This window comes from Labilibaculum antarcticum, assembly GCF_002356295.1.
In the GTDB taxonomy this organism is placed as follows: Bacteria; Bacteroidota; Bacteroidia; order Bacteroidales; family Marinifilaceae; genus Labilibaculum; species Labilibaculum antarcticum.
In genome coordinates this window covers 5651805-5709475 of the sequence record NZ_AP018042.1, presented here as the reverse complement: position 1 = coordinate 5709475, position 57671 = coordinate 5651805, and the positions used below count along the sequence as shown (strand labels likewise).

Below are 57671 nucleotides of genomic sequence, written 5' to 3'. Positions count from 1 at the left end.
GTCTCGTACTTTGTGTAAAGATTATAATAGATAAGGCTGCTAATTTTCGAATTGGCAGCCTCTATTTTTTTACTGTGTAATTAAATAAAAGATAAGTTCGGATAAAGAAATTCTCTAACACAGTACAGATTTTTACTCACACATTTATGAATTTTCTTAATCTAGTTAAGAATTTCTCCCACACCTTTATGAATTTCCTTAATATAGTTAAAGATTTCCTACACATATCTATAAATTTCCTTTATAGACATGTGAATTTCTCTCGTTAGATAATGAAATACTCTAATTAATTGACGGATAAAGCCAACGAATAGAGGACGGAGTTAACCGATAATAGTAATAAAATACTGGAGGAGGATTATAAAATAGTCACAGAATATTATAAGATAGGAGTATGAATGAATAAAGGCTGTATGAAGGTTTTAATAGATTGGTTCGCGTGTTGCTTATTCTAGTATATTTCAACCGAGGGGTATTGTTGATTTGTATTATTACAATCTGATTAAATCCTTGTTTCGTAACGAAATAGAAACACATGCAGACTATTTAAAATACATATTAATAGTGTTGATGTGTTCTAAAATAGCCTTGTAAATCCTCTATCTAAAACATAAATTCTGAGATTTGTAACTCTAAGGGTCAAGGGTCAAGGGTCAAGGGTCAAGGGTCAAGGGTCAAGGGTCAAGGGTCAAGGGTCAAGGATCAAAGGGGAACTACGCAGATAACACAAGGAGGATAAAATGGATATTTTACAACCGGTTTATACGGAGCAAAACGATTGTCAGGATTGTTATAAATGCATAAGGGAATGCAAATTAAAAGCAATTAAGGTTGTTAATAATGCGGCTCAGATTCTCCATAGCGATTGTATTTATTGTGGCATATGTACTCTTATTTGTCCGGTGAATGCAAAGAAAGTGCGCGATGATGTAACGAGAGTGAAGAGCTTGTTGAAGCGGGATCAAAAAGTAATTGTTTCTTTGGCGCCATCATTCGTTACCGAATTTCCAAATCTTTCCGATGAGCAAATTGTAGCCGCTTTAAAAGCATTGGGATTTACTCATGTTTCCGAAACAGCTTTGGGAGCACAGGAGGTTTCTAAAAAAGTATCCGAATTTATCGATAATCAGGACAAAGGAATTTATATTTCTTCGGCATGTCCGTCGGTTGTGGAAATGATTTGTAAACATTATCCAAAATATAAAAATTACATCACTCCATTTTTATCACCGCTTTTAACGCATTCCAAATTTCTTAAAAATGAGTATGGAGAAGATTCTCATGTTGTTTTTATTGGGCCCTGTATTGCAAAAAAATCCGAGAGTGATGAGTTTCCCGAATTGTTGGATGCTGCACTCACTTTTTCGGATTTAAAAAGATGGTTTGAAGAGGAAAACATTGATCCGTATTTATTTGCAGGGGAACAGCAAGCAGAAGTTTTTGTGCCCGGAAAAGCAGGAAAAGGTGTTTTGTACCCTATTGATGGAGGCATGTTGATGGGCGTGAAAAACAACACCACGGCAACCGATGCTGTTTATATGACTTTTTCTGGAATCAATAACATTCAGTCAGTTTTAAAGGATTTGGATAAGTACAAGAAATCGGATGTGATGTTTTTGGAACTTTTGGCATGTGATGGCGGTTGTGTAAATGGTCCGGGAACAAGTAAGTCCTATTCTACCGCTCTTAAGCGATTAGAAATTATTGGAAGAGCTGATAAAGATCTTGGTTTTCAGCTGAATGTCGATTTTCCGATTGAAAGAAATTTTAATTCGATCGTGCCGGTTAAAAAAATTGAACACTCGTCAAATCGAATCAAAGAAGCACTCACCATGGTTGGGAAGTACTCCGATAAGGATGAAATTAATTGTGGGGGTTGTGGTTATAACAGCTGTAAAGAGTTCGCCGGAGCTTTGCTCGAAGATCGGTCTGAGCCAAACATGTGCGTATCCTACATGCGCAAAATAGCACACGATAAATCATCGGCACTTTTGCGTAAAATTCCTTCTGGAGTAGTGATCGTGAACGACCAATTGAAAATTAGAGATTCAAATCTAAGTTTTGCCCGAATGATGGGGCCTGAAATCGAACAATTGTACGATACGATTCCAGGTTTGGTCGATGCCGATTTGCATAAAATAGCTCCTTTTTACAAGTTGTTTTCATCTGCCCTTAAAACCGGTGCTGAAAATATGGAGCGGGATATTCGTTTTGGAAACAAGATGTTTCACATCACCATTTTCAGTATTCATAAAAACAAAATTGTAGGTGCTATTCTTCGCGACATGTCGGAACCTTTTATTCAGCGGGAAGAGGTGATTTCGAGGGCGAAATCGGTGAATCAGAAAAATCTTGAAACAGTGCAGAAAATAGCCTATTTGTTGGGTGAGAATGCTTCTGAAACAGAAGAAATGCTAAATTCCATTGTCGAATTTTATACTCTTTCACAGGATCAATAATCGCTTATGCCATCTCGTTATTATATAGAAGTTGAATGTCAGCAAAAAAACGATGCCGGACAGTCCATTTGTGGTGATGTTTTTATGTCGCGCAAAATAAAAGAGGAGGGACGTACCATCCTGGTTTTATCCGATGGTTTGGGCAGCGGTGTAAAAGCAAATGTGCTGGGAACACTCACTGCATCAATGATCCTGAATTACATGAAGGTGAATAAGGACATTCGTAAGGCTGCTGAAATTATTATGCAAACCCTTCCGGTTTGCAGCAAACGAAAGGCTAGTTATTCCACTTTTACGATTATCGAAATTGAGTGTGATGGAGAAACGCGCATTATTCGTTACGATAATCCTGAGTGTTTGATATTGCGTGGGGTGGAGAGTTTTATCCCCGAGTGTGAAGAGTTGCTTCTAACGGGCGAGCATAACAAAGGGAAAATACTCTATTCGTACCGATTCAAGGCTCAGAAAGAAGATCGAATTGTTTTCTGCTCCGATGGAGTTACCAATTCAGGAATGGGCGCCAGACGTTCTCCCTTTGGCTGGGGACTCGAGAATTTGGATATTTATGTGAAAGGTTTGATTAAAAGGCAACCCTTTTTGTCAGCCCGTCAATTGTCCGAATCCGTGGTCGAAAGGGCTTGCGCGAATTATGGAAACAAACTACAGGATGATACTTCGTGCGGAGTGCTTTATTTTCGCGAGCCACGAAATTTATTGATTTGTACAGGACCACCCTATGAAAAATCAAAAGATGCGCAGTTGGCAAAGCAGGTAGCCGAATTTAAGGGTAAGAAAATTGTGTGTGGAGGCACTACTGCTGGAATAATTTCGAGGGAATTAGGAGTGCCAATAAAAGTTGAGATGAATATTACGGATTCCGAATTGCCACCCATTTCGTATATTTCTGATATCGATTTGGTTACCGAAGGAATTTTAACCTTAGGAAAAGTGTACCGATTACTGAAAAACCACAAGCAAAATTCGTCCATGCGATACGGACCAGCTGATCGGATTGTACGGGTTCTTTTGGAAAGTGATAAAATATTTATTGTTAATGGCACAAAGATAAATGTAGCTCATCAAGATCCCAATTTACCCATGGAATTGGAAATCCGAAGAACAGTAGTAAAGAATATTGTTGCACTACTAGAGGAAAAGTTTTTAAAAGAAGTAGATCTTAGCTATATTTAAAATGAAATGTAACCCATATTTAACATGGGGTATTGTTAATTGAAATTCCATTTGGTAGGTAGTTTTCTTGTTGAAGTAGGAATTAGTTTACAATCCTCATAAAACAGATAATAAAGACAATAACTAAATGGCCGAAAAAATCGAAATTACCATTTGTTTGGGAAGTTCCTGTTTCTCAAGAGGTAACGGAAAAGCTCTGAAAGCAATTAATGCCTTTTTGGAAGAAAATAAATTAAAAGACAAGGTTTTCTTTCATGGCGAATTGTGCACAGGAAATTGTGCCAAAGGACCGATTCTAAAAGTAGAAGATAAGCTTTATGAGGAAGTTGATCCGGACAGTGTAGTTGAAATATTAAATGGAGTTTTCGGTCTCGTTTAATTTAGTCGGTTTATCAATCCTAAAAAATTCTCATTATGTCTTTAATTGTAACCAATAAGGATAAGTGTAATCTCAGTTATACCTGTATTCGAGTATGTCCGGCCAAAGCAATTAAAATTGAAAATGATTTTGCCAACATCATCGAAAGTAGGTGCATTGGTTGTGGAAATTGTGTTTCTGTTTGTGCTCAAAATGCGATAGAATATAGAAGTTCGGAGGAATTGGTAAAGCAATTACTGGCAGATACTGAACCTGTTGTGGCAATATGCGATCCTAGTATATCTGGTGAATTTGATGACATTCTGGATTTTAGGAATTTTGTTGGCATGATTCGAGCCTTGGGTTTTGATTACGTTGTTGAAGCTGCTTTTGGTGCCGATTTGGTTGCCTATCAATACAAGAAACTGTTTAAGAACTTTCATGGGAAATATTACATCTCTACGAAATGTCCGGCTCTGGTCAATAATATTGAGAATTTTCATCCCGGATTGGTTGATAATCTGGCGCCTATTGTTCCGCCGGGCATTGCGATGGCGAAAGTGGTTCGTAAAAAGTATGGCAAAAATGTAAAGATTGTTTCTTTATCGCCTTGTGTTGCCAGCAAAGATGATGTAAAAGATTTTAATGGTACCGACGGAAATATTCATGCAGTATTGAGCTTTGTAGAATTAAGAAAGTTATTTACGGAGTATGGAGTTTCTGAAAACTCGGTTGAATTCTCAGAGTTTGATCCGCCATTCGCTCGTTTGGGGGGATTGTTTCCGATTAGTCATGGCTTGTTTCAGGCTGCTGATATAGATATATCTATGCTAAATGGAAGCATTATTAGTACTGAAGGAAGAAATAATTTTCTCAGGTCGATTAATGAATTTAAAACACAACACGATCTTAACCAGCATCTGGATTTGTTTTATTGCGAAGGTTGTATAATGGGGCCTGGAACTTCGCCTGGTGGGCGTAAATTTTCTCGTAGATCGCAAGTAATTCGTTACGTGCGCAAAAGATTAAAAACCTTTGATAAGTTAAAATGGCAGAACGAAATTGATGAATACAGTAATTTGGATTTGAATAGAGGATTTAAATCAAAAGGCAGACAATTACCCGTTCCTACCGAGGAGGAAATAATGGATGTTCTGGTTGAAATGGGAAAAGGGAACATTGAAGATCAACTGGGTTGTGGTTCCTGTGGGTATGAGTCGTGCAGAGAATTTGCCATTGCAAAATGCCAGGGTTTGGCCAATTATGAAATGTGTTCTTCCTTTACAATAAAGAACATGAACAACTACATAAAGGAACTGGGAACAATCAATGCTACATTATCTAAAACTAAAGTTGCATTAAAGGAATCGGAAAGAATTGCCAACGAAGAAAGAATTTTAGCGCAGGAGGCTTCGGAAACCGTGTCGGCCATGTTACAGAAACTACCGTCGGGAGTGGTAATTGTTAACGACAAATTAAAGGTTATTGAATCGAATAAAACATTCGTTGATTTATTGGGTGAAGAAACAAGAATGCTCAATGAAATTATTCCTGGCTTGGTTGATGCCGATTTAACGAAATTGATCAGTTTTCACAAATTCTTTTCGACAGTTATTATGAATGGAGAAGATATTTTGAACAAGGATGTTCATTTTGGAAACAGATTGTTTAATGTATCTGTTTTCACAATTAAAAAGAATAAAATTGTTGGTGGTATTATCCGCGATTTATATGCTCCAGAGGTTCGAAGAGAAGAAGTTATTGGTAGAGCAAGAGCTGTTATTAAAGAGAATCTTCAGACAGTTCAGCAGATCGCATTTCTATTAGGCGAGAGTGCTTCCAAAACAGAAAAATTGCTTAGTTCAATCATTAAATCCCATGCTTCAGGGGAAGAAGGAAAAGGCGAATAATGGACGAAAAATTTCATATAGATATTGACTGTCAACAGATCTTTCATCACGGAGAAATGATTTGTGGTGATGTATTTCTTTCGAAGAGAATTAAGGAAGAAAACAGAACAATTGCAGTGTTAAGTGATGGTATGGGGAGCGGTGTTAAAGCCAATGTTTTGGCGACTTTAACTGCATCGATGGCCATGAATTTTACCGCTGAACACAAAGATGTAAAAACCAGTGCTGAAATTATCATGAACACTCTTCCGGTATGCAGTGTTCGAAAAGTAAGCTATGCTACTTTTACAATTATTGATATTGAATTTGATGGCACGACACGTATCATTGAGTTCGATAACCCTTTGTGCGTTGTTATGCGTGGTTCGGAGGTTTACGATCCGGGCTGGAGAACAATTCTGCTTGACAGTGAAGAAAATCAAGGCAAAGAGCTTCGTACTTGCGAATTTACTGCTCGAAAGGAGGATCGTATTCTGTTTTGGTCCGATGGAATTATGCAGTCTGGAATGGGAAGCAGGGAATTGCCATTTGGTTGGGGACATGAAAGTGCATCGAAATTTGTTACCAATATTGTAAGATCTTCTCCCTACATTTCAGCCCGAAATTTAGGAATGCAATTGGTGAAGAAAGCAGCTCGAAACGATCAGGGTGAGCTTAAAGATGATACAAGTGCAGGTGTGATTTATTATCGGGAACCACGTAAACTTTTAATTTGCACCGGACCTCCTTTCGAAAAGGATAAGGATTCTGAGCTAGCCATGAGAGTGTATCACTTTAAGGGGAAAAAGATTATTTGCGGAGGAACAACAGCTGAAATTTTGGGGCGCGAATTGAATTTGAAATTTGCAGCCGGCATGAAAATTACGGATCCTGAACTTCCGCCAGCTTCTTATATGGAAAGTATTAATTTGGTTACCGAAGGGATTTTAACAATCGGAAAAGTTGCAAGAATTCTAGGAGATTACAACAGTGACTATGACCTGGGAGAAGGGCCTGCTGATCAGATTGTTCATTATCTGTTGCAGAGTGATAAAATCTCTATTATATCGGGAACAAGAATTAATTTTGCACATCAGGATCCAAGTTTACCAATCGAATTGGAGATTCGAAGAACTGTTGTGAAGAGAATCGTTACCCTTCTTGAGGAAAAATTTTTAAAGGATGTTAGTCTCACTTTTATTTAAGAAAGGTGAGTTTTGATTACATGTAAACCGAAAGTAAATCCAATAGTTTTTGACTTGGTATTGGTTTTGAAATATAATCATCACAACCGGCATCTAAACTCTTTGCTCGGTCTTCGGACATAGCGTATGCTGTTTGAGAAATAATAGGAATGTTTGGATTTATTTTTTTTATGATTTTAGTTGCCTCGAATCCATTCATCTTTGGCATTTGAATGTCCATTAATATAAGATCAATTTTGTTAGCATTGAACATATCAATGGCATCCTGACCGTTTTTGGCCCAAAGAACTTCCGCCCCGGTTTTTCGAATTACTTCTTCCAGAAAAAGGAAATTGGATTCAACATCTTCTGCAACAAGAATAATTTTTGAAGACCAATTAAGTTCTTTTTGATTCATAGGGATTGGATTGGTGTAATAGTTAGGCTTTACTAGTATCAAATTTAGATAAAATTATTAGCATTTAAAAGGGGATGCTCTATATATAATCCCTTTAAAAAGGTGGTTGTTTAAATATATTTAATGAATTACTAAGAAATAATACCAAGAGTTGATCAGATTATTTTTTAGGAGATTTACCATCGTGTTTTAAATAGATTTGTTGAAACATATTAGGGCAACAGATTGTTTTTCGGTAATAGGCTGACAATTGTTGCATATTTGTTATTTTTGAAGATAATTTTTTGAAAAATACCTGCATGACCTCTAAACTCATTCGATTCTGGTTACTTATTAGCTTAACTCTTTTTTGCTTTTCCTCTAAAGCACAAATCTCTTTTGGAGGTGAACCATTATTTAAAACGGGGAAAGTAAAATCAGAAATATCAACTATTTATTTACCCCGATTTAAGGTATTCTCAATGAGTAAAACTTATGAACAGGTTGATGGTAAAAGTTACCTGAAGCATGCTAAGTATGCTCATAAATACAATGTATCCTACAGTTCATTGAACTCCGGGAAATGGCAAACTTTAGATGATGGACGAAGGGTATGGCGCATATCAATTTCGTCGCCGGGAGCTTATTCTTTAGGTTTGATTTTCTCAAAATTCAGACTGCCGGTTGGTGGTCAGATATTTGTTTACAATAATCAATCGGACAGAATATTGGGAGGATACAATGAAAAAAACAATAAAGAATCAGGTAAGTTTTCTATAGAACCACTACAAGGAGACGAAATTACTGTTGAGTACATAGAGCCTTTGCATCCCGAATTTATTGCCGACCTGGAAATAGGAAGTGTTTTGCATGATTATAAAAATATATTTAATCAGTTAAGAGGAGAGGAATCTTTTTTAAAATCATCGGGGACCTGTAATGTTAATATTAATTGTGCTGCAGGAGATGAATGGCAGGTTGAAAAAAAAGCGGTTTGTCACATTTTGTATGATGGTTTTATTGCCTCTGGTGCCTTAATAAATAATACTAGTTATAACGGACGGCCTTTTTTATTGACAGCGCATCATGTAATCGATAATCAAAATGATGCAAATGTTGCCATTTTTGTCTTTAATTATGAAGCCGTTGATTGTGAATCCACTGTAGGCTCAAAATCGCAATCTATCTCCGGATCAAGCTTATTGGCTACAACAAATAGATTGGATTTTACACTCTTAGAGTTATCGGTGATGCCACCAGCATCTTATTCACCCTATTACATTGGCTGGGATCGGTCGGGGAGGATGCCCTCAAATACAACTTGTATTCATCACCCAAATGGAGATGTGAAAAAAATATCTGTGGATTTTGAATCACCAATAACGGACTCCTATTCGGATACGGAATTTACATTTGATGTTGATACACATTGGCGTATTTTGGAATGGAATATAGGTACTACAGAAGGTGGATCATCCGGCTCACCTTTGTTTGATGAGAATCATCGTTTAATTGGTGATTTAACGGGAGGAGAGGCCAGTTGTTCAAGTTCTGTAAACGATTATTTTGCAAAATTCGCTGAAAGCTGGGACAATTATTCCGAAGCCGATCAACAACTTAAATATTGGTTAGATCCTCTGAATTCGGGAGTTGTAACTCTTGATGGTGTTGATCCCTATAAAGGATTAAGGGCAGCTTTTGATGTTTCTCAGGATAGCATTTGTTACGATTCACAAGTAAGGTTTACTGATATTTCATTAGGAGATCCTGATGAGTTTTTGTGGTATTTTGGAGAAGGTGCAATTCCTGAATCTTCATCCGTAAAAGGGCCTCATGTTGTGAGCTATGCCAGCCCAGGTCTTAAGCAGGTTAAATTAATAGTTATAAAAGATGGACTTGCTGATAGTATAGTTCGATCTGTTTTGGCCATGGATATTCCTGTTGCTGGTTTTAATTACACGGTAGATTTGAATGAAGTTCAATTAGTTAATGCATCGATTGAAGGGATGACCTACGATTGGACATTTGGCGATGGATCAGAATCAGGTGAAGAAAACCCGACACATGATTACAACAGAACTGGAAGATATACAATAACGCTTACTGCGGAAAATTTTTGTGGAGTACACTCAACAATAAAAGAAATAACGACTTCGTATGAGGATTTATTAAAGATTTATCCAAATCCATCAAATGGAGTTTTCACAGTCGATTTAAGTCAGATTATATATTTGCGAAGTACGTGGATCGTTTATGATTTAAGAGGGGCTCAAATTCGTTCAGGAGTTGTCTCCAACTATGAGAGTGTGATTAATTTCAACCTAAATGGATTGTCTTCAGGGGTCTACATTTTGAACCTGAATGTGGATGGTGTGGATTTGAAAAGAAAGCTAATGCTGACTGATTAGGAAATATTCCCATTCGATTAGTTTAAACTAATCGAATGGGATTTTAGAATCCTATTTTTCAATCTTCTCAAATGAGGTAACAATTCCTTTGATTAATGCAGATGAAAATCCTTGGTGTTCCATTTCATTTAATCCAACAATTGTACAGCCTTTTGGCGTAGTTACTTTATCGATTTCCGATTCGGGATGATCATTATTCACCTGAAGCATTTCGGCCGCACCTTTCACAGTTTGAGACACGATCTGTTTTGCTGTATTGGCATCAAATCCAATTTGAATACCACCTTGAATCATCGCGCGAATAAATCGGAATACAAAAGCGATTCCACATGCACCTAAAATTGTGGCTGCTTCCATCAATTCCTCATTAATAATCAGACTTTCTCCCACACAATCGAAAATCATTTTTACATTTTGTGTTTCTTCTTTGGAAGCGTTTTTACCGCATATGCAGGTTATCGATTCCGATATGTTGGCTGCAATATTAGGCATTGCTCTAAAAACCGGAATTTTGTGATCCAGCATTTCTGAAATTTCTTCGGTTGTTAATCCTGTAGCAAGAGAAACAAGTACATGTTGCCCTTCAATTAATTCGCCCTTTATTTCAGCAATAATTTTACCAACATTGTAGGGTTTAACTGCAACTAAAATGATGTTCGAATTTCTTACAGCCTCACAATTATCTGATGTAATAGTGGCTCCATCTTTTGCTAAATCAGCTATTAAATCAATTTTTCTTCTTGTAGCTGTAACGTTGCTCGAGTTAAAATTATCATTGTTCAACAATCCTTTGGTAATGGATCGACCTAAATTTCCACAACCAATAATACTAATTTTCTGATTTTTCATATTCATTCATATTTGTCTAATAGCTTGACTATAACATAAGTTAATTGAAACCATGTAAAATCAGGCTTGAAAATAATATATAAGAAGAAATAAGGAGGTGTGATTGATTTTTCTTAGGGAATAAAAGTACAATTTTTTTTTTGAATCAACTTACAAATTCAAATTTCAGTGAATTAAAATAAAAACAATGTTAGCGTGTGGAGTAGTCTGTTAATCAGTGTTTTGCGTGTGTCTTATTTTGGGCTTAGTGATTAATATGGATGAGGTAATATTGTCCTTTTGAATAATGTTTTCAGAATTAGAAAATAATACATACTTTAGTAAACCGATTTAGTAAACCGATTTAGTAAAAAGAAATCAATTGAAAAAGAAATCAATTAAAGATATCGCCCAAGATTTAGGAGTTTCAAAAACTACTGTCTCATTTGTTTTAAACAAAAAAGGAGATGAGAAGAATATCAGTAAAAAAACTCAAAAATTGATACTGGATTACATCAAGGAAGTAAACTATCAGCCAAATCAAATTGCGAAGAGTTTAAAAAATGGTACAACTAATACCATTGGTTATCTGGTGCCTGATATTTCGAATCCATTTTATGCTAAAATCGGACGAATAATTGAAGATCTTCTTTGGGAAATGGGTTACCATTTACTAATTGGGAGCACCGATGAAAAAAAGGAGAAAGAGGAGCTATTGCTTAATATGTTCGCAAATCGTCAGGTTGATGGATTAGTTATAGCCTCTTGTTTTATAAGTAGTGATGCATTAGAATCTCTTGCAAAGCAGAATTTCCCAATGGTTTTTTTCGATAGAGAAGACCCGGCTGTATCGGCCAATTATATTTTGGTTGAGAATAAAGCCCCAATGAAGGAAGCTATTCAGAGAACGATAGATAAAGGCGCAAAAAAAATAGGCTTACTATCCATTACACCGGATGTTTATTCTTTAAAATTAAGGATAGATGGATACAAGCAGGCATTAATCGATAATGGATTGGAACAAGATGAAAGTTTGCTTCGAATTGTAGATAACAATCAGATTAAAGAAAGTGCGCAAAAGGAACTGAAATATTTGATTGAGGCTGGAGTTGATGTGATTGTTTTCACCAATAACCAGATTACCGCTACTGCCATTTGGTTGATGAATATGCTTTATCCTGAAAAGGTAGATGAAATCACTTTTGTTAGTTTTGATAATCTGGACATTTTCGATTATTCCAGGCCTAAAGTAATTTCCATTGCGCAACCAATAGATAATATTGCAAAACAATCTGTGAATATTTTGGAGGAGGTAATCAGAACAAAAGTGAGTAAAAATACAAGAATAGAATTAAAACCTAAATTAATAGAACGTTAAATATTTTACTTTAAACTATGAAAAATAATTATTTAAAATCAGGACCCATATTTTTAGCTTTCCTATGTATGGGGTTTGGTGATGTTGTTGGGCCACTAACAAGTCAATTACAGGCAGAGTATGAATTAACTAATTTTATGGCGGGACTGGTTACCTTCATGGGATTTATCATGTTTGGTTTGCTTTCTGTACCTATGGGATTGGTTCAGGATAGAAAAGGGAAAAAGTTTGTTCTGTTGTTAGGTATGATTACTGCATTAGCTGGTTTGGTATTACCTATTCTAGGAAATTTTTCATCATTTGGTTTATTGTTAGGCTCCTTATTGCTATTAGGAACCGGCGCAACGCTTTTGCAGGTGGCGGGAAACCCAATTATGAGGGATGTCTCTCCTGAAGGAAAATACTCCAGAAATCTTTCATTTGGACAATTTTTTAAGGCAATTGGATCACTTTCGGGTGCATTATTGCCATTATTAGCGGCTCAATATTGGGGTTTAGATTGGAAACTACTATTTCCTGTATATGCTGTTATTGTTTTAATAGCTGGAGTTTATCTTTGGTTTGTGAAAATTGAAGAGAAAAAAGATGATTCAGGATCTCCTGCCTCTTTTGGTTCTGTTTTAGCTTTATTGAAAAATCCTTACGTTTTCTTTATGGTATTGGCCATATTTTTATATGTAGGGGCAGAAGTGAGTATGAGTGCAAAACTACCTAACTATTTAGAACACAAATTCAATTTTGATATTCAGGAACTGGGATTGTGGGGAACTTTATTTTTCTTCCTTGCTTTGATGACAGGTCGATTTTTAGGGGGTGTTATTTTAAATTGGATGTCTCCATCCAGATTTTTGAAAATAACCACACTTTTGGCTTTGGTCGGGATTGCGGGACTTTATGTTGCAACAAGCGCAACGATGGGATTCGTAGCCATCTTCGTTATTGGATTAGGCTTTGCCAATATTTTTCCTTTGGTATTTTCAATTACCATTGATGCAATGCCTGAGAGAAGCAATGAAATATCCGGATTGATGGTGACAGCAATTATTGGAGGAGCTATTGTTCCCGTAATTTTTGGTGCTGTGGCAGATATCTTCTCACTTATGGCCGGATTTATTGTTACACTTGTATGTATCGGTTATATTTTTGGATTGTCATTTTATAAAAGAAAGTAAAAAAAGCATATGAAACGTCCATGACAGGCAGTTGTGACACACAGAGGCATGATTATTGGTCATGGTAAGTTCCATATGGCAAAAACACATAATTATAATCATATGAATATTTGGAACGATAAAAGAGTTGTTCTAACTCTTGATGCAGGAGGAACAAATTTCGTTTTTTCAGCAATGAAAAGTGGAGAGGAAATAGTTGAACCAATTCGAAAGCCATCAAATGCCGATCAGCTTGATCTTTGTTTGAAGACAATTACTGATGGATTTCAGGAAGTTCTGAATTTACTTTCGGAGAAACCTGTTGCAATTAGTTTTGCATTTCCAGGGCCTGCTGATTATAAAAATGGAATTATTGGTGATTTACCAAATCTTTCTGCATTTAGGGGAGGAGTTGCATTAGGACCAATGCTCGAAGAGAAATTCTCGATACCTGTTTTTATTAATAATGACGGTGATTTATTTGCCTATGGCGAAGCCTTGGGAGGTGTATTACCTGCTATCAATAAGCGTTTAGAGGAGGCAAATAGTCCTAAACGATATCGAAATTTAATTGGTGTGACTCTTGGTACCGGATTTGGTGGCGGATTGGTGCACAATAATGAATTGTTTACTGGGGATAATTCAATTGCCACAGAGGTTTGGCTAACAAGTTCGCGTGTTTTTCCTGATCGGTTTGCTGAAGAGGGAGTAAGTACCCGGGCTATTCAGAGAACTTTTCTGGAAAATGCAAAAGGCAATTATTCCAATGAATTGATGCCTAAGGATGTTTATGATGTTGCTATGGATGGAACTAATACAGATCAAGACGCAGCTTTAAAAGCATTTGAACTGTTTGGAAGATGTTTGGGAGATAGTTTGGCTAATCTTTTAACCATTACCGATGGTATTGCTGTTATTGGTGGAGGTTTAACCGGTGCTCATGATTTATATATGCCCGCAGCTTTGAAAGAAATGAATGGAAATTGCTACACCGCAAGTGGAGAGTCTCTTCCTCGTTTGGTTCAAAAAGTGTATAATATCGATAAGGATTCAGAATTTAAAGAATTTGCTTCAGATTATTCAAAAGACATACAAATACCGGGAACGGATAAAACGATAAAATATGATCCAAATCCACGATTAGCAGTTTGCTTTAGTAAGCTCGGAGCAAGCAAGGCGATTGCAATTGGAGCTTATGCATTTGCATTGAAGAATTTGTAGTAGTAATTCAGAGGAATCATGGAAAGAAGGACTTTTTTAAGAAACTCAGTTTTGTTTACCGGTGGAATGGCATTGACAGGTGTTGGTTCTATAGCATCGGCGCAAAACTTAAGATACGTTTCGAAGCGACCCGTAAAAAGTGATCGCAATTTTGTCAGCACTTCTGTCGATAAGATTATTGATAAAATAAAAGAACAAATTTCGAATCCTGAATTGTCATGGATGTTTGAAAATTGTTTCCCAAATACTTTGGACACAACAGTTCTGTATTCAGAGGATTCTGGAAAACCTGATACCTTTGTAATTACCGGTGATATTAATGCCATGTGGCTTCGGGATTCTACAGCTCAGGTATGGCCATACTTACCATTGATTTCGGAGGATGAAAAATTAAAAAACTTGTTTAGAGGAGTAATCAATAGACAAACCAAGTGTGTCTTGATTGATCCATACGCAAATGCATTTAATAAAGAAGCAGAAGGAAGTCATTGGGAAAGTGATAATACCGAAATGAAACCCGAATTGCACGAAAGAAAATGGGAAATAGATTCTCTTTGTTATACAATTCGTTTGGCATATCATTACTGGAAAACATCTGGGGATGATAGTTGTTTTGATGCAAAATGGGAAGAGGCTGCAGAATTAATTGTGAAAACATTTAAGCAGCAACAGCGAAAAGAAAATCGTGGACCATACTCTTTCGAGCGAAATACGACTAGGCCATATGATACTCTACCAGGTGGCGGATATGGAAATCCTGTTAATCCTATTGGATTAATTGTTTCTTCATTTCGACCTTCGGATGACGCAACAGTATTGCCATTCTTAATTCCATCGAATTATTTTGCTGTTACTTCTTTAAGGCAATTGACTGAGATATTAACTTATTTGGGTGTAAAAGAAAAACTTGCCGATCAAGCTTTGAATCTCGCTAAAGAAGTTGAAACTGCACTTACAAAATATGCAATATCAGATCATATGAATTATGGTGAAATATTGGCTTTTGAGGTTGATGGTTTTGGTAATAAGCTGTTTATGGATGATGCGAATATTCCAAGCTTACTGGCTCTGCCTTATTTAGGGGCGATGGATTCGTCAGATGTTCTATATCAAAATACGAGAAAATTTATTTTGAGCGCAAATAATCCATGGTTTTATAAGGGGAAATATGCAGAAGGAATTGGTGGTCCACATGTGGGTGTGGATATGATTTGGCCTATGAGTATTATAATGAGAGCGATGACCTCCAGTGATGAAAAGGAAATTATTTCCTGTTTGCGGATGCTGATTGCTACTCATGCTGAGACAGGATTTATGCATGAAACATTTCATAAAAATAATCCTGAAAATTTCACTAGATCTTGGTTTGCATGGGCAAACACATTATTTGGTGAATTAATATTTAAGTTGTCTCGGGAAAGACCAAATGTTTTGGCCGTTGTATAGGTGAAATGGAATAAGTGTTGTTTCTAGTACATAATTAATAAAAAGAGACAAGGCTTCGTAAGATTTTGTAGTAGTAGTGTGCTACCCGGATTGGGAAATGTAATGTTTTCCTTTCCGAACCTTATTTCACAAGTGGGTTAGTGATTTAGTAGGTTTTAAAAACCAGATGAAAGTCTGGTTTTTTTATGCGTTAAATTGTTGTGTTTTCTGAAACGATATCTTTAAACGAGAATTGGTATTCCTCGTTGTAGAGTTTTACATAGAGTTTTCTGTAATTTTCGTAAGTCTCCATTGCTATGCTATGTTTTCCTTGAATAGAAAGAAGGCTGCACTTTACACGAAGAGCAGTTTCATTCATAGGGTCGAATTCAAAAATAACATTTGAAATAGCCAGACGAATAGATGATTCAAAGCTGAATTTGGTCACCATTTCCTCCAGGGTACTTACAATTGTACCAGTTGCTTTGTCTTTAAAGGAATCCAACCATTCAGGCACTATATCACGAAGCAGAGTACCTCTGTATAAAATCTGAATTATTTCTTCTATTTTATTACTATCGGAGTTTGTTATTTGGCTGGCAATGCTGTTTTGAATACTTGCCAAATCACAAAAAACATTCTTCTCAAGTATCATTTTCCAGTAATTATTGTCAAAAGTAATTTCCACACCTTGAATGTCTTCTAAAATACTTCGTAATTTTTTAATATTTACACCTCTATTGTTTTTTGCCTTATCTTCTGATTTATCAGGCCAAAGATATTCTTGAATTCTTCGTGATGATATTCCTTTGCCATCTTCAAGAGAATACAATAGAATTAACAGGAATAATTCTTTTAGAGTTGGACTGAAGCGGTAGGTGATATCTTTACTGTTATTATCAAAAACTTGAAATCCGCCAAATAAAAGAATGGAATTCAATTGAGGAATTTCATAGGTTGAAAGTTTTTCAGGGATAGTAAAAATGGGCGTCTTTTCTATTTTTTCATTTTTGATTCGGGCTTTAACTTTTCCCCTCACATAAAAGACTAATAAAAGCAGTATACCAGCTAAAAAGATGTAGAATAATTTTATAGATAATGGAAGAGAATGACTTTCCATATTTAATTCTATATCAGCTCCTGGCTCATAACTTATCGAATACATGGATACCTCATATGTTTCGGCATCAGCATCGGTTTCCTGTGAAGTAAGAGCAATCAATTTATTTTCACTTTTCCAATAGTACAAGTCTGCAAATGATTTGATGTCAACAAATTCATAAGGAATACTATCCCCAATAAAAGATAGTTTTGGATCATTAATAAACCCTTTTGCTACTTTAAGATGAGTACTGCTTTTTTGACAAGAAAATAGTAAGGTGTAAAAGGCACTGTCTTTTTCAGTAATTTTTAATGAATTTACGGGTAGGTATTGAAATTGATCATTTCGCTTTAATTCCCATAATTTTTTAATCTCTTTCTTTTTAAAGTCAATTTTATATAGATCGTAGTAAAATTCCTTTCCTAAAATTTGTTTTCCAAGCGAATTGCCCAAGCCGCCAAATAAATAAACAACGTTACTGTTTTCAGCTGAAAATCCAAGGGAACTACAATATCTAGGTTCAAATAAATCACCCTTTAGCTTAAGTTCAGTCCAGCTTTTACTTTTCTCATTAAAAGATTTGATTGAATTGGAATAGGAATAATACCCGTATCCGCAAAGCGTAGTTATTTGATTCGTAATAGGATGAATTAGTTTGTTGTGGTGCCACCACTTTGGTAAATCATTAGTTACACTATCGGAATGACTCCAGATTTGATTCTCTGGATTATAGATCGAAAAATCGTTGTGATTTAAGCTATAGGATACCAGTTGGTTCTTATTATTAATAATAAGTTGTTGCGATTTTTCAAAAACCGGAAAGCCCGATTTTTTTTTGTTGGTTGTTAAGGCATTTGTTTTTAGCGAGTAGGTGTGTGTGTCACCATTTTCGAGAACGAAATAAATTACTTCATTTTTTTTATCATATGCCATTGATGGCATTGAGGGAAACGATAATGTTTTAACTTTTGTCCACTGATTGTGGTAATCAATCACCCAATCAGGATTGTAAATTTTCGCAGTCCGGCTTGATAATATGTCTTTTACTTTGTCATTATCTGTTTTTCGAAATGGCCATAAATGTTTAGGAGTACCATCAACATGAATCGCTAAATCTTTTATAGACATAGATGGCACTTCATCAATGTAAAAGCCATATTTATTAATTACACCAAGTGATAATGAGAATTCGGAGGCTGTTGGGAATTCTATTGAGTTTTTAAAATGATGGTCTCCAAGTCTAAAAGAGATATCTCCATTCTCACTATCAATTTTAAGTTCGAATGAAACCCATCTGTTGCGAGCTAGGTTTAATTCATTAAAATTACAGTGAAATTTGGTTTCCTTTTTATTGTGAATTACATACAAGTCAGGTTCTCTGTAGGTAACCTGAATTAAATTATTTCCATTTTCTTCTTTTAAGGACATAATCTCACCATAGTGAGTATCCGTTTGCCGTAAAGAAAGCATGAAAGATATGGTGAAATTATTGGTGTACGATATGTTATTCTTGTGCGTAATATCAACACCAGTTCTATTTTCTTTTGATACTTCGTTGGATTTAAAATAAATGCCGTGATCGGCATAAAGATGTAACGAAGATATGATAAGGGTAATTAATGCGACTAAAAATCTCATTCCTAATTAGTGGGTTTGGTAATGTTCAAATATATCTAATTATAGCTAGATTATAAAGAGAATAACCCAAAAAGACTATGTTTGTAGCATTAATTTTGAAGCAAAGTTTTGCCTGTGTTTAAACAATAAAACATATAAAATGGATACTTTTTTATTATGTAGTCGTTTGTTTTTGTTTAAACATCTGAAAATTTAGATTGTCAATTCCCCCTATTGATTTTCCTAACAAATTGAAAAACTAATTCTAACTAAAAATAGTCGGGCGTTCAATAAATCTTTAAAGAATATATCAAATTGGCGCATTATTGTAAATGCCTGTAGATCAATAAAGACGGTTCTGATTAATGATTTTTGATACTGCATTAATTCAATATTAATCGTGAATTAATACGATTGCGCTAATATTGGTTACAGAAAAAAAACAACACTATTTTTTTGTTCATTGTATAATTAATAATTCTAACTATGAAGAAATGCTATTTACGAAATCTTCATTCAGGCCTATCTAACCCATTAGGCACTGGAAGTAAGATTGGGATTTTTGCGTTGCTTTGCGCGATGATGGTTCTTCCATTTTCTGCGAATGCAAACGTTAACAGTTTAACTGAAGACTATTCATCTGTTTCTGCTACACAACAATTAGTAACAGGTGCTGTTACTGAGGATTCAGGGATATCACTTCCTGGTGTGTCTGTTGTTGTTGAAGGGACTACAATTGGAACGGTAACGGATATCGATGGAAAATTCGAAATTACGGTTCCGGATGCCAGCAGTGTTTTAGTATTCAGTTTTGTCGGAATGCAAACACAAGAAATTACAGTTGGTTCTCAATCTGTAATTAATATTGTGATGGCTACTGACGCATTGCAAGTTGGTGAAGTTATTGTTACCGCTTTAGGTATTAAAAGAGAAAAGAAGGCTCTTGGTTACTCCGTTCAGGATGTAAAGGCTGAAGAGTTAACACAAGGAGGTAATTCTGATTTAGTAAGCTCTCTTGCTGGTAAAGTTGCCGGTGTACAGATTAATCAATCTGGTGGTGGAGTTGGAGGGGCTTCAAGAATTGAAATTCGAGGAGCAAGTTCGTTAAGTGGAAATAATGCTCCATTGTGGGTAGTAGACGGTGTGCCATTCGATGATGGTAATAGTAGAGATGCTAGTGTTTGGGGTGGAACATCTCGTGCCGGTGGTGCGTTTGACTTAAATCCTGAAGATATTGAGTCTGTTTCTATCTTAAAAGGACCTAATGCTGCAGCTCTTTACGGAGAACGAGGTGGTAATGGTGTTGTTTTAGTAACAACTAAACGAGGAACTCGTGGTAAAGGTTTGGGAATTTCTTATTCCGGTGGATTTACAATGTCTGAAGCTGCTTATATGCTGGATCTGCAAGATCAGTATGGTCAGGGAACAAATGGAGAGTACAGTAATAGTAGTACGTCATCTTGGGGATCTGAAATGCAAGGTCAAATGTTGGAGTCTTGGACAGGTGAGATGCTTCCGTATGAAGCACAGAAAGACCGTTTGAAAGATTTTACCCGCACGGGAACAAGTCAAAAGCACAATATTGCTTTTACAGGTGGTAATGAAGAAGGAGCTTATCGTGTGTCTTTAGGTAAGGATATCATGAACGGTATTTATGAAGATCATAAAGTTGAGAAATTGACTTTTGATTTGCGAGCTGACTATGATGTTAATTCATGGTTAAACGTTGATACTAAGGTATCATATTTTCAGACAGAAGGTAATGAACGTCCGGAAATAGGAACTTATTCTTATGTTTCTTATTTCAATACGATGCCAATGAATATTCGTAATCAGGATTTAACTCCAGGTTATGATATTATTAGCGGACAGCATGTTGAGAAATTATACACAACAGCAAATGCTAATTATAGAAATCCTTACTTCTTGCAAGCACAAACAACCAATTACGACGAGAAAAACAGAACATTTGGTTATGTGGCAGCAAACATCAAGATTAATTCTGACTTAAAAGCAAAATTTAAGTACGGAATGGATTTTTATGATTTCTCTTCAGTTGAAGGTTACCTTTTTGCAGATAACGTTGATGCAAGTAGACCAAATTACAACCCAACTCAATCTAATTTTAAGGAAGAAAATTATGAGTTTCTTTTGTCTTATAATAAAGAAATTAACGAAGACTTTACAATTGGTGTAAATCTTGGAGCTAATGATATGAGAAGAGTATCTAAAGGTTTGAGTGCAAATTCAGGTCGTTTGTCTTCAGAAGGTGATTTCTTCTTAGCAGCAGGATCTAATATTAAAGCTTCAGAGTCTGCTTCAGAAAGTGAAGTTCGTTCTGTATATGGTTTTGGTCAGGTTGCATATAAAAACATGGTTTTTCTTGATTTAACAGCTCGTAACGACTGGTCGTCAGCACTTACTGCGGCAGATGCGAAATATGATAATTCTTACTTTTATCCATCTTTAAGTTTAAGTGGCATTGTATCTGAAATGACGGATTTACCAGATTGGGTATCATTTGCAAAGGTTAGAGGATCTTGGGCAAAAGTAGGTAAGGCAACAGAACCATATAATACAAGTCAATCATTCACATTAGAGAGTGGTAACTATAACTTAACAAGAGGAAATGTTTCAGACCAGTCTGTAGTTGATGGTCTTAAGCCGGAGATTTCTACTTCTTGGGAAATTGGAGCTGATTTGAGATTATTGAATAATCGTATAGGTATTGATTTTACCTACTATAACGAGGAAACTAAAAATCAAATTCTTCCTGTTCCTGGTGTGCAAAGTTCAGGATATAATACAATCTTAATTAACGCAGGTTTAATTACCAATAAAGGGATTGAATTAATGTTGACTACTGTTCCTGTAAAAACGAAGGATCTGACTGTAGGTTTAGATTTTAATTTTGCAATGAACGAGAGTGTAATGGAATCATTAGCCGAAGGAGTACCAGAATATAGTTTTGGTATGAATGTAATGGCAATTCCAGGCGAGAAATTAGGTGTAATTCGCGGTAGTGTTTATGATCGTGATGCCAATGGTAGCTTAATTATTGATGAAAATGGTTTGATGGTTGTAGCTCAGGGTGATGACCATGTATTGGGAAATATTCAGCCCGATTGGACAGGTTCAATTAACTTGAGTGTTGATTATAAAGGTTTATTTCTAACAGCTTTAGTTTCTATTCAGGAAGGTGGAGATATTTTGTCTTCTTCTGAAAGAAGTGCTGTTTCTGCCGGTACTGCTGCTAGAACAACAGAAAATGACCGTATGGCATTCTTTGTTGATGGTGTTACTGCTGCTGGTGGAGCCAATAATGTTATTGTTTCAGCTGAAGAGTATTGGAGACAATTAGCAAAAGTAGATGAAGAATTCATGTACGATGCTTCTCATATGAAATTGAGAGAAGTGGCAATTGGATACAACATTCCTAAATCATTATTGAGTAAAATCCCTCATAATCCTGTTAAAAGTGCAAGATTTTCTCTTGTAGGAAGAAATTTATTGTATTTCTACAAAAACACACCAGGTACTGCTCCTGATGCGAGTGCTTATAGTACTGAGTTTGCTGCACAAGCATATGATTTCTCTCCAGTTCCATCTGCGCGAACTTATGGGTTCTCTCTTAATGTTGGTTTTTAATAGTTAAATAATTTATGATTATGAATAAAATATATATAGTACTACTTGCATTGGGACTATTCGTTTTGAACACTGGTTGTTCGGATGATTTTGACGATATGAATGTCAAAAAAGATGCAGTTGTTGACGTAGAACCAAAGTTTTTCTTTAATACGATGATACAAGCGCCATTCGTTAATTATCAGCGTAATGTAAATCTTTATCCTGACTTGTATTCTCAGTACTGGGCAAATACAGTATCCGGATTTGGATCTCCACGATATGAATATGTTGATGGATGGATTGGAAATCAATGGAAAGAGCATTATACAGACTTTTTGCGAAAAGCTGTTGCCATTCAGGAAAGTGCAGGAGATGATCCCGTATTTGTTGATGCATTGGCCATTAAAGAAATTTGGATGGTTTACTGGTGGTCAAGAATGACCGATACCTATGGAGATATTCCTTATTTCAATGCAGGAACTGGAGAATCAGTGCCTTATAATTCTCAGCAAGAGATTTATACTGATTTATTTGCCAGATTGGATGTTGCAATCAACAGCATAACTGGTGATGCAGCACAGTATTCATATGATGATGGTTATGATTTAATTTTTAATGGTGATGCATTGCAGTGGCGTAAATTTGGTAACTCTCTGCGTTTACGATTGGCAATGCGTATTTCTAATGCTGATGCAGCCAAGGCTCAAGCTGAAGCTCAAGCGGCAGCTAATGGTCCTGGTGGATTATTCACCAGCAATGCTGACGTTGCTAAAGTTCCAATGTGGAGCAAAGGATGGTACGATTACTTGCACCAAATGGCTTGGAATTGGAACAATATCAGAATGTCAAAGACTTTCTCTGACAATCTTTACAATCAATCATCTGCAGGAGAAGATCCAAGAGCACCTAGGTGGTTTGCTTATCAGGTAGATGGAAAACCTGTAACCAAGGAAGTTGCTGGTTTCCCTAAATATTTAGGAATTGAAAACGGCTATAATCTTGTTCCTGCTGATTCAGATAAAAACTTTGCAACGATGAATTTGGAAGGTGGTTATATCGATTTTATTGGTGACGGAGGAGAAGACGGTATGTATTGTCCGGTAATGTTTTATTCTGAAGTTAAATTTTTGGAAGCTGAAGCAGCATTAAGAGGTTGGATTTCTGGTGATGCAAATGCATTATACAAAGAAGGAGTTCAAGCATCTATGGATTACGTTGGTGTAGACGGCGGTGATGCTACTAGTTACATTGATGGATTAGCAGCTCTTTCTGGAACTAATGAAGCTAAATTAAAGCAATTAATCACTCAGAAATGGTTAGCAAACTTTCCTAACGGAGTAGAAGGTTGGGCTGATTTTAGAAGAACGGATTATCCAGGCATCACCTTACCTAAAGATGGTGTAAGTGGAAGTTCTACTGTTGCAGCTGGTACTTGGGTGAAGAGAGTACGTTATCCTGATAATGAGCATTTGCAAAATGAGGCGAATATGCCATCAGTGCTTAACACATTAACATCTGATAAAATGGATATCAAAGTGTGGTGGGATACCGCAGATACCAAAACTAAAGATGGTAGTGGATTAATGAATAGCAACTTTTAATTAAATCACAGATGAAAGTGTTCTGATTAATTAAATCACAGAACACTTCATTTAAACTTTGTTATATGAAAACAATAAAATTAAATATAAAGATGTTATCCTATCTGGCTGCTTTTCTGATGGTTTTTACCTTCGCAGCTTGTGATGATGATGAAAAAAGTGGCGGTAACTTTGAGACTGCATCTCTGGAGACTCTTATTAGCGAAGCAGAAGGCTTAATCGCAACCAGCGTTGAAGGAATTAGTGCCGGAGATTTTAAGCCAGGTGCAAAAAAAGAACTTCAGGAAGTTGTTGATTGGGCTTATTGGCGTATCAATAATTCTGATAAGCAAGAAGATCTTGTTGATGCTGCAGTGAAATTGCAACGTTACATTGATATTTTTAAAGAAAATACAGTAGCTGTAGCAATGCCTTGGATTCAACAGAAAGATGGAACAGGAATTCAAATTTCAGATAATATCAAACCTGTTTTTACTGAAAGTTTCACGATTGAAACTCAGATTTATGCGGTTGACTTAGCGGTATTAGATTATTCAAACAATCTATTTGCAACCGAGCAGGATGGTCCTGATAGTGGTTTTGTAATTCGTTATTTTAGCGATGGTTCTATTAACCTAAACGTTGGAACTACCGATGGTTGGAAAGATATCAAAACTGAAGCCGGTGTTATAAAAGCTGGTGAGTGGATGCAAATTGCTTTTGTAAACGAAATTACGAGCCAAAAATTATACGTAAATGGTGTTGAGGTTTTATCACAAACTGCTACCTATTTGCCTGGTGCTGATAAGGACTTTATTATTGGTAATGGACCAACTTGGACCAGTCGTGCTATCAATGGTATCGTGAAAGATGTTAGAGTTTGGAAAGGTGCTCGTACAGCCTCTGAAATTGCCGATAACAAAATAGCAATTTTAGATGGTACTGAAGAAAATCTTGAAATGTTCTTTCCTTTCAGTGCAAATTTAGGAGAGTCATTTAAAGATGTTACAGGAAATTATACTGCTACGTTAAAAGGTAATATTGAGTGGATTGCAGAACCTCCGGTTATCGTTTTAGATAAAACGAACTTAACGAATGCTATTAAGGAAATTTCTGACTTTAAAGCTGCAGTTGTTGAAGGTAATCAAGATGGTGATTATCCAATTGGAACTATTGCTTATATCGATGGTTTAATTGTTGATGCTAATGATGCTCTGGCAAACCAAGGTCGTCAGGACAAGTTGGATGAAATGGCCGAAACATTGATTGCTAAAATAGCTCTGATTAATAAAATGTTAGTTGCAGATACAGACGGTGTTTTTATTGATCATGATAATCCTGATGCTGTAGGTTTAAGAATTACACCTAATTATACTCCACAAGGAGACTACACTGTAGAATTCAATGTAAAGGTTAAATCTTTGTTTGGATATGGCAGTGGAGAGTTCTTTAATAACGGAACATACGGAATATGGGTTGATGGTTATACAGAGCTAACAGAAGAGAACGTATTGTCTGCAGGAGGATTATGGAACTTTACGGATGCAGGAGATGGCTGGCAAGGTCCAAAAGCAGAAGCATTGACAATGCAAAAAGGTGTATGGCAACATGTTGCGATTGTTCATGATAACACAGTATTAACAACAACATTATATGTTGATGGTATTGCAAAAGGTGTTCAAGAAGACATAGGTGCTCCAAACAACTCCGGTTGGGGTGAAATGTGGCTTGGTAACGGCTGGGGTAAAATGGATGGTTACATGAAAGACTTCCGTTTATGGGATGTTGCTCGTGATGCAGCTGATCTTGATGCTGATATCGATGGCACTGAAACTGGTTTGAATGTTTACTTCCCGTTGGATAGAGTTAGCGGCGTTAAATTTGCCGATAAAACAGGAAACTACAAAGGTGACATGAGAGGTATTTCATGGAACGTAATTGAAGACTAATAGTTTGACTAAATAATTTAGGAGCTGTCGGTTGACAGCTCCTATTTCTAATTTTTCGGTTTTTTTATCGGAAACCATATTTGATTAAAGGGGTTTGCTTCCGCCTTACTAAAAATGGAAGGATATTTTTATAGCCTTTTTATAAAAAGGTGTATTGCATAGAAGATTAAATAGCCTTGAGCTACTATATATATCAGCATATTATAAAACCTAAGAACAAGAACCAGATGCTATACCGAAATTCTCTTAAAACACTAATTCTGTTGTCTCTCGCAATTACTACTTTATTTTCCTGTGGTAATGAAGAACAAAAAGATAACTATATTCAATTTGTTGATCCTTTAATTGGATCGGCAGGACATGGGCATGTTTTTGTTGGTGCAAGTGTTCCATTTGGAGCTATTCAAGCTGGCCCAAGCAATTTTCACCAAGGCTGGGACTGGTGTTCATCCTATCATTATTCAGATAGTATTGTAAAAGGCTTCTCTCATTTGCATTTAAGTGGAACGGGATGTACTGACTTAGGCGATTTTTTAATTATGCCTGCTGTTGGAGATGTGAAAATGAATCCTGGTTCACAGGAAAATCCAGAAAATGGTTATGCTTCCTATTACAGTCATGAAACCGAAAAAGTGGAACCTGGTTACTATAAAGTACATTTGGATACCTATAATGTAGATATTGAAATGACTACAAGTGAACGTGTTGCTCTTCATAAAATAACATTCCCAAAATCAGATCAGTCCAAAATAATTCTTGATTTACAAGAAGGGAATGGAGATACTTCAACAGAGACATTTTTTCATAAGGTAAATGACACAATTGTTGCTGGTTATCGTTTTTCAACCGGATGGGCCGAAGATCAAAGAGAATATTTTGCAATGGTTCTCTCTAAGCCGGTTAAAGATATGGAAGTATATAATGGGGATAAATTAGTAAAAGGAGATGCGGCGAAGGGAACAGCGGTAAAAGCTTGTCTGGAATTTGAGACCGAAGCTTCTGAAGAAGTAAAAGTTAAGTTCGGAATGTCTCCTGTAAGCATGGAAAATGCCTTGGCGAATATTAAGGCTGAAATGAATTCTTGGGATTTTGAACAAATTCTTGCTGAAAATCAAGCTAAATGGAATAAAGAGCTGGCCAAAATTGAGATCAAAACGAAAGATCTAAAAAAGAAGAAAGTGTTCTACACTGCAATGTATCACACATTAATTGCTCCCAACTTATTTAATGATGCAAATGGAGATTACAGAGGTGTTGATAAGGAAGTTTACTCGAATTCTGATTTTACAAACTATACCTTATTTTCGCTGTGGGATACTTACCGTACAGCTCATCCTTTATACAGCTTGACACAACAAGAACGTGTTCCGGATATGATTAATTCAATGCTGACAATTTACAAGCAACAAGGAAAATTACCAGTTTGGCATTTACGGGGAAATGAAACCAATACAATGGTTGGATACAGTGCAGTTCCGGTTGTTGTTGATGCATGTTTGAAAGGATTTGAAATAGACTATGAATTAGCGTACGAAGCGGTAAAAGCAACGGCTATGGGCGATTTTGAACCAGGCGTTAAAGAATTACAGGAATACGGTTTCATTCCTTGTGATATGATGCACGAATCTGTGGCAAGTGGCATGGAATATGCAATTAGCGACTGGGCAATTAGCAAACTGGCTGAAAAATTGGGAAAAACGGAAGATGCAAAATATTTTGCGGGGAGAGCAAAAGCATATACTAAATATTTCGATCCGAAAGATCGCTTTATGAAAGGAAAAATGAAAGATGGTTCTTGGAGAACACCTTTCGATCCATATTCAGCCCAACATCGTGTAAACGATTATTGTGAAGGAAATGCATGGCAGTATTTATGGTTGGTTCCTCAAGATCCGGAAGGATTAATTGCTCTTTTGGGAGGCGAGAAGCCATTTTTGAATAAGTTGGACAGTCTTTTCTCAATTTCTTCGGATTTGGAAGAAGGAGCATCATCGGATATCTCAGGTTTAATTGGTCAATATGCACATGGAAACGAGCCAAGTCATCACATAACTTATTTGTATGCTTATGCCGGCGAGCAATTCAAAACTGCAGATAAGGTTCGTTACATCATGAACGAATTATACACCGATCAAGTAGATGGTTTATGTGGGAATGAAGATTGTGGGCAAATGTCTGCCTGGTACGTAATGTCTTCCATGGGATTCTATCCTGTTAATCCAAGCAATGGTGCTTATGTGTTTGGAAGTCCTTTGTTCGATGAAGCAAGTCTAAATCTTCCTGAGAATAAGAAATTTACCATTATAGCAAATAACAACAGCGATGATAATATTTACATCCAATCTGCGACTTTAAACGGATTGGAGTATACAAAATCATTCATCACACACAAAGATATTTTAAAGGGAGGAGAGCTAACATTCGAGATGGGAGCTACACCAAATCCCAATTTTGGAAAAGCGAATCAAGATCGACCTAAATCAATTGTTTACTAGTACTATAATGAAGAAAGCAAACGTATTATTATTGTTATTCGTTGCGGTTTTATCTGCATGTGGAGGAGAGAAGGAAATCAGTAAGGAACGGAATTTAGTCGATTTTGTAAATCCTTTGATGGGAACCGATTCAGACTATTCCTTGTCAAATGGAAATACTTATCCGGCCGTTGCATTGCCCTGGGGAATGAATTTTTGGACACCACAGACGGGTGAAATGGGAAATGGTTGGTGTTATGCTTATGATGCCAAAAAAATAAGAGGAATAAAACAAACCCATCAACCAAGTCCGTGGATAAACGACTACGCGGCCTTTTCATTGATGGCCGTCACTGGTGATTTGAAATTTAAAGAGGACGAAAGAGCATCTTGGTTTTCGCATAAAGCTGAAGTTTCTAAGCCAAACTACTATAAGGTTTATCTGGCGGACTATGATGTTACCGCCGAAATAACACCTACAGAACGAGCGGCTATTTTTCGCTTTACTTTTCCGGAAAATGAATCATCCTACATTTTATTGGATGGGTTTTTTAAAGGATCTGAAGTCACAATTCTTCCGAAAGAAAGAAAAATAATTGGCTATTGCAGAAATAACAGTGGTGGTGTTCCTGATAACTTCCACAACTACTTTGTTGCCGAATTCGATAAAGAATTTGAGTTGACACATACCTGGAATGGAGATCAGTTAACTGAAAATTCACTGAAAGCAAGCGGAGAGCATGTTGGTGCCATCATTGGATTTAAAACTCAAAAAGGAGAGGAAGTTCATGTGAAAGTGGCTTCGTCTTTTATAAGTCCTGAGCAGGCACAATTGAATTTGGACCGAGAAATTGGAAAGAAAAATTTTGATAAGGTTTTAACCGATGCTGAAATGGCTTGGGAAAAGGAACTTTCCCGAATTAAAGTGGAAGGTGGAACCGATGATCAACTAAAAACATTTTATTCTTGCTTGTACAGAGTACTGTTATTCCCTCGCAAGTTTCATGAAATTAACGCTAATAATGAAGTAATTCATTACAGCCCTTACAATGGTAAGGTACTGCCCGGCTATATGTTTACAGATAATGGCTTTTGGGATACATTCCGGGCAGTCTTTCCATTTTTCACACTAATGTATCCTGATATTAATGCTCAGATTATGGAAGGATTAGCAAACACTTACAAAGAGAGTGGTTGGTTACCTGAGTGGGCGAGTCCTGGTCACAGAGGATGCATGATTGGTTCGAATTCGGCTTCTTTAATTGCCGATTCTTACTTAAAAGGAATTCGCGGATATGATATTGAAACATTGTACGAAGCTATCCTTAAGAATACGAAAGGATACAATGAAGAGATAACTTCTGTAGGCCGTTACGGAGCAGATTATTACAATGAATTAGGCTATGTCCCTTATGATGTGAATATCAATGAGAATGCTGCCAGAACATTAGAGTACGCTTACGCGGATTTCTGTATTTGGAAATTAGCTAAGGAATTGGGCCGACCTCAAGCGGAAATCGATTTATTTGAAAAAAGAGCTCAAAACTACAAGAATGTATTCGATAAGGAATCAGGTTTGATGAGAGGGAAGAATGAAGATGGAACATTTCAGTCTCCGTTCAACCCTTTAAAATGGGGAGATGCTTTTACTGAAGGAAACAGCCTACATTATACCTGGTCGGTATTTCAGGATGTAAATGGCCTAATCGACTTGATGGGTGGAAAAGAAAAGTTCATTTCTACTTTGGATGGTGTTTTCGAGATGCCTCCCAAATTCGACGATTCTTATTATGGTGGAGTAATCCACGAGATTCGCGAAATGCAGATTGCGAACATGGGAAATTATGCACATGGTAATCAACCGATTCAGCACATGATCTATCTGTATAACTTTGCAGGTCAGCCATGGAAATCACAAGTAAGAGTTCGTGAGGTGATGGACAGATTATATACTCCGCAAGCCGATGGTTACTGTGGTGATGAGGATAACGGACAAACTTCTGCCTGGTATGTTTTCAGTTCAATGGGCTTTTATCCTGTTTGTCCTGGAACCGATGAATATGTTTTTGGTTCTCCGCTTTTCGATAAAATTACTTTAAGTCTTGAAAATGGAAAGACCTTTACAATTACAAGTACTGATAATTCATCAGATCATGTTTTTGTGAATGATATCAAGTTAAACGGTGAGGCATATGGAGCGAATTTCATAAAGCACAATGATATTTTAAACGGGGGAAATCTTGAATTTAATATGTCGGCAGAACCGAATAAAGAAAGGGGTACTACTGAAGATAGTTTTCCATATTCGATGAGTAAATAAAAAAGAATGATATTAGCATATCAAATATAATGGAAGGCTTGCAAACATGAGTTTGTGGGCCTTTCTTATATGAAAAAGATAAATCAAGCTAAAAACAAGAGATATGATACGAGTTAGGGCACAATTGTTACTGTTATCTATGTTTTTTGGATTTTTTGGAAATTGCTTATCTGCACAAGAGAATTCAGCTTGGATGATTGTTGCAAATGACTATTCTAATTATACAGGTATTGCTGTTGCAAATGGACGATTGGGAATTCTTCCTTCTGCTGAGCCAGGAGAAACCAAATCGATCGTTCTGAATAATGTTTACGACAAAGAATCGGAATTTGGTGTCAGTAAAGTGTTGTTGGGAATTAATTTCGCAAATATTGAAATAGTTGTCAATCAAGACACGCTTTCTACTGCAAATTGTTCCAATTGGAAACAAGTGCTGAATATGAAATCAGCCTCGTTTACAACATCATGTCAGTTTAAGGATTATGCTGAACTATCTTTTACATTATATGCCTTACGAGGCATGCCTTATTCAGGATTGGTTGATGTGAAAATCAAATCCTTGCAAAAGGAATTAGAAGTTAAGGTGAATGGACAAATTATTTGTCCTGCAGGATATCAAAATGTTGTTTCAGGATTTAGGGTATTGAAAGATTTGGATGCGCGAATGCCACTTTTACAAACGCTGGCAAAAAGTCCTTTTGGAAAACATAATTTGGCGACCACTGCAACATTTATATTTGAAGGAGAAACACCAGATTTAAAGCACAACTTGAAAAATTCTTTTATCAATGAAGTGGGGTTTTCTGAATCTCTGAAAAAAGATGAAGAGTATAATTTTGCTTGGGCTGGATCGGTTTGTACATCGCAGGATTTTAAAGATCCGAAGAGTGAATCGGAGAGAATGGTTATTTTTCAGCTTCTGGGAAATAAACAAGCCGTGATTAATCGTCATAAAGAACTTTGGTCTGAATTGTGGAAAGGTGATATTGAAATTGAGGGAGATCTGGAGTCTCAGCAAGATATTCGTTTGGCATTGTATCATTTGTATTCTTTTGCCAGAGATGACTCTAATTTGAGCATTGCTCCAATGGGTTTATCTGCCCAAGGTTATAATGGACATGTATTTTGGGATACTGAATTATGGATGTTTCCACCTCTTTTGGTTTTTAATCAGAAAATTGCAAAATCTTTACTGAATTACCGATTTGACAGACTGGAGATGGCAAAGAATAAAGCGCAGAATTATGGCTATACAGGTGCCATGTTTCCATGGGAATCGGATGATACAGGTGAAGAGGCGACACCAACCTGGGCTTTAACCGGAACTTTTGAACATCACATAACTGCAGATATCGGCATTGCTTTCTGGAATTACTACAGAACTACAGGAGATAAGGAGTGGTTGAAGGAAAGGGGATTTCCCGTTTTGAATGAGGTGGCTGATTTTTGGACTAGTCGTTCTGTGCAAAATGCAGATGGTAGTTTTTCAATAAATAATGTGGTCGGGGCAAATGAATTCTATCATCATGCCAATGACAATGCCTTTACCAATGGATCGGCGAAAACCGCTTTGCAATTTGCAATTGAGGCGGGAGAAATTCTCAAAAAAGAAAGCAATCCTCTTTGGGGTAATGTAGCTAATGGTTTGAAGTTTAATTATTTCGAGGATGGTGTTACCAAAGAGAATGCGGAATACAATGGGGAGATTATTAAGCAGGCAGATGTTAATTTATTGGCCTATCCTTTGGCAATTGTTACTAAACCCGAAGAAATAAGAAGAGATTTGGAATATTATGAGCCTAAGATTGCTCCGGAAGGTCCAGCCATGTCTTATTCTGTTTTAGGAGTATTGTATGCACGATTGGGTGAGCCGGGAAAAGCATTTGAACTTTTTAAGAAAGCTTATGTGCCAAATAAACGACCTCCATTTGGAGCACTTTCCGAATCTGCTTATAGCAATAATCCATATTTCGCGACAGGTGCTGGCGGTATGTTGCAAACAGTTCTTTTCGGATTTGGAGGTTTACATTTTACAGAGAATGGAATAGAACAAAAGAATCCATGTTTACCAAAACAATGGAAGAAATTAACCATAAAGGGAGTTGGCCCCGAATTAAAAACTTATGTGATTGAGTAATTATGAATAGAATGATAATTGTTGTATTGCTGTCAGTCTTGCTATTTTCTGCATGCGAAACCAGTAAAAGCCTTGAGTTGTTATCACCCAATGGTGAAATTGCTTTCAATCTGAAATTGAATGAGAATGGGCAGGCGTTTTATAAGCTTCAAACCAATCAAAATCAAATATTCTCTGATTCAAGATTAGGGATAGAATTGAGTGAAGATTCCTTATTCACGGATGGTTTAAGAATTCTAAATGTAGTTAGAAATGAAAAGAATGAGAATTGGAAACCAGTTTGGGGGCCAAATGAAAGGATACTTGAAAAGTACAATGAGTTAATAATTTCCTTAAAAAATCACGCAAACAATGATTTGAATGTTCATGTGCGTTTATTTGATGATGGTTTAGGTTTTAGATATGAAATTCCAAAACAAAACGGAATTGATAGCATTAATATTACCGACGAATTAACTGAATTCAACTTTGCGCAAAATGGAACAGCATGGTCTATCCCTGCCAATTTTGATTCGTACGAAATGCTTTACCGAACTACCAAATTAAGCGAAGTGCCCGATGCGAATACACCCATCACTGTGAAAATGGAATCGGGTTATTACGTGAGTATCCATGAAGCGAATCTGACTAATTATGCTGGAATGACTTTGAAGAATACGGGGACTACTAATTTTCAAGCGAATTTAGTTCCGTGGCCCGATGGAGTGAAGGTAAAAGCAAAAAAATCATTGCTGTCTCCATGGAGAACCGTGATGCTTTGCAAAAATGCAGCAGGCTTGGTAGAATCAAATTTGATTCAGAATTTGAATGAGCCTTGCGCATTACCCAATACAGAATGGATTGAACCTATGAAGTACATAGGTATCTGGTGGGGAATGCATTTGGGGGTAGAAACCTGGACTCCTGGACCAATACATGGTGCGACAACCGCAAATATGAAAAAATACATCGATTTCGCCTCAAAAAACAATGTGCAGGCAGTTTTAGCGGAAGGTTGGAACACAGGTTGGGAAAATTGGGGAAATCCAAAAGCATTCGATCAAATAACTCCTTATCCTGATTTTGATTTTGATGAAATTGTGAAGTATGCAAAGTCAAAAGACGTAGAATTAATAGGTCATCACGAAACGGGTGGCGATTATATTTTTTACGAAGAAAGTATGGATGATGCATTCATGAAACTACATGTTAATGGAATTCGAGTGGTAAAAACAGGATATGCCGGGCCAATTCCCAATGGACAGTTTCATCACGGACAAAAAATGGTTCAACATTATCGAAAAGTAGTGGAGACTGCAGCCAAATATCAATTAATGCTTGATGCGCATGAACCGATAAAAGCGACAGGAATAAGTCGAACCTATCCAAATATGATGACAAGGGAAGGTGCGCGAGGCATGGAGTGGAACGGATGGAGTGAAGGAAATCCGCCAGAGCATCATTTAATACTACCATTTACACGTTGTTTGGGAGGACCAATTGACTATACGCCGGGAACTTTTGATATTTTGTACAAAAACCGCAAGGAATATACCAAATGGAATAGCAACGATAAAGGAAATTCCCGTGTGAATACAACCTTAGCCAAGCAGTTAGCTTTGTGGGTTTGTTTGTACAGTCCTTTGCAAATGGCTTCCGATTTGGTGAGCAATTACGAAGGTCAGCCAGCTTTTCAGTTTTTTGAGAATCTGCCGGCAGATTTCGAAGAATCTAAAGTGCTGGAAGCCGAAATTGGGGATGTGTATGCTGTTGCCCGTCGGAAAGGTTCGAATTGGTACGTCGGTGCAATCACCGATGAAAATGCAAGAGAAATTGATTTAGATTTGAGCTTTTTAGATGCAGATAAAAAGTATGTTGCGACCATTTATGCGGATACAGAAAACACATCCTTAAGTGATAATCCAACCGAAATAAAAATCTCTAAAAAAGCAGTAGATACTAGAACAAGTTTGCATGTGAAGATGCAAAACAGTGGAGGACAGGCTATCGAAATTAGAGAATTTAAAAAGTAAGTTAGAACAACCAACTAGGGATAGTTGTGAGAGTAAGTCTTTGGTAATTCGTTATTTTCAGATGGATTAATGAATGAAACGAGTGATTAATCTTAAAATTAATCTGCTTTTAATCCTTAAAGCTTTTATTTGACTTATAGATTAGAAATTAGAACCCGTTCGGGGAAGTGCTTGGCTAGCTCAGTTCCCGTTCGGTATTATTTTAATTTAGAATTACAACCTAACAAAACCCAACTTGATGAAGCGCTTATCAGGAATTTTGATTCTTTTTTTTCTAAGTATAAATTGTTTTGCACAATTTACCGATTACGTAAATCCATTTATTGGAACGACTAATTTTGGTACCACAAATCCTGGCGCAATTGTACCACGAGGAATGGTTTCCGTAAGTCCTTTTAATGTTTCAGGATCTGATTTGAATACCTACGATAAGGATGCCCGATGGTGGTCAACACCATATTCCTGGGATAATTCTTTCCTTACCGGATTTTCACATGTAAACCTGAGTGGTGTTGGTTGTCCCGATTTGGGCGTTATTTTATTGATGCCAACCATAGGAGAGGTGAATGCAGATCATAAAGAGTACGGCTCGATCCTAAAAAATCAGGTGGCAAGTCCTGGATATTACGCCACCGATTTAGAAAAATATGGAGTTAAAGCCGAGTTAAGTTCTACAAAAAGAACAGGAATTAGTCGCTATACTTTTCCAAAAGGGAAATCGAATATTCTTTTAAATTTAGGTTTGGGTCTATCCAATGAAACGGGTGCAAAGGTTCGAATTGTAAACAATCAGGAAATTGAAGGTTCTCGAATGACGGGAAGTTTTTGTTATAACGATGGTTCGGAACGTCCGGTTTATTTTGTGGCCCGCTTCAGCAAAAAAGCAGAAGAATTTGGTGTTTGGAAAAAAATGCCGGAAATGAAAGCGGAATCTGCCTGGAGCGATACCGATGGACAATTCAAGTATTACAAAAACTACACTCAGGAACTATTTGGCGATGAGATTGGAGCTTATTTCACTTTCAATACCAGCACTGATGAACAAATAATTGCTGAAGTTGGAGTATCCTACGTAAGTATTGCCAATGCAAGAATGAATTTAGAAGCAGAATCGAATCAGTTTGATTTTGAAAAAACCAGATTGCAAGCCAAACAGGAATGGAATAGCACTTTGAGTCGGGTAAAAGTAGAAGGCGGAACCAATGATCAGAAAACCATTTTCTATACAGCATTGTATCACACTCAAATTCATCCAAACATCATAAACGATGTCAACGGACAATATCCGGCAATGGAATCTTTCGAGATTCGTGAGACCAATGATTGCAATCGTTATACCGTATTTTCTTTATGGGATACTTATCGAAATTTCCACCCATTAATGGCTTTGTTATATCCTCAGGAACAACAGGACATGGTTCGATCTATGGTCGACATGTACAAGGAAAGCGGATGGTTGCCAAAATGGGAGCTGAATAGTAAAGAAACACACGTTATGGAAGGCGATCCAGCCATTCCTGTAATTGTAGATTCATACTTGCGTGGATTAAAAGATTTTGATGTAGAAGCTGCCTATTCTGCAATGGTGAAATCTGCAACAACTCCAGGAAAAAATAACAAGCTGCGCCCAGATATCGATCATTATTTGGCGGATGGATATGTGCCTTTAGTTGAGGAGTTTGACAACTCAGTTTCTCATGCTTTGGAATATTACATAGCCGATTGGAATTTGGCACAATTCGCCAAGGCTCTTGATAAAAAGGATGATTACAAGAAATTCTTGAATCAGTCTCTTCGTTACAAAGAATATTTCGATCCCAAATTTGGAATGTTTCGTCCTCGTTTGGAGAATGGTGATTTCTTAAAAGATTTTGATCCAAAACAAGGCGAAAACTTCGAGCCAAGTCCAGGTTTTCATGAAGGAACAGCATGGCAGTACGCTTTTTGCGTTCCCCATGATGTGAAAGGTTTGATCCAATTAATGGGAGGGAAGTCAAATTTTGTAAATAAGTTACAATCTGTTTTCGACGATAAGCTTTTCGATATGGCGAATGAACCAGATATTCACTATCCATACTTATTCAATTATGCCAAAGGCGAAGAGTGGAGAACACAAAAAGAAGTTCGCCGATTAATCGATACCTATTACAAAAATGCTCCTGATGGCATTCCTGGTAATGACGATTGTGGAACCTTATCTGCATGGATCGTTTACAGCATGATGGGAATTTATCCTGTTTGTCCGGGCAATACCGATTATGCAATTACAAGCCCTGTATTCGATAAAATTTCAATTGAATTAGATCCTGAATTTCACAAAGGAAAATCATTCGAAATTCTTACACATCGCAAGAATAAAGGCGATTTGTTTATTGATAAAATGATGATTAATGGAAAGAAACAAAACTCTTATTTCATTACTCACAAAACAATAATCCAAGGAGGCGAACTAGAATTTTTTCTCAAAAATAAAAAAACAACTCTATAACACCTGTTAAGCACAAATGTCAAAAACTAATAACAAACAAAAACACCCAGCTACTTGGATTCCTACGGCATATTTTGCGATGGGTTTGCCATTTATTGCCATTGCTCAAGCATCGGTACTTATGTTTAAGAGTTTTGAGATATCCGATTCGTTAATTGCATTTTGGACCTCGCTCATCATGTTACCTTGGACATTAAAACCACTATGGAGTCCAATGTTGGAAATGTTTAAAACAAAAAAACATTTTGTTGTTGCAACTCAACTCGTAACAGGATTTACATTTGCTCTGGTCGCATTGGCCTTGCCATTAGATAATTTCTTTACATATTCGATTGCTTTATTAGCTGTTATAGCCTTTAGTGGTGCAACCCACGATATTGCTGCCGATGGAGTTTACCTAAGTGTTTTATCAGGAAAAGAACAAGCAAAATATATTGGATGGCAAGGTGCTTCGTATAATATTGCAAAAATCTTAACTGCTGGTGCTTTTGTATACTTAGCAGGCATTCTTGAAGAACGTTTTGGTGTATTACATGCATGGATGGCCGTTATGCTCACCTATTCTGTAATTATGATTTCATTGGCTTTGTATCATATTAAAATGTTACCATCAGGAGGAAATGCAAGCAGTGAGGTTGCTTCGTTAAATGAGGGATTTAAAACCTTGTGGGATGTTATAAAAACCTTTTTCCACAAAAAACACATTGGTTGGTTTATTGTCTTTATCATCTTATACCGATTTACCGAAGGCTTTGCCATTAAAATAGCTCCTTTATTTTTTAAAGCAGCAATCGAAGATGGAGGTTTGGGACTTAGTACTTCGCAAATAGGCCTTATCTATGGCGTATTTGGTTCTGGAGCTTTTGTTATAGGTTCAATTTTAGCAGGCTATTATATTTCAGCACGAGGATTAAAAAAATCCTTATTCACTCTAGTTTGCATTTTTAATATTCAATTTATAATTTATGCTCTATTGGCCATTTATCGCCCGGAAAGTATATTTCTAATCGGATCTGCAGTTGTGGTTGAATACTTTGTATATGGTTTTGGCTTTGTGGGTTTAATGTTGTTTATGATGCAACAAGTTGCTCCTGGAAAATATAAAATGGCTCATTATGCATTTGCTACAGGAATTATGAATCTGGGCATTATGCTTCCGGGTATGTTAAGTGGTTTTATGAGCGATTGGTTAGGTTATAAGTTGTTTTTTATATGCATACTTGTAGTTATAATTCCATCTCTATTAGCAGCAAGATTTGTTCCTTTTGTTAATTCAGAAGAAAGCGAAGCAGATGAAATTTAATTTTTATTAAATGAACTTATCTACACTCGATTTATCCATAATTGTAGGATACCTTATTTTAACCATATTCATTGGTTATTTTCTATCAAAAAAGGCATCAGAAAACCTGTCTAATTACTTTTTGGGAGGAAATAAAATACCATGGTACATGCTTGGAGTTTCCAACGCATCGGGTATGTTCGACATTACCGGAACCATGTGGACGGTTACTATTTTGTTTGTGTATGGTTTAAAGTCACTGTGGATACCTTGGTTATGGCCGGTTTGGAATCAAATTTTTCTAATGATGTTCATGGCTGTCTGGTTGCGGCGTTCGAATGTAATGACAGGAGCTGAATGGCTGAAAACCCGTTTTGGTGATGGCCGGGGATCACAACTTTCGCATTTAATAGTGGTGCTTTTTGCCATTGTCAGTGTAATCGGTTTTATTACCTACGGATTTGTTGGAGTGGGTAAATTCGCACAAACATTCTTTCCTTGGGATTTGCATGCCACTGTTTTGGGTCTAAGCATTAAATCGGAGAACATGTATGCGATTCTCATCATGGGCTTAACCACCCTGTATGTTGTTAAAGGTGGAATGTACTCAGTGGTTTTTACGGAAGTACTTCAGTTTGTGATTATGACTATTGCCTGTATAATGGTAGGCGTAATTGCTATTTCCTTAGTTACACCAGAGCAGATAGCAGCTGCCGTACCTGCAGGTTGGACTGATATATCCTTTGGCTGGACTCTTGATTTAGATTGGAGTAATCTAATTCCTGCGGTAAACAACAAAATTGATATCGACGGATATAATATGTTCTCGGTTTTGATGATGATGATGATTTTTAAAGGAGTACTGGTAAGTATTGCCGGACCTGTACCCAGTTACGATATGCAACGCATACTTTCTACCGAAACACCTAAAGATGCAGCTAAAATGAGTGGAATTGTATCTTTGGTATTATTCGTACCCCGCTATTTGATGATTGCAGGTTTAGCCGCTTTGGCTTTGGTTTATCTGGCTCCTGAATTCAATAAAATGGGGCCTAATATCGATTTTGAGATGGTTTTGCCCTATGCTTTAAATAATTTTATTCCCGATGGAGCTAAAGGTTTATTGCTGGCCGGATTAATTGCGGCCTTTATGTCCACTTTTGCCGCAAATGTAAATGCCGGACCAGCTTATATTGTAAACGATATCTATAAAAAATTCATCAATCCGAATGCCTCTCAAAAGAAATACATTCGAATGAGTTATTTGTCGTCATTCGCAGTTGTAATTGTAGGAATATTCTTTGGTTTTTTTGCCGAAAGTATCGATACTGTAATGAAATGGCTGGTAGGAGCTTTGTTTGGCGGATATACCGCATCAAACCTTTTGAAATGGGTGTGGTGGAGATTTAACGGTTATGGCTATTTTTACGGAATGCTTGCCGGATTGATTGTTTCCCTGGTTGCACCTCTGGTGTTTCCCGAAGTGTCTCCAATTTATGCTTTCCCGTACATTTTCCTATTCTCTTTTGCCTCTTCGGTTGTTGGCAGTTTACTAACCAAACCTGAATCCGATGAGGTTTTAATTAAATTTTATGAAAGTGTTCGTCCATGGGGATTCTGGAAACCGGTTTATTTAAAATTAAAAGCTCAAAAACCAGAAGCCGAACCGAATAACGATTTCTTAAAAGACATGTTCAATTGTACCATTGGAGTAGGATGGCAAATGATGTTACCGCTTATCCCTATCTATTTTGTGATTGGAAAGTACAGCTCATTGTCGTGGGTGGTTGCATTGTTTATAATTACGAGCATTATACTTTATTATACCTGGTATAAAAAGCTCGAAGATTACCCAGCAGATTATCAGTATTGCAAAAAAGAAACCAAAGAGGATTGAAACGATAAGTTTACAATCAAAGTCAAATATTATTGATAATAAATATAGAATAAACGAACTGAAAATGACTAGTAAAGCAAATATGCCTTGGGAAGATAGGCCAGAAGGATGTACTGATGTGATGTGGAGATTTTCACAAAATCCTGTAATCGGAAGGTACGATATTCCATCCTCAAACAGTATTTTTAATAGCGCAGTAGTACCTTTCGAGGATGGCTTTGCCGGAGTATTCCGATGTGATAATAAGTCGGTTCAAATGAATATTTTTACCGGTTTTAGTAAAGATGGAATCAATTGGGACATCAATCATGATCCTATCCAAATGATTGCAGGCAATACTGATATGATCGACTCCGATTACAAATACGACCCTCGTGTTTGTTGGATTGAAGATCGCTATTGGATTACCTGGTGCAACGGTTACCACGGACCAACAATTGGAATCGCTTATACTTTCGATTTTAAGACATATCATCAGTGCGAAAATGCTTTTTTACCATTCAATCGTAACGGTGTTTTGTTTCCAGAGAAAATAGATGGAAAATACGCAATGTTGAGTCGTCCAAGCGATAATGGCCATACACCTTTTGGCGATATTTACATCTCTTACAGTCCTGATATGAAATATTGGGGAGAACATCGTTGTGTAATGAAAGTGTCCGAATTTACAGACAGTGCATGGCAGTGTACCAAAATTGGAGCCGGTTCAGTTCCAATTCGAACCAACGAGGGTTGGCTGATGTTTTATCATGGGGTAATCAATACCTGTAACGGGTTCCGTTATTCCATGGGAGCAGCCCTTCTCGACCTCGAAAACCCCGATAAGGTCTTATACCGTTCTCAACCGTATTTGTTGGCCCCAGCCGCACCTTACGAGTTGGTTGGCGATGTGCCTAATGTCATATTCCCATGTGCCGCTTTAACCGAAGGAAATAAAGTTGCCGTTTATTACGGAGCTGCCGATACGGTAGTCGGTATGAGTTTTGCTTACATCGACGAAGTGATCGATTTTATAAAGAAGAATTCATTATAGTTAGATTAGTTTTGATTTTAATTGGCTGGTACTTCCAGGTGCCAGCCTTTTTTTTATGGGCGTTCCCTTCGGGCGGGCTTTCCATTCCAACTCCTCACTCGTTCCTCGCTGTGGGGTTTCCATTTCAATCCCTAACGCTTTTTCAAAACAAAAAGACCAAAAAGGTTTTAGAAACCTGTCTGGTCTTTTGAAGTACCCGTCATGCTCTGATTCTAAGCAAGCCGTTCATGTCAGGGTATAACTAATTTTTTATCTAAATGAACTTATTTGATCTAAATATTGTGTGTAATAATTAGAATATCAAATGTTAATTTCATTTTTGATGCTGTTGATAGCTTATTTCTTTTTTTCAGGTTGATTATTCCACCTTACGTTTTTCCATCTCTGTTGTTCTTCTTTCGATAAGAAAGTCCAGGCAACAATTCTGCTTATTTTGTTCCCTTGTCCCATAGGTAGAGTTTCTATTTTTGTAGCATTTACTTCGGTAAGAGCTTGATAAACACTTTTAAGGTTCGATTCTTTCGAGATTAGTGTTGAAAACCAAAAACATGACTTTGCAAATTTCTTACTTTGATTAATCATGTTCCTAACAAAGCGTTCTTCTCCGCCATCACACCACAACTCGTTGCTTTGTCCTGCAAAATTAAGACTTGGCTTAGTCACTTTTTCGCTGGAAAGGTTTCTTGTTTTGCGCATTGATCCTTCCAGAGCATCTTTGGCAGAGGCATGAAAAGGAGGATTGCAAATCGATAAATCAACCAATTCATCCTTTGGAATAACACCGTAAAAATAATCTTTGGAATTCTCTTGAAGTACGCATTTTACATTCCCCTTTAGTGATGGATTGGAAGCTATAATCTTCTCTGCAGAAGCAATAGCAAGAGGATCAATATCCGAACCAATAAACGACCACCCATACTCGTTGTTCCCAATAATAGGATAAATGCAATTAGCTCCTACGCCAATATCTATACAAGTAAATTTATTGCCCATAGGAATTTTCCCATAGTTGTTTTGGCACAATAAATCTGCAATATGATGAATGTAATCTGCTCTTCCCGGGATAGGAGGGCACAAGTAATTTTCAGGAATATCCCAATGATCCAATCCATAAAAATGCATCAGTAATGATTTATTCAACATTTTTATCGCATCCGGATTGGCAAAATCAATCGATTCATCCTCGTACTTGTTCAGAATAACAAAAGGCGCTAATTCGGGACAAGTTTCTACTAGTTTTTTAAAATCGTATCGAGAACGATTTTTATTTCTAGGATGTAATTTTGATTTTTCTTTTGGGTGTTCTTTCTTCTTATTTAGCATGGAAATAGTTCTCTAATTTGAATCTGCTAAATTAGAACATTATTGGGAGAAAGCCTCGCTGGTTCAACTTTTACAGTAATAGTTTTGCACAATCGTTCTCCTGTCAGATCAAAAAAAATGGCATTAAGGCGATTAGAAAAAGATGAAGGCAAGGTTTATTTAATTTTTAGCTTGTTAGAGGATTTTCACAGCAACTTTCGAACCGAATTTTTTTGAACTATAACACAGGTACTCATATTTTATATTATTTTCTTGCACAAACTCTTGGAATGCTTTGTATTCATGATGTTCCCAAAATGGATAATTAAAATATTCATCGAACAAAATGATGGTGCCCTTTGTAATTTGATTATTCAGGGACTTAAAAATAGTCTTTGTTGAAGAGTATAAATCGCAGTCGATATGCAAAAAGGAAATCTTGTTAGTGTATTCGTTAACAAATTGAGGTAGAGTTTCATCGAACCATCCTTTGTGGATAATAACATTTTTTTCGAACACTGGCATGTTATTTAAAGCAAAATGTCCTTTTTTGTGACTTGTCAACCATGTTTCTGGCAATCCTTCAAAGGAATCAAAGGCATGTACCGTTTTTGAGGTTTTTTTGGCAATGTAGTTGGCGGATTTACCTTTCCATACACCAAATTCACAAATAAGTCCTTCTAAATTTATTTCGTTTAAGGCATAATCCAATGCATCGTAAGCCTTGTTAAATATGGGGACGTCAACCATATTTTTTTCAATGTATTCGCAGGAAGAATTCAGTGCCCGCATTCTAAGCTGAACCTCTATGTCAAATGCTAAATCATTGCGGTAATAGGAAGTCAAAAAACGTCTCAGGTTCGGTCTGATAGCAAATAAATTGATTAACTTTTTCATAGATTTGTTTCTAAATTATAGAACTCAATCCTTAAATGAAATTTTTGAGTTGAATAATAATGGTTTCAATGCAAATATAGAAGTTTTAGGGATACTTAAAACTTTATGTCTAGTCTTTTTGTATTCTGCAAAATAGAAGTGAAAATCTCGAATTACTAAGACGAGAAAAAAGACCATTCGCATCATGCGAATGGCCTTTTTCATTATCTGTTACGATATTTATTTATTTTTGTATGCGTCGTTATGAACCGCTTTAATGGCTCTTCCCGAAGGATCTGCATTGTTTTGGAATGAAGCATCCCAAGCAATTGCAACGGGAGAACTACAAGCAATAGATGGCACCGATGGTACACATGCTGCAGCTGTATCCGAAGGGTAATGTTCTGCAAATACTGTTCTGTAGTAATACTCTTCCTTCGACATAGGTGGATTAACTGGGAAACGGAATTTAGCGTTTGCCAATTGCTCATCAGAAATAGCCTTTTCGACAATTTCTTTTAAAGAGTCGATCCAATTGTAACCAACTCCATCGGAGAATTGTTCTTTTTGTCTCCAAGCTACACTTTCTGGTAAATAGTCTTCGAATGCTTTACGAAGTATCCATTTTTCCATTTTCCCATCAGTACACATTTTGTCGTCTGGGTTAATTCGCATGGCAATATCAAGGAATTCTTTATCCAAGAATGGTACACGACTTTCAACTCCCCACGAAGCCATCGATTTGTTCGAACGTAAACAATCGTATTGGTGTAGCTTATCTAATTTACGTAAACATTCGTTATGAAATTCCTTGGCATTTGGTGCTTTATGGAAGTAAAGATAGCCACCAAACATTTCGTCGGCACCTTCACCAGAAAGAACCATCTTAATTCCCATCGATTTAATAACTCGCGCTAGTAAATACATAGGAGTAGAAGCACGAACTGTGGTTACATCGTATGTTTCCAAGTGGTAAATTACATCCTTAATTGCATCTAAACCTTCCTGAACAGTAAAGGTTACTTCATGATGAACGGTGTCAATATGATCTGCTACTACACGAGAAGCTGCCAAATCAGGAGAACCCTCTAAACCAATAGCAAAAGAGTGTAGTTGAGGATACCAAGCATCTTTCTGATCGCCAGATTCAATGCGCTTCCCAGCATATTTTTTTGCGATAGCTGAAATTACAGATGAATCCAAACCACCGGAAAGTAATACTCCATAAGGTACATCAGACATCAATTGACGATGAACAGCATCTTCCAAACCTTTACGAAGAACAGCCATGTCTGTTTTGTTGTCTTTTACATTCTCGTAATCTTGCCAATCACGCTGGTACCATTCTTTAACAACTCCGTCTTTGCTGTATAAAAATTTTCCAGGAAGAAATTCTTCAATTTTATTGCAATAGCCTTCCAAAGCTTTTAGTTCAGAAGCTACATAGTAGTTACCATGTTTGTCCCATCCCTGATATAATGGAATAATTCCCATATGATCACGACCAATTAGGTAGCAGTCATTCTTTTTGTCGTATAAAGCAAATGCAAAAATACCATTTAGATCATCAATAAAATCGATACCTTTTTCTTGATATAAAGCAAGGATAACTTCACAATCAGATTTCGTTAAGAACTCATAGGACCCGTTCATCTGATTTCGAATGTCCATGTGATTATAGATTTCACCATTAACAGCCAAAGCCAGATTACCGTCTTTGCTGTAAAGTGGTTGTCCTCCCGATTGAGGATCTACAATCGATAGTCTCTCATGAGACAAAATCGCTTTTTCATCACAAAATATTCCAGACCAGTCTGGACCTCTGTGACGAATCTTTTTAGACATTTCTAAAATTTGAGGGCGCAGCTCTTGTGCGTCTACCTTCAAATCAAAAACTCCTACAAATCCACACATAAAAAAATGTTTAATAGTTATTTTATCAGCCCGTAAAATATGGTTAAGCCGTTTCAATTTGGTATTAGTCGTTGAAAATACGATTTTCAATTTAGTTTCTACTATGTTTTAAGCTCTATATCGTTTGCGTACAGGCATAAAAAATATTTTATCCGAATTTTTCGAAAAAAGGAGCTGTTTTTTAAATAGACTACTACTTATTGGGGGTGAAATAGGAAATTAATATAGTCATAACAAAACAGGGCACCTTAAAGTGTCCTGTTGCTTAATTTGTTTTGTTTTCAAATTCGTGATCAAGAAAGGTTTTAAGAGTGTCAATATCCAATCGTTTGGCAATAATTTTCTTATCCTTGTCAAGCAGATACATGGTTGGTGTGCTAAAAACATCGTAATAAATTCTGAAATTGGTCTGGTAGTGCGGATCGTAACAGTTGATAAAATCAAATAAATCTTTATCAGCAATAAATTTTTCCCAATCTTCTTTGTTATTTTGAGTACAAACAGCGAACACTTTAACACCTAATTGCTTGTACTTGTCTAAAATTTCGGTCTTTAATCGTGGAGTTGCAGTTTTACAATGACCGCAATCGGGCTCCCAAAAATACAAAATAGTAAAAGGGGCTTCTACTTCGTGCAAACTTACGAATTCGCCTTCGGGAGTTTCCATCTTTAAGTCCTGAGCTTTCATTCCAATTAAATTATATTGAAGTTTTATTACTCGTTCACGAATATTGGCAAGTAGGGTTGAATCGGCCCAATTTGCCTCTCCGCTCAAATAGAACTTTTTTGCCAAGGTAACGAAGGCAGCGTCCATTCCCATAATCTTACTTTTAACAGCGTAGTTAAGCGAGTATTGCACAAGATATTGGAAAAACTCTTGATTGGATCTTGATTTCTCGATTATCGTAGTTGCTTCTTTTACAATTGTATCGGGGCTTTGAATGAGGATTTTCTCATAAAAAAAATCCAATTTATTTTTAAGAATTGGAGTTCTTAAAAAACGATTATCTGCAAAATCTACATGATCGAAGTAATGATCTTTATTGTATAGGTATGATTTTTTCTTTATTTCTTGATCTCTGTCGGGAGTTGATTCTGGAATTTCTTTTGAAAAGTCCGGAATTTTTGGAGACAAGGTTAGTTGTGCAAATTTCGCAACAAAACTTCCATCAGGATAATCTTGATTCAGTTTTTGAATATAAGCACGTACGTCTATATCTGCTTGTTTATAAGCTTCCTGATATTTCTCTTTTTCTGCAGGATTGTCTTTACTTGCCTTGTATGCCTCCTGAATTATTTTTGATTTCTCGTTTTGAGATTTCATGAATTTTTGAAAACCATGAAAGGCTTCACTTTCTTTGGCGCCATTTATTTTGCTTGATTCAATAAAGCTTGCAGGATCTGTTGATATGGAAAACTCCTGATCTTTACCTATTAAGAGATCAAAATATTTTTGAGAAGGAAGATAAATGACATAAATTCCTTCATCCAATATTTTTTCTTTGGCAAATAAACCTTTCCCGTTTACCAATTGGGTTGTATCATCTGCAAATATGCGGCCATCAAAATAGTGTGCTAAATAAGCAGTGCTGTCAGTAGAGCCAATTAGGTTAATCTCAATATTATATTTTTGTGCTTTGCTTGTAAAAGAGGATAGCAGGCAAAAACCTACACACATAAGAGTAATAAATGTTTTCTTCATTTTTATTATAAAGTTGATAAGCATAATTTGAGTCGAAAATTACAAAACTTTTTTTAATATAAAATTGGCTTTGCAAGAAATCTCCGTAAATCTAATGATAATTCTAACTGTATTTGTTTTGTGATAAAGTACTTCAATATGGAGTAAACAAATATTGTTCCATACGATAGTATTTAGTTTTTTTAACGGAAGAGTAAATTTATTAGTTTTTATGGCAGGTAAGATATTTCCTGATTTTTTTTAATAGTAGTTGTGCGTTAATTGGTTTGGAAATATAGTCATTACATCCAATTGAGATACACTTTTCTCTTTCTTCGGCCATAGCGTATGCCGTTTGTGCAATAACAGGTATTGTTGGATGAGTTTCTCGAATTTTGTCGATTGCTTCAAAACCATTCATGATTGGCATGTTGATGTCAAGGAGTACTAGGTCAGGGGTTTGTGAATTGATAAGATTTAATAATTCTTTTCCATTTTCAGCATGTTTCAGTTTAACCCCAGTGGGTTGCAACAATTCTTCAAGTAAAAGAAAAGATGAAATGTCGTCTTCGGCTATATAAACAAGGCATCGCGAAAGGTTAATTTCATTTAAGGTTTGCTGAGAGGCATTCTCTTTAATAGTTGATTTATTCTCTTCGGATATCGGTATCGTGAAATGAAATGTACTTCCTTCATCAACTTTCGATTCAATCCAAATTTCTCCTCCCAGAAGATGAACAAGCCCTTTTGTTATACTTAGGCCAATACCTGTTCCTTCCTGTAAATTTTGATTCTCAATTTGTCTGAATCTTTCAAAAATTAATTGGAACATATCTGGTTGGATACCGAAACCAGTATCCTTCACATATAAATGGACCATCGAATCTACATCCGAAATGGAATAACCAATTTCGACAAAGCCATCTTTGGTGTATTTAAATGCATTGGAGACCAGATTGTAGAGAATTTGTCTGAATCGGGTAGGATCACAAGAAATGTTTATATTTTCAGTGTTCTCGGGGATGTTTAATTGAAGGGCAACATTGTTTTTTGCTTTTACTATCTTAACCATGCTTTGCGATTCCTTTATTTCATAAAGTAATTCATTGAGCGGGCACGATTTTTTGTTAATTTTTAGCTGGTTCGATTCAAGTTTTGAAATATCAATAATATCATCAATAATTTGCAGTAAATGCTCACTGCTTGTCTGAACTAATTTAAGGAATTTATGTCTTCTTTCAATAGAAAGATTTGGCTCACCTAATAAATCTGAGAAACCAATAATTGTATTCATAGGAGTCCTTATTTCATGACTCATATTTGCTAAAAAAGCAGACTTAAGCTGATCACTTTCAATTGCTTTTTCTTTAGATCTTTCTAGCTCTGTATTGGTTTTAAGAATCTCTCTGTTAATTGTTTTGTACTCTGCGTTTAATATTTCGTATTCTTTGTTTGTGCTTTCAAGTTCGTCATTTAATCGTATGAATTCATCGTTTTTTTGTTTTAAGGCGATATCGGATTTCTTACGAGCTGTTATGTCTGTTGTGGATACGTATGCGGTGTATTTATCACCATTTTTGGTGTAAAAGAGTTTTATAATTACATCAACAACTTCTCCTTCAAGTGTTCTTACCTTAGCCTCTTTTGCAAAATGTTTTTTGCCATTAATAATAGTCAATAGTTCTTCTTTAAAAACGACAAGTGATTCTGGTAGAAATGTTTTGTCTAAGTTGCCAATTAAATCTTCTTTAGATTTAGCTTTATATAAATTAATGGTTGCTTTATTAACATCAACAATAATTACTTGTTGAGTTAATTCAATCAATACTTCAGGATGATCATCAAGGTAACTTCGGAAATCAGTTATTCCTTTAGATTTTAGTGCCTCTATGCTTTTCATTAGGATTGTGAAATCTTCCTCCCAAAGAGATTCCGGTGAGTCTTCAAATAATGATTTGTACTTGTTGGTTGTTTCTTTTAATTCAGTGTTTAGCCTTGAAAAATCAGAGAATACTTCTTCAAGATTTGTTGTTTTAGTTTCAATTTGATCATGTAAGCTTTCTTGTTCGGTGATATCAATAAAGTATTGAATTACGTGAGTAATTTGTTGATTTTCATTAAATATGGGACTGGCGTGAACCCAGATGCTTTTAGTTTCACCTTTAATAGTAAGATTGCTAAGTTTCGTTTTTATGGATTTTTTTTCCTCGATAACTTTTGCAACAGAGCATTTGGATTGGCTCTTTATAAGGCAATTATCGGAATTGGAGAAAATTAAATTGCAACAATGTTGATTGCCTGCAAAATTAGGATCATTTGATTCAGTAACGATAAAACTATCAGCTTCAATTACGTAATAAAAATAGGGGAGGGATTTAATTATTTCGCGGTGTATATCATTCATCATCCAGTTTCCTTAAATATAATTATACTGAAGGTATTTAAAAAAAATATTTTATGGTAGTTTTTATGATGAAAAAAATATAATTTAATTGGAATTGATGGATGTCGATTTTTTAATAAAACGGTAAAAGCAATGGCTACAGAAGAAATTACCTTGTGTAGCCATTGTTTTTTATTAATGTGAAAGCTCTTCTTTTTTTAAAATAGCATTCAAAATTTCTTCCTTTTCTATCTTTTTGGTACAGAAGAACCAGTCGTAGCAGTGAACATCTTCATCGGTGTTCTCCATTCGGTCTTTAGCAACACCACACGATCCTGCAGGAGGAACAATAACTTCATCTCCCGGTTGCCAATCAGCTGGAGTCGCAACAGAAAACTTGTCTGCAGTTTGCAGAGCAATTACAACCCGATAGATCTCATCGAAATTTCGCCCCAAGCTTAGCGGATAGTAAATAATTGTACGAATAATTCCATGAGGGTCGATAAAGAATACTGCACGAACAGCTTTTGTATTGTCCTCACCCGGTTGAATCATTCCGTACTTATTGGCCACCTCCATGGTAATATCTTCAATTAAAGGAAATTTGACTTCGACATTTTTCATCCCCTTATATTCTATTTTCTCCTTAATGGTGCGTAACCAGGCAATATGACTATACAAACCATCGATAGATAAGCCAACCAATTCACAATTTGCTTCATTGAATTTGGATTCCAGACTTGCAAAAGTCATGAATTCGGAAGTGCACACAGGAGTAAAGTCGGCAGGGTGGCTAAAAAGGATGACCCAACTACCTTGGTAATCATTTGGGAAGTGAATGTTTCCTTGGGTAGTAACTGCTCTAAATTCTGGAGCTTTGTCACCAATCCGTGGCATTGAGGCCAATGTTATTTCTTTTAGTTCTTCCATGATTTAAGGGTTTAAATGTGAAAGTTTTTTTGATGTTGACATGAATAATGAATAAGTAATACCATGCAATACAGGTCCTTAAGTTATTTCAATTAATCATTTGTGCTCAATCGATTAAAATAATAGTTTTCCTACTTGCAATCAGATATTAATAAATTCAAATAATTATGGGAGTAATCCAATATTTTCGATTCCTTAGGATGGAACTTCAGGGGTTGGAATAAATTTTCATTCATCCTCAAGCGTAAATTAAAGTTAACGCATTGAATTGCCGAAGTCAAGTTAAATGACTGATGGAGAGGTAATTTTAAATCAGTTTTAATAAGTTTAGTAAGGAGGTGCTTTTATTCTTTTGTAATTAGAACAGGGTCTATTTCAAGCCACTCGCAGGCTTCTTCATGAGAATGAAAAACCTTCGCATTTTGAATTCGTACTTGAATTTCGAACAGCATAGCCATTGACGTGTCGTATGATTCACTTACAATAATGGCACATTTGTTTGCTATCAGACTGTACTTTTGGTATTCTTCAATATAGTCATCCAAATCTTTGATGTTTAAGATAACTTTAGCTTGAGTAAAATCGGCAATAACATTGTAGGTTTCGTCAAATAATGAATTTTCACGAGTGCTTAAGGTATTGTTGATTAGATCATTCCATTTGAAGTAACCGTAGTAGTATTCATTAATCAGTTTTAAGTCTGGTGATATTTTGTATTTGAATTTCATTCCTATTTCCTTTTAATAAATATAGTTAGATCAATTTACTTAAATAAAAATAAAGAGGGAGCATTACTAGAATAGATTTTTAAAAACAAAAAAAAGTTGCCCTTAAAAGAGCAACTTTCGCTTGTAGTAGTAGTGTTTCTTATTAATTAGCTAAAATTTCAATTGTTCCAGCATCAGTAACAGCACCATTGTTTACCTCAATACCTTCAATTTCTTTTTCGGTATATCCATCAATAGGCATTAAATCAAGTTTGTATATGCCTGATTGTAATCCTTTAATCATGAAATCGCCGTTTGCTTCTGCAATGGTCGAGGTGGTATCCAAACCGATTATTGCATGAATAGTTGGAAGTGCTTCAGCAGGATTTATTGATCCTGAAATCACACCGCTTGTAGCTTCATTAAAAGTTCTTATTACTGGCTTCAATTTGTATTTGCCATTCCCAGTTTCAACAATAGAACGGGCTGCATCAAAATCAATCCATAATTCGTACTCAATTCCAGCTATGAAATCATCATGAATCTGAAATTTCAAACCAGATGTTTGCGCCGATGGAGTATCTAAAACGTATGGAACACCATCAATTACCACGGAGTTATTTTCACCAAGAATCAATCGCATTTGCGACACGGTACCACTAGGCATATCCTGATCTACCAAAAGTGTATCTAAACCGTTATTAAACTCCAATAAGTCATAAATACCAGCATTTAATAAATCCATTTCTTGCCATCCACTTTCTTTTGTATCATCATTCGAAGAGTGAAATTGAATGGCCTGAATATCAATATTCACTTTATCATACTGTGCGGGAGCATCTGTTAATCTAATTTTCACAGGAGTTGTAAGGTTTACATTGTCATCGGAGCATTGAATAAAAATCAATGACAAAATTACAAGAGTGATTGCACTTAGTGATTTTAAAATCTTCATTGTGTGTTTAGTTTTAATTAAATTTGATTGATTGACTAGAAAACGTCAAAAAATAAATTTTGGTTTATTTGAATGTCTTGTGAAAGCCAATAAACGTGCCAGATATCACTCTAACTGAAGTAAGAGGTAAGGTATCAGTGAGATGATGAAAACTAAAATGGATATAATATTTTAAAGATTGACAGAATATGGGGAAGTGTTCTACAAGTTTTCCCATATTCCTCAATTAAATAGGAAAAGTAGGGGTGCTCCTTTGTTTTCGATTTTAGTTGTAAGTAATTGTATGTAGTTAACCAATCGAAAGGAAACACCCCATTTTGTTATTTTCTGTATTTGCAACAAGAATTAAGTCCACTGTAAACTTTATCGTCTGCTTTAACTGTATCGGTATCGTAACCTGATTTTGCGATGGCTTTATGTACTGCATCCAGATTTGTTTTTTCAGTATCAAAGCTTACAATCATTTCTTTGCTTTCTTTATTCCAATCTGCACTAACAACACCTTCAACAGCATTAGCCGCAGTTTCGATTGTTTTCTCGCACATTCCACAATTCCCGGATACTTTAAAACTTGCTTTCTTCACCTCTGCATTTGCTGTGAACGATATGGTAATCATAGAAAAGATTACCGCTGTGAATAGAATTCCTTTTTTCATTTTATTTCGTTTTAAATTTATAATTATATTATTGATTTAAACTGATAGCATTACTTTTCAGTCTAATATTATTATTACTAATGTTGATGCTGGTGTTGTTGAGGATTTGATTTTGGCTCTTCATGAATTATCGTATCGGTCACTTCCCCGCAATGCAACATCATATCCCCAAAGTAAGGATTCATTATTTTCTCTTCGGAGCTTAACCAAAAGGCCCCCGAATCGCTGTCGGCCATGGGACAGAATTGTATAAACACTTTGTTTTTTCCTGCTCCCAGAGATTTTAGGGTCCCAATAAGTGCTTCACTGAATGGTTTAAAAGCCTTGCGCTGAATTTTAATATCATCACTATTCATTATCTCGACCAGATGATCGTGTAGAACAGGATATTTCTCTTTCCAGAATTCAACAGCTTTTCCTTTTAGTGCGGCATCATTAGGCATCATCTTCATCAAATTGCTCATCACCATTTTTGCTGCTATTTTGCCTTCCTTTGCCTTGGTTTCAACCAGAATGTCTTTCAACGCAAAATAAGAGGAGAGCAGCTGTTCCAGTTTCATACTAAAGTCCATTGAAGCATATCCTTGTAGGTTTGGCACACCTTTCTTGCTTTCCGGACGATTCATCATGCTGTATTTGTTGTTGAGTTGAGCTGCCGCATCAACCGTAAAAGTTCCTTTGCTAACCACTTCTTCGTTTTCTTCCAAACCATCGGTAACAATGTAAAAATCACCTAAAGATTCACCGAGTACAATTTCACGCATTTCAAATCCTCCGTCAACCTTTACATAGCTTACTGATCGTTTTCCTGTCCACATAATGGCCGATTTAGGAACTAGAAGCGCATTATTCATTTGGTTTATTTCAGCATGGATAATCCCTGAAGCAAACATTTCCGGCTTTACTAACAGGTCCTGATTATTTAATTCTGTCCGGATAGAAAGTGTACGTTTTTTTGCGTCAATAACAGGATCGATATTGCTGACTTTAGAGTTGAACGTTTTGCCAGGAATCGCAGAAATTGTGAATTCGATCTCAGCTCCTTTTTTAATGAAGGCCAGATCTTTTTCGTAGGCATCAAAAACGACCCAAACGTGACTCAAATCGGCAATCTCGAAGAGAATACTTCCAGCTTTTGCATAGTTTCCTTCTGCCACATTTCTTTTAATTACGTAACCGGAAGCGTCTGCTTTTATTTCGAAATATTGAAGTACTTCACCGCTTTCTTTAATGCTATTAATTTGATCGGCGCTAAGTTTCCAAAATTTCAGTTTTTGCTCTGCAGCTTTCACCAACTCAGGATAGGAATCTTTTGTTTTTAAGGATTGCAATAATTCCTGTTGTGCGCTTACCAATTTCGGGGCGTAAACTCTTGCGAGAGTTTGTCCTTCTCTTACTTTCTCACCTTCAAAATTGACCATTAGTTTTTCAATTCGACCATCGAAATGAATGGCTTGCGAGCTGATTTTTCGCTCATCAACCTGCACTTTTCCATTTAGAAGGATTTCCTTTACAGCCTTTCCTTTTTCAATTTTTGTGGTTTGCACATTTGCCAATTTCATGGCTGTTTCGTTCATCTCAATTATTGCCGGCGATGAATTACTGCTTGAATTGTCTAAGGGAATTAGATCCATGCCACAAATGGGGCAATCGCCTTCACTTGGTTGCTGAATCTGCGGATGCATGGAGCATGTCCATATTGTTGGTGCCACAGCTGCATTTTCTGAAGCATGTTGATGACCTTCGTGCTCATTTGTCGATTCTGATTTTCCACCAAAAATGATCCAACCTAGAAATAATCCCACGACTAAAATGATGAGCTTTTGTTTCCAGTTTTCACTTATATATTTGATTGTATTTTTCATTTTACATTAATTTTAGACGCTGATAACAATGATTCTATATGATTTATTTACAGCTCCAATAAATTAAGAAAAGACTGACCGTAAGTCTAAAGCTGTAATAAAAGTCCCCTTTAGGGGATTTAGGGGTGACAAAATTCATGTGTCCCTACATTCCTAAATATTGGAATTTTGCGATGCTTTTCTGAATCATTACTTGTGCCTCAATTTGTTTCTGCTCGTAGATCCAAATTTTCTGCTGCATGTTCAGAACCTCTTCGTATTTACCAGAAGATGTTTCGTAATTGCTCGTGAGAATTTCGAATGATTGTCGGGCTTTTGCCAATAAATTCTCATATACTTTTATTTCTCGGGTCCCCGTGGCGTACTCTTCTGTTGCCTTTTGTTTTTCCAGCTCAAGCCTGTTCAGTTCTTCAATTTTTAATTGTTCGAACTGCACCTGTTTTAGCTGATTGACTTTAACGGCAGATTTGTATTTCTTTCGAAACAGAGGAATGCTCATCGTGATCATGGGCATCAGTGCGTCGTTTCCATTATTGGCAACATCCATATCTGTTCTTTCAGCAATAATTGCATAATCGAGACCGATACCAAACTTGGGCATTCCGTTTAGTTTCGCCACTTTCTCTCCAAAAGAACTGGCCTCCTTCATGGTTTCCCAAGAATCAATTCTTGTGTGATTGTCGAAAGAGAAATCAGTATCAAAAGAAATTGCTTGTGCCAGAAAAGAATCATCTGTTGGTAAATCAACGGCAGTTATTAAATTACGGTTTAACAATTTATTGAATGTACTTTGAAGGGTCTGCTTTTTATCCTGAAATAGACCAAGCTTAGAAATCAACTCTTCTTTCAGCATTTGAACGTATAAGACATTCACCATGCTCGATTGATTGTTTTCAAATTGGCTAAGACTTTGTTTTTCCAATAGAGACAGCACTTCGACACGTTTTTGAGTGAAAAAGATTTTGCGATCCATTAGAATCAAATCCAAATAGGAGAGTCTTACATTCATTTCCAATTTGCTTTTTGCATCAAGGTAATTCAGATATTGAGCATGAGCCTGCAAACTTGCTTGTTGTTCTTTGGCACCAAGAGTTCCAAACCATGGAAACATCTGCGAAAGCGAAAGTTTTGCTTTTTGGGCTCCAATGCGTGTTTCTATTGGCTGTATAAAGACTCCTGCCGAGAAACTCGGATCAGGCAATGCTTTTGCCTGTGGAACTATCTCCAATGCTTGCTGATATTTTAGATCCATAACCTTCAGTTCCGGATTGTTTGCAATGGCAAAATTGATATAATCCTGCAATTCTTTTGTGATTGTTTGAGATCTGACAGTTTCTGAAAAAACTAGTAATGCTGTTATTAATAGTATTGAGTATCTCATTTTTTGGAAAATATGTGATCTAATGCATCCTGTTTTAAATTCCCCTCTTGAGAGGGGAGTAAGGGGGGTATTTTGTTGTGTTTTAAACATCCCCCTAATCCCCCTTGAAAGGGGGGATTTGATTTGCATCTTAGTTCCCAATAGTAATGTGAGTATGCTTATTGAAGTTCTCATGACAGTCCTCCTACTTTTTTAAGTTGATATTCTTTGTACGTGGCATATAAAACAGGTACAACAAATAAGGTGATTAATTCGATTGTCATTCCTCCAAATGCTGGAATTGCCATTGGAATCATTACATCAGATCCTCTTCCCGTAGAGGTTAAAATTGGCAATAAGGCCAGAAGAGTAGTCGCAGTAGTCATTAAGCAAGGACGAATTCGTTTCGAACCTGCTTCAACCACTGCTTTTCTGATTTCAGCTTTTGTTTTTGGCTGGTTCTTTTCGAAAACTTGTTCTAGATAGCTGGCCATAATTACTCCATCATCAGAGGCAATTCCAAACAGGGCAATAAACCCGACCCAGACCGCAACACTTAAATAAATGGGATGAACCTGAAACAATTCCTGTAGATTGATATCGAAGACAGAAAAGTTAAGAAACCATCCTTGTCCATACATCCAAATCATGATGAATCCACCTGCAAAGGAGACTGCAATACCACTAAATACCATTAGCGTGGGAGCAATTCCTTTGAACTGGAAATACAAAATCAGAAAGATGATGATGAGCACCACAGGAATCACAATGCCCAGTCTTTTTTCTGCACGGATTTGATTTTCGTAGTTCCCCGTGAATTTAAAGCTCACTCCTGCGGGAACTTTCAGTTCATTGCTTTCAATTTTTCCTGCAATGTATTCCTGTGCAGCTTCTACAATATCAACTTCCGAAAAGCCGTCTAATTTGTCGAATATCACATAGCCAACCTGAAAGGTATTTTCACTTTTGATAACTTGTGGTCCCTGAACATAGGCTATTTCTGCAAGCTCTTCCAAGGGCACGGAATTTCCCATGGCTGTTGGAATCAGAATTTTTTGCAAAAGTTCCGGATCCGATCTCAATTCCCGTGGGTAACGAACCCGAATGGGGTAACGCTCTCTTCCTTCAACCGAACTGCTTAGCGCCATTCCACCAACGGCAACAGATAGGTGTTTTTGCACATCTTCTACCTGAATACCATAACGGGCAATTGCTTTACGGTCGATGCGAATTTCCAGATATGGTTTCCCAACCATTCGTTCGGCAAATACAGAAGGCTTGTTTACTCCGGGAACCTCTTTAATAAGCTTTTCGAGCTGAAGACCAAAGCCCTCAATTTGTTTTAGGTTATTACCTGATATCTTAATTCCAATAGGAGCTCGCATACCTGTTTGCAACATGATTAATCGGGTTTCGATGGGTTGCAGTTTAGGTGCCGAGGTAACGCCTGGGATTTTGGTCGCGTTTACAATTTCGGTCCAAATGTCATCGGGCGATTTAATATGATCCCGCCATTGTCGGTAATATTCACCAGAATCATCAGGAATCAACTCTCCTTTTTCATCGCGAATAAAATTGTCATCCTCGTCTACAGCAAAACGAATTCGCTTGCCATACTGGTTGGTTTTGTAT

The 57671-nt window shown here is 36.5% G+C and carries 36 protein-coding genes (1 of these 36 only partly in view); 21 read left to right on the top strand and 15 right to left on the bottom strand.

All coding sequences use genetic code 11. The features are described from left to right. The first annotated feature begins 740 nt into the window (after positions 1-740). The 5 genes from ALGA_RS22665 (at position 741) to ALGA_RS22645 (ending at position 7102) form a co-directional block, all read left to right on the top strand. Entirely contained in the window at positions 741-2459 is a 1719-nt protein-coding gene (locus ALGA_RS22665; RefSeq protein ID WP_096433276.1) for a [Fe-Fe] hydrogenase large subunit C-terminal domain-containing protein, read from the top strand. A 6-nt stretch (positions 2460-2465) separates the two neighbouring features. Continuing rightward, positions 2466-3650: a SpoIIE family protein phosphatase gene (locus ALGA_RS22660; RefSeq protein ID WP_096433274.1), complete on the top strand. Its 1185-nt coding sequence runs from the start codon at positions 2466-2468 to the stop codon at positions 3648-3650. A gap of 127 nt (positions 3651-3777) precedes the next feature. Beyond that, positions 3778-4029, top strand: coding sequence for an NAD(P)H-dependent oxidoreductase subunit E (locus ALGA_RS22655; RefSeq protein WP_096433272.1), 252 nt, complete (start codon positions 3778-3780; stop codon positions 4027-4029). A gap of 35 nt (positions 4030-4064) precedes the next feature. Continuing rightward, positions 4065-5918 carry a [Fe-Fe] hydrogenase large subunit C-terminal domain-containing protein gene (locus ALGA_RS22650; RefSeq protein ID WP_096433270.1) on the top strand — a complete coding sequence of 618 codons (1854 nt, stop codon included), beginning with the start codon at positions 4065-4067 and terminating at the stop codon, positions 5916-5918. Continuing rightward, complete coding sequence (locus ALGA_RS22645; RefSeq protein WP_096433268.1) at positions 5918-7102, top strand: SpoIIE family protein phosphatase; 1185 nt, start codon at positions 5918-5920, stop codon at positions 7100-7102. The genes ALGA_RS22650 and ALGA_RS22645 overlap by 1 nt, the downstream gene beginning before the upstream one ends. 16 nt (positions 7103-7118) lie before the next feature. Here the strand turns inward: ALGA_RS22645 and ALGA_RS22640 are convergent, their stop codons facing one another. Continuing rightward, a complete protein-coding gene (locus ALGA_RS22640; protein ID WP_096433266.1) occupies positions 7119-7499 on the bottom strand; it encodes a response regulator in 381 nt (126 codons plus the stop codon). Between the two features lie 299 nt (positions 7500-7798). On the opposite strand from ALGA_RS22640, the gene ALGA_RS22635 reads away from it, so the two are divergent. After that, on the top strand, positions 7799-9886 hold the full coding sequence (locus tag ALGA_RS22635) for a T9SS type A sorting domain-containing protein (protein WP_096433264.1): 2088 nt from the start codon (positions 7799-7801) through the stop codon (positions 9884-9886). A 51-nt stretch (positions 9887-9937) separates the two neighbouring features. Here ALGA_RS22635 and proC read toward each other — a convergent pair whose 3' ends face one another. Further along, a complete protein-coding gene (gene proC, locus ALGA_RS22630; protein WP_197705655.1) occupies positions 9938-10735 on the bottom strand; it encodes a pyrroline-5-carboxylate reductase in 798 nt (265 codons plus the stop codon). 361 nt (positions 10736-11096) lie between these two features. Here proC and ALGA_RS22625 point away from each other — a divergent pair, with 361 nt between their 5' ends. The 4 genes from ALGA_RS22625 to ALGA_RS22610 all read left to right on the top strand — a co-directional run bounded on the left by ALGA_RS22625 (position 11097) and on the right by ALGA_RS22610 (position 15910). After that, on the top strand, positions 11097-12092 hold the full coding sequence (locus tag ALGA_RS22625; protein WP_096433260.1) for a LacI family DNA-binding transcriptional regulator: 996 nt from the start codon (positions 11097-11099) through the stop codon (positions 12090-12092). Between the two features lie 17 nt (positions 12093-12109). Beyond that, the gene (locus ALGA_RS22620) at positions 12110-13264 is read left to right on the top strand and encodes an MFS transporter (RefSeq protein WP_096433258.1); all 1155 of its coding nucleotides are present in this window, start codon (positions 12110-12112) and stop codon (positions 13262-13264) included. A gap of 102 nt (positions 13265-13366) precedes the next feature. Next, a complete protein-coding gene (locus tag ALGA_RS22615; RefSeq protein ID WP_096433842.1) occupies positions 13367-14464 on the top strand; it encodes an ROK family protein in 1098 nt (365 codons plus the stop codon). A gap of 18 nt (positions 14465-14482) precedes the next feature. Continuing rightward, on the top strand, positions 14483-15910 hold the full coding sequence (locus tag ALGA_RS22610; RefSeq protein ID WP_096433256.1) for a glycoside hydrolase family 125 protein: 1428 nt from the start codon (positions 14483-14485) through the stop codon (positions 15908-15910). Positions 15911-16100: 190 nt separating this feature from the next. On the opposite strand, the gene ALGA_RS22605 is transcribed toward ALGA_RS22610, so the two are convergent. Continuing rightward, the gene (locus ALGA_RS22605) at positions 16101-18629 is read right to left on the bottom strand and encodes a Kelch repeat-containing protein (RefSeq protein ID WP_096433254.1); all 2529 of its coding nucleotides are present in this window, start codon (positions 18627-18629) and stop codon (positions 16101-16103) included. Positions 18630-19094: 465 nt separating this feature from the next. Between ALGA_RS22605 and ALGA_RS22600 the strand changes: the two genes are divergently transcribed. The 11 genes from ALGA_RS22600 (at position 19095) to ALGA_RS22550 (ending at position 41410) form a co-directional block, all read left to right on the top strand. Then, on the top strand, positions 19095-22256 hold the full coding sequence (locus ALGA_RS22600) for a SusC/RagA family TonB-linked outer membrane protein (protein WP_096433252.1): 3162 nt from the start codon (positions 19095-19097) through the stop codon (positions 22254-22256). 20 nt (positions 22257-22276) lie between these two features. Then, positions 22277-23839 carry a SusD/RagB family nutrient-binding outer membrane lipoprotein gene (locus tag ALGA_RS22595; RefSeq protein ID WP_162845521.1) on the top strand — a complete coding sequence of 521 codons (1563 nt, stop codon included), beginning with the start codon at positions 22277-22279 and terminating at the stop codon, positions 23837-23839. A gap of 65 nt (positions 23840-23904) precedes the next feature. Beyond that, positions 23905-25767, top strand: a complete 1863-nt coding sequence (locus ALGA_RS22590; protein ID WP_096433248.1) for a LamG domain-containing protein — start codon at positions 23905-23907, stop codon at positions 25765-25767. 227 nt (positions 25768-25994) lie between these two features. Then, a complete protein-coding gene (locus tag ALGA_RS22585) occupies positions 25995-28262 on the top strand; it encodes a GH92 family glycosyl hydrolase (RefSeq protein WP_096433246.1) in 2268 nt (755 codons plus the stop codon). A gap of 7 nt (positions 28263-28269) precedes the next feature. After that, positions 28270-30561: a GH92 family glycosyl hydrolase gene (locus tag ALGA_RS22580; protein ID WP_096433244.1), complete on the top strand. Its 2292-nt coding sequence runs from the start codon at positions 28270-28272 to the stop codon at positions 30559-30561. Between the two features lie 103 nt (positions 30562-30664). Beyond that, a complete protein-coding gene (locus ALGA_RS22575) occupies positions 30665-32698 on the top strand; it encodes a glycosyl hydrolase family 95 catalytic domain-containing protein (RefSeq protein WP_197705654.1) in 2034 nt (677 codons plus the stop codon). A 2-nt stretch (positions 32699-32700) separates the two neighbouring features. Then, complete coding sequence (locus ALGA_RS22570) at positions 32701-34710, top strand: glycoside hydrolase family 97 protein (protein WP_096433240.1); 2010 nt, start codon at positions 32701-32703, stop codon at positions 34708-34710. 238 nt (positions 34711-34948) lie between these two features. Continuing rightward, positions 34949-37198, top strand: coding sequence for a GH92 family glycosyl hydrolase (locus tag ALGA_RS22565; RefSeq protein ID WP_096433238.1), 2250 nt, complete (start codon positions 34949-34951; stop codon positions 37196-37198). A 16-nt stretch (positions 37199-37214) separates the two neighbouring features. Then, positions 37215-38501, top strand: coding sequence for an MFS transporter (locus tag ALGA_RS22560; RefSeq protein WP_096433236.1), 1287 nt, complete (start codon positions 37215-37217; stop codon positions 38499-38501). Positions 38502-38511: 10 nt separating this feature from the next. Further along, positions 38512-40377 carry a sodium:solute symporter family protein gene (locus ALGA_RS22555; RefSeq protein ID WP_096433234.1) on the top strand — a complete coding sequence of 622 codons (1866 nt, stop codon included), beginning with the start codon at positions 38512-38514 and terminating at the stop codon, positions 40375-40377. Positions 40378-40441: 64 nt separating this feature from the next. Next, on the top strand, positions 40442-41410 hold the full coding sequence (locus ALGA_RS22550; protein WP_096433232.1) for a glycoside hydrolase family 130 protein: 969 nt from the start codon (positions 40442-40444) through the stop codon (positions 41408-41410). Positions 41411-41746: 336 nt separating this feature from the next. Here ALGA_RS22550 and rlmF read toward each other — a convergent pair whose 3' ends face one another. The 12 genes from rlmF to ALGA_RS22490 form a co-directional block, all read right to left on the bottom strand. After that, on the bottom strand, positions 41747-42733 hold the full coding sequence (gene rlmF / locus ALGA_RS22545; protein ID WP_096433230.1) for a 23S rRNA (adenine(1618)-N(6))-methyltransferase RlmF: 987 nt from the start codon (positions 42731-42733) through the stop codon (positions 41747-41749). A 174-nt stretch (positions 42734-42907) separates the two neighbouring features. Next, on the bottom strand, positions 42908-43609 hold the full coding sequence (locus tag ALGA_RS22540; protein ID WP_096433228.1) for a class I SAM-dependent methyltransferase: 702 nt from the start codon (positions 43607-43609) through the stop codon (positions 42908-42910). A 219-nt stretch (positions 43610-43828) separates the two neighbouring features. Next, positions 43829-45502: an asparagine synthase B gene (gene asnB, locus ALGA_RS22535; RefSeq protein WP_096433226.1), complete on the bottom strand. Its 1674-nt coding sequence runs from the start codon at positions 45500-45502 to the stop codon at positions 43829-43831. Between the two features lie 265 nt (positions 45503-45767). Continuing rightward, positions 45768-47204, bottom strand: a complete 1437-nt coding sequence (locus ALGA_RS22530) for a TlpA family protein disulfide reductase (RefSeq protein ID WP_162845520.1) — start codon at positions 47202-47204, stop codon at positions 45768-45770. A 202-nt stretch (positions 47205-47406) separates the two neighbouring features. Beyond that, the gene (locus tag ALGA_RS22525; RefSeq protein WP_096433222.1) at positions 47407-49590 is read right to left on the bottom strand and encodes a hybrid sensor histidine kinase/response regulator; all 2184 of its coding nucleotides are present in this window, start codon (positions 49588-49590) and stop codon (positions 47407-47409) included. A 171-nt stretch (positions 49591-49761) separates the two neighbouring features. After that, positions 49762-50496, bottom strand: a complete 735-nt coding sequence (locus tag ALGA_RS22520; protein WP_096433220.1) for a peroxiredoxin — start codon at positions 50494-50496, stop codon at positions 49762-49764. 344 nt (positions 50497-50840) lie between these two features. Beyond that, positions 50841-51224: a hypothetical protein gene (locus tag ALGA_RS22515; protein WP_096433218.1), complete on the bottom strand. Its 384-nt coding sequence runs from the start codon at positions 51222-51224 to the stop codon at positions 50841-50843. Between the two features lie 142 nt (positions 51225-51366). Further along, positions 51367-52158, bottom strand: a complete 792-nt coding sequence (locus tag ALGA_RS22510; protein WP_096433216.1) for a DUF4382 domain-containing protein — start codon at positions 52156-52158, stop codon at positions 51367-51369. Positions 52159-52478: 320 nt separating this feature from the next. Further along, a complete protein-coding gene (locus tag ALGA_RS22505) occupies positions 52479-52814 on the bottom strand; it encodes a heavy-metal-associated domain-containing protein (RefSeq protein ID WP_096433214.1) in 336 nt (111 codons plus the stop codon). A 77-nt stretch (positions 52815-52891) separates the two neighbouring features. Then, complete coding sequence (locus ALGA_RS22500; RefSeq protein WP_096433212.1) at positions 52892-54679, bottom strand: efflux RND transporter periplasmic adaptor subunit; 1788 nt, start codon at positions 54677-54679, stop codon at positions 52892-52894. Positions 54680-54824: 145 nt separating this feature from the next. Next, positions 54825-56060: a TolC family protein gene (locus ALGA_RS22495; RefSeq protein WP_162845519.1), complete on the bottom strand. Its 1236-nt coding sequence runs from the start codon at positions 56058-56060 to the stop codon at positions 54825-54827. Between the two features lie 170 nt (positions 56061-56230). After that, positions 56231-57671: the 3' portion of an efflux RND transporter permease subunit gene (locus ALGA_RS22490; protein ID WP_096433208.1), read on the bottom strand. Its footprint extends 2321 nt past the window's final position; 1441 of the gene's 3762 nt are visible here — the last part of the coding sequence; the start codon falls outside the window, past its right edge; its stop codon occupies positions 56231-56233.

Excerpts from the sequence above, each read along its gene's own strand:
- rlmF (WP_096433230.1), bottom strand. The coding sequence starts at position 42,733 with ATGCTAAATAAGAAGAAAGAACACCCAAAAGAAAAATCAAAATTACAT.
- ALGA_RS22495 (WP_162845519.1), bottom strand. The coding sequence starts at position 56,060 with ATGAGATACTCAATACTATTAATAACAGCATTACTAGTTTTTTCAGAA.
- proC (WP_197705655.1), bottom strand. The coding sequence starts at position 10,735 with ATGAAAAATCAGAAAATTAGTATTATTGGTTGTGGAAATTTAGGTCGA.
- ALGA_RS22650 (WP_096433270.1), top strand. The coding sequence starts at position 4,065 with ATGTCTTTAATTGTAACCAATAAGGATAAGTGTAATCTCAGTTATACC.
- ALGA_RS22645 (WP_096433268.1), top strand. The coding sequence starts at position 5,918 with ATGGACGAAAAATTTCATATAGATATTGACTGTCAACAGATCTTTCAT.
- ALGA_RS22570 (WP_096433240.1), top strand. The coding sequence starts at position 32,701 with ATGAATAGAATGATAATTGTTGTATTGCTGTCAGTCTTGCTATTTTCT.
- ALGA_RS22595 (WP_162845521.1), top strand. The coding sequence starts at position 22,277 with ATGAATAAAATATATATAGTACTACTTGCATTGGGACTATTCGTTTTG.
- ALGA_RS22550 (WP_096433232.1), top strand. The coding sequence starts at position 40,442 with ATGACTAGTAAAGCAAATATGCCTTGGGAAGATAGGCCAGAAGGATGT.
- ALGA_RS22505 (WP_096433214.1), bottom strand. The coding sequence starts at position 52,814 with ATGAAAAAAGGAATTCTATTCACAGCGGTAATCTTTTCTATGATTACC.
- ALGA_RS22655 (WP_096433272.1), top strand. The coding sequence starts at position 3,778 with ATGGCCGAAAAAATCGAAATTACCATTTGTTTGGGAAGTTCCTGTTTC.
- ALGA_RS22580 (WP_096433244.1), top strand. The coding sequence starts at position 28,270 with ATGAAGAAAGCAAACGTATTATTATTGTTATTCGTTGCGGTTTTATCT.
- ALGA_RS22530 (WP_162845520.1), bottom strand. The coding sequence starts at position 47,204 with ATGAAGAAAACATTTATTACTCTTATGTGTGTAGGTTTTTGCCTGCTA.
- ALGA_RS22575 (WP_197705654.1), top strand. The coding sequence starts at position 30,665 with ATGATACGAGTTAGGGCACAATTGTTACTGTTATCTATGTTTTTTGGA.
- ALGA_RS22605 (WP_096433254.1), bottom strand. The coding sequence starts at position 18,629 with ATGAGATTTTTAGTCGCATTAATTACCCTTATCATATCTTCGTTACAT.
- ALGA_RS22635 (WP_096433264.1), top strand. The coding sequence starts at position 7,799 with ATGACCTCTAAACTCATTCGATTCTGGTTACTTATTAGCTTAACTCTT.
- ALGA_RS22590 (WP_096433248.1), top strand. The coding sequence starts at position 23,905 with ATGAAAACAATAAAATTAAATATAAAGATGTTATCCTATCTGGCTGCT.
- ALGA_RS22640 (WP_096433266.1), bottom strand. The coding sequence starts at position 7,499 with ATGAATCAAAAAGAACTTAATTGGTCTTCAAAAATTATTCTTGTTGCA.
- ALGA_RS22525 (WP_096433222.1), bottom strand. The coding sequence starts at position 49,590 with ATGATGAATGATATACACCGCGAAATAATTAAATCCCTCCCCTATTTT.
- ALGA_RS22560 (WP_096433236.1), top strand. The coding sequence starts at position 37,215 with ATGTCAAAAACTAATAACAAACAAAAACACCCAGCTACTTGGATTCCT.
- ALGA_RS22610 (WP_096433256.1), top strand. The coding sequence starts at position 14,483 with ATGGAAAGAAGGACTTTTTTAAGAAACTCAGTTTTGTTTACCGGTGGA.
- ALGA_RS22510 (WP_096433216.1), bottom strand. The coding sequence starts at position 52,158 with ATGAAGATTTTAAAATCACTAAGTGCAATCACTCTTGTAATTTTGTCA.
- ALGA_RS22660 (WP_096433274.1), top strand. The coding sequence starts at position 2,466 with ATGCCATCTCGTTATTATATAGAAGTTGAATGTCAGCAAAAAAACGAT.
- ALGA_RS22540 (WP_096433228.1), bottom strand. The coding sequence starts at position 43,609 with ATGAAAAAGTTAATCAATTTATTTGCTATCAGACCGAACCTGAGACGT.
- ALGA_RS22515 (WP_096433218.1), bottom strand. The coding sequence starts at position 51,224 with ATGAAATTCAAATACAAAATATCACCAGACTTAAAACTGATTAATGAA.
- ALGA_RS22555 (WP_096433234.1), top strand. The coding sequence starts at position 38,512 with ATGAACTTATCTACACTCGATTTATCCATAATTGTAGGATACCTTATT.
- asnB (WP_096433226.1), bottom strand. The coding sequence starts at position 45,502 with ATGTGTGGATTTGTAGGAGTTTTTGATTTGAAGGTAGACGCACAAGAG.
- ALGA_RS22585 (WP_096433246.1), top strand. The coding sequence starts at position 25,995 with ATGCTATACCGAAATTCTCTTAAAACACTAATTCTGTTGTCTCTCGCA.
- ALGA_RS22665 (WP_096433276.1), top strand. The coding sequence starts at position 741 with ATGGATATTTTACAACCGGTTTATACGGAGCAAAACGATTGTCAGGAT.
- ALGA_RS22620 (WP_096433258.1), top strand. The coding sequence starts at position 12,110 with ATGAAAAATAATTATTTAAAATCAGGACCCATATTTTTAGCTTTCCTA.
- ALGA_RS22615 (WP_096433842.1), top strand. The coding sequence starts at position 13,367 with ATGAATATTTGGAACGATAAAAGAGTTGTTCTAACTCTTGATGCAGGA.
- ALGA_RS22600 (WP_096433252.1), top strand. The coding sequence starts at position 19,095 with ATGAAGAAATGCTATTTACGAAATCTTCATTCAGGCCTATCTAACCCA.
- ALGA_RS22520 (WP_096433220.1), bottom strand. The coding sequence starts at position 50,496 with ATGGAAGAACTAAAAGAAATAACATTGGCCTCAATGCCACGGATTGGT.
- ALGA_RS22500 (WP_096433212.1), bottom strand. The coding sequence starts at position 54,679 with ATGAAAAATACAATCAAATATATAAGTGAAAACTGGAAACAAAAGCTC.
- ALGA_RS22565 (WP_096433238.1), top strand. The coding sequence starts at position 34,949 with ATGAAGCGCTTATCAGGAATTTTGATTCTTTTTTTTCTAAGTATAAAT.